This is a genomic window from Pseudomonas syringae pv. coryli str. NCPPB 4273, from assembly GCF_000972175.1.
Lineage (GTDB): Bacteria > Pseudomonadota > Gammaproteobacteria > Pseudomonadales > Pseudomonadaceae > Aquipseudomonas > Aquipseudomonas syringae.
Map to the genome: position 1 here is coordinate 1 of NZ_AWQP01000038.1, position 44889 is coordinate 44889.

Consider the following 44889-nt stretch of genomic DNA (forward strand, 5'->3'; position numbering starts at 1 on the left):
GCTGAGGCGAGCACCCGATTACCGTTGAACTGCGCATGCACCGAGCTCAGGTAAGGTAGCACATCGGTCCTGTGGGAGCGAGCTTGCTCGCGAAGAGGCCAGTGCAGACACAGAAAACAGGGCGTCTGGACAATCGCTTTCGCGAGCAAGCTCGCTCCCACAAAAACCTGTGTACAACGCCAAGCGCTTCAGCGTTGGGGCGCATGTCGTCATCAAATATGTCGGCGTGCCGCCCCCGGTAGCGCATCGGTCCTGTGGGAGCGAGCTTGCTCGCGAAGAGGCCAGTGCAGACACAGAAAACAGGGCATCTGGACAATCGCTTTCGCGAGCAAGCTCGCTCCCACAAAAACCTGTGTACAACGCCAAGCGCTTCCGCGTTGGGGCGCATGTCGTCATCAAATATGTCGGTGTGCCGCCCCCGCATGCCGTTGCGGTAAACGGTCGGTGCCTTGCGGAAACAGTTTTTTGCGCAAGGTGCCGTCTTCGTAAGCGGTTTTGTATGAGCCGCGGCTTTGCAGTTCCGGGATCACCAGGTCAATGAAGTCCTCGTAACTTTCCGGGGTGACGATGCGGGTCAGGTTGAAGCCGTCCAGGCCAGTTTCGTCGATCCAGGACTCCAGTTCGTCGGCGACCTGTTCGGGCGAGCCGATCAAGGTGATGTAACGGCCGCCCAAGGCGTGCTGGTCGAGCAGTTTCTGGCGCGTCCAGTCGTTGTTTTTCAGGTTCCTGGTCGCCGATTGAATGGCGTTGTTTTTCACGTACTGAATGGGCTCGTCCAGTTCGTACTGGGAAAAATCGATGCCTGTAGACGCTGCGAAGTGCGCCACGCCGGCTTCGGCGCTGGCATGGCGGCGGTATTCGGCGTGCTTCTCCCGAGCCAGTGCTTCGGTGGCCGCGACGATCACGTTCAGGCCCATGAACACCTTGATGTCCTCCGGATTGCGCCCAGCCTGCACGGCACTGGCGCGCACCTTGTCGACCTGCTCGCGGGTCGCTGCCTTGTTCTGCCCGCTGATGAACACGCATTCGGCGTTCTGTCCGGCAAACTGCAGGCCGCGCTCCGAACTGCCGGCCTGAAACAGCACCGGCGTGCGTTGCGGCGACGGTTCGCACAGGTGATAACCCTCGACCTGATAGAACTCGCCCTGGTGCCGAACCTTGTGCACCTTGCCCGGCTGGGCGTAGACGCGTTGCTCGCGGTCGTTGATCACGGCATCGTCTTCCCAGCTGCCTTCCCAGAGCTTGTACAGCACCTCCAGGTACTCGTCGGCCTGATCGTAACGGCGGTCATGCTCGTTCTGCTCGCTGAGGCCCATGGCCCGCGCCGCGCTGTCGAGGTAGCCGGTGACGATGTTCCAGCCCACCCGGCCACGGCTCAGGTGATCCAGCGTCGACATGCGCCTGGCGAACAGGTAGGGCGCGTCGTAGGTCAGGTTGGCGGTCAGGCCGAAGCCCAGATGTTGGGTGACCCCGGCCATGGCCGAGACCAGCAGCAGCGGATCGTTGACCGGCAACTGGATCGCCTCCTTGAGAGTGACGTCCACCGAGTTCTGATAGACGTCATACACGCCCACGATGTCGGCGATGAACAGGCCGTCGAACAGTCCGCGTTCCAGCAGTTTCGCCAGGTCAGTCCAGTATTCCAGGCTGTTGAATTGCGTCGAGGTGTCCCGTGGATGGGTCCACAGGCCATGGTTGATATGGCCGATGCAGTTCATGTTGAACGCGTTGAGGAGGATTTTCTTACGCGCCATCAGATCGTCCCTCGCAAGGGAGGATGAGTGTCGTTGAGGTAGTAATTGCCGATGGCGTGAAACTTCCAGCGTACCGGGTCGTGCAGCGTATGAACGCGCGCATTGCGCCAGTGGCGATCCAGACCGTGTTCAGCCAGCGTCGATTGGCTGCCCGCCAGTTCGAACAGTGTGCTGCCGGCTGCCAGGGAAATCTCCGTGCTGATGGCGCGTGCTTCGGCCACGGCGATCGACGCGGCGGCGACAGTCTCGGCATTGCTGTCGGCCTGAGCGACATCCAGAAATTCACCGGCGCGCTCGAGCAGTGCTTCGGCGGCATGCAGGCGAATACCCAACCTGCCGAAGCTGTGCAGCGTCAGCGGGTCGTCCACAGCCTTTTCGATGCCCGAATCGATCCATGGCCGGGTACGTGTCCGCACGAACGTCAGGGCGTCCTCGAAGGCAGCACGGGCAATGCCGGTGTCGATCGCGGCGTGGAGAATCTGCGCCAGCGGCCCGACCGTGGTGGGGCGCTGGAAGGCGCTCTGGAATGGCACGACATCGCGGGTGCTGACATACACATTGTCGAACACCACCGAGCCACTGCCGGTGGTGCGCTGCCCGAAACCGCTCCAGTCGTCGATGACGCTCAGCCCCTCGCTGTCATGCGCCACGAACACCAGTTGCTGCACACCCTCGTCGTCAACGACCGAGGTGGGAATACGTTGCGCGTACAGCGCGCCGGTGGCGTAGAACTTGCGGCCGTTGATGCGATAACCGTCCCCGTCCCCGTCGCGGCTCAGGCGAGTGGTGCGGTCATGTGCGGTTCTGGTGCCCAGTTCGGCCAGCGCATTGCCGAAGCGTACGCCCGCCAGTGCCTCGGCGTACAAGCGCGCCTGTTGTTGCGGACTGCCGTTCACACGCAGCACTTCCAGGGCGTAAAAATGGTTTTGTGGAATCTGGCCCAGCGAGCCATCGGCTTCGGAAATCAGCTGGATCACCTTGGCCAGCGTGACATTGGAAACACCTGCGCCGCCGAAGGCTTGCGGCACACTGATGCCCCACAGACCGGACTGGCTGAACAGGTCGAGTTCGGCATGCGGCAAACGGCGTTCGCGATCGCGTTGCGCGCTGTCGGTTTTCAATTGCAGGGCCAGTTCGCGGGCTGCGTGCAGGGCCTGAGCGTCACTGGTGATCAGCGCTGCGTTAACGCGCGCTTTCGGGTTGAAACTCATGAAGGGTGTTCTCCAGTGGTCTGGTTCAGATCCAGGAATGGCGAGCAGGCAGGGTGCCGTTCAAATGCCAGGTGCCGACCGCGTGGTATTTCCAGCGCACCGGGTCATGCAGGGTGTGGACGCGCGCGTTGCGCCAGTGGCGGTCGAGATTGAACTCGGCCAGGGTCGCGCGGCTGCCGGCCAGTTCGAACAGCTTCTCGCTGGCCAGTAACGAGATCTCGGTGGTCAGTACCTTGGCCCGCGCCACCGCGATGGAGGCGCGGGCTGCCGAGTGCTCATCGATAGGTGCAGCGCTGATCTCGTCGAGCTCCTGGCCCGCCTTGCGCAGCAGGGCTTCTGCCGCGTGCAGTTCGAGTTTCAGCTTGCCGATGTCGGCGATCACGTAGAGGTCATCGCTGGCGCGCTCGACGTTGGCGTCGATCCACGGACGGGATTTCTCGCGTACAAAGGCAATCGCGTCGTCGATGGCGCCGCGCGCGATACCCGCGTCGATCGCGGCCTGGATCAGCTGCGAAACCGCGCCCTGAATGTTCGGCGTCAGCGACAGGCGCCAGTTATCGACCACCAGCGCGGCGTCCACCGGCACGTTGTCGAGCAGCACCGTGCCGCTGGCGGTAGTGCGCTGACCAAAGCCCGACCAGTCATCAACGATGCGCAGGCCCGGTGTGCCACGCTGGACGAAGGCCATGATCTGCCGCCCCTGGTCATCCAGCGCCTTGACCGCAACCCAGTGCGCGAACAGCGCACCAGTGGAATAGAACTTCTGCCCGGTGATGCTCAGGCGGTCGCCATTGGCGGTGATCCGTGCCTTGAGTTCCAGGGTGTTTTTGGTGCCGCGCTCAGGGCCTGCGTTGCCGATGCGCCAGCCGTCCAGCACGCTCTGGAACAGCGTTTTCTTCTGCTGCTCGGTGGCGCTGCCCTGCAGCAGGTGCAGAATGCCGAACTGGTTTTGCGGAATCTGTCCCAGTGCCGGGTCGGCAGCAGAAATGATCCGGAAGACTTCGGCCACCGTGACGAACGACACTTGCGGGCCGCCGTACGCGCGCGGGATGGAAATACTGCCCAGTCCGCTACGGGTGAACTGCTCGATTTCAGCCCATGGCAAGGCGCGTTGTCTGTCGCGATTGGCGGCATTGACCTGCGCGGCCGCTGCCAGGTCGTGGGCTGCTGCAATGGCTTGCGCGTCGTTTTGCAACACGGTGGCCTTCAGCAGGCGGGGTGCAACGTCAGGCTCTTGTGGAGCCTCGACGCTGTGGGGCGTTACCGGCGCCGGATCAGACTCGCGTCGCTCACCGTCAATCGATACGACCCTGGGTTTATCCACAGGGGTAGTTGTGAAAGGGACCATCGGAACCTCGTAGCAGTAGGCCGCATCTGGTGCGGCTGGAAAACATCACGATGTCCGGTGGTCCGGTGTATATACCCTAAGCGTGTATAAAATTTTTTAAAACGTGCTTTTTGGAATAAGCATAGACAGTTATTGTCAATTGCCACTGCCCGTTCGTGTACTCACCTTGCGTCACGCAGGATGTTAGGCGCCCGCGCAGAACCAAGTACGGATGAAACACGACGAATGCCTGAGCGACGTTGAACTTTCTTACACGCCTGGCCAATGTTTAATACAGGTAATGAGCGTGAATGAATAACGCTTCGTTTTTAGAGTGATCCGTGCGGTGCTGTCTATCAAACAGTATCGTTAGCGAAGCGGTGTATTCGACTTGCCGTCCTCAGGCATTCAATGTCCCAGCGGTTGGATCCTTATTATACGGGGTGGTGCCCAGAGCGAGTTGTTGCCCACCCGGTCGATCACACAGTAACTCACTTCCAGCCGTTGCTCGTCTCCGCCTTCGCGTATCAACTCAGGCGGTACAACCAAATCGACCGGCTCACCGATATCGTCGGCGGTGAGCGGCAGCAGGTCCATGCGCAGATCGCCCCAACGTATGGTGATCTCGTCGTGAACAGCCATGTTCAGATAAGGCTCGATGGTCATCGGCAAGCCGCCTTCCAGGTGTCTGCGCGACAGGCCGTGGCGTATGACCGATGGCGCCACATAGAGTGGCGCCAGCCCCTGATTTTCTTCCGTATTGGCGCTGACCAGTTGCCCTCCCGGTGCGTTGAGCTTGACCCATAGCTTGCGGCAGGGCGAGGTGACGGGCACTCCGCCGATCTTCATGACCCGGTAGTAGGTTCTCGCCTTGCCATTCTGCAGAAAGCTTTCCGGCACACGTAGGACGACAGGCTTGCCGACGTCAGACGCCTTCAAAATTGTTGACGCGACGTAACAGCCGTCCCAAAACAGTTCGATCAGATCGCCTTCTTCCATGCTGCCGTAGGGGTCCACATGAACGACGAGTTGAGAGGCGTTCCTCACGCCTATGCCATGTCGGCTGGCCAGCGGAACAGCAGGGATCGGCAAGCTCATAGGGCTGGCTTTGCAAGTGTTTTGACTCATGTCGGGGGTGCTCCTGATAATCAATAGTTCAAGTAAAGATTCGTCATAAGTTGTCATGTTCAAGTAATAAAATGTGCGGTTCAGACAGGGGGATAAGTACCTTAAATATCCAAGTTATGGCAAACATTACAAACGGTATGAAATGCGTGCTTGAAACTTTGCGGTCTCACTGGAATGAGCGACGTCAGTGAGCTAATGGGCTTTGCGGGCACTTGTCAATGTGCGAAGTGCATTTGAGGATTGTTTACTTGAAAACCGGAGACTTCCTACGCTGTATGTTTGGAACCGTTGACTCCTCACTAAACAACCGTCCTACCACAAAGTATCAATGGCAGCAGGCCGTAACCGACAGGACAACGCACGGAAGGGAAAGTCTGGCAAGACGGGCACACAGCGGCGCAGCCGGCTACGAATCCAGGCGCAAAACGGACGGACGCTAATTTTATTATTTCGATGATTTTTCGGAAAATTACGCGGGAATTCAGCAAGGATATTGAACGATTAATCCTTCCGGAAATGTAAGAAAAAAGCAGCGCCACGGAATGCACGCTGCTTTTTTGCGCAGGCTGATCGTCCTGATCAGGAGCGGGTACGCTCGAGAAACTGCCTTGTGCGTTCTTCTTTCGGGTTGGCGAACAGCGCTTTGGCTTCGCCTTGCTCCACGATCACCCCCTTGTCGATGAAGATCACTCGGTTGGCGACGTCCCGGGCAAAGCTCATCTCGTGAGTGACGATGACCATGGTGCGGTTCTCTTCAGCCAGAGCCCGGATGGTGGTCAGCACCTCGCCGACCAGCTCCGGGTCCAGGGCCGAGGTCGGCTCGTCGAACAGGATCACTTGCGGCTCCATCGCCAGCGCCCGCGCAATCGCCACGCGCTGTTGCTGCCCGCCGGAGAGGCGTCGCGGGTAAGCGTCTTCCTTGCCGCTCAGGCCGACCTTGGCGAGCAGCTTTCTGCCCAGCGCCTCGGCGGCTTCGCGGGCAATCTTCTTGACCACCACCGGGCCTTCGATGACGTTTTCCAGTGCGGTGCGATGCGGAAACAGATTGAAGTTCTGAAACACGAACCCGACCTGCTGACGCAACTGGCGGATCAACCCCTGTTGCTGGTTCATGGAACGGGTGCCATCAATCTCGATGTCACCGACCTTGATCCTGCCACTGTCAGGTGTTTCCAGCAGATTCAGGCAGCGCAGCAGGGTGGTCTTGCCCGAGCCGCTGGGCCCGATGATGGCCACCACTTCCCCGGCTTCGATACGCAGATCGATGCCCTTGAGCACCTCATTGCCCTTGAATGCCTTGGTGAGTTTTTCAACCACTATCATGTGTCAGGTCTCCAGATCGTGCCGGTTGACCCTGGCTTCCAGCTTGTTTTGCAGGTGCGAAAGCGCCGTGGCAAGGATCCAGTAGATCAGTGCAGCGGCCAGGTACATGGTAAAAATTTCGAAGGTGCGTGCGGTGATCAACTGCGCCTGACGGAACAGCTCCGGCACCTGGATAGTGGCTGCCAGCGCCGTGTCTTTGACCAGCGAGATGAAGCTGTTGCCCAGTGGCGGCAATGCGGTGCGTGCGGCCTGCGGGAGGATTGCACGGCGCATGGTCTGCCAGCGGGTCATGCCGATACTGGCAGCGGCTTCCCACTGCCCACGCTCCACAGAGCCAATGGCTGCGCGCAGAATCTCGCAGGCATAGGCGGCCATGTTCAGGGAAAAACCGATCAGTGCGGCGCTCAGCGGCTCGAGCTGGATACCCAGCTCCGGCAGCCCGTAATAAATCACGAACAGCTGCACCAGCAAGGGCGTGCCGCGAAAGAACGACACGTAGATGCGTGCTATCCAGTTCACCAGCTTGAAGCGCGACAGGCGCATCAATGCCAGGCCAAAGCCCAGCAGCAAACCGAAAAACATCCCGCCAATACTGAGGAAGACGGTGTAGTACGCGCCCTTGAGCAGGAAGGGCGCGGAGTCCAGCGCGAGCTGAAGGCTCTCTTCAATCATTTGGTGACGTCAGCGTCGAAGTACTTTTCCGACAACTTCTTCAGCGTACCGTCGGCACGCATCTTGTCGATTGCCTTGTCGATGGCCGCCAGCAATTCAGGCTCGCCTTTACGCAGGGCAATTCCCGATTCCTGGCGGGAGAAAGCTTCGCCTGCCGGCGCAAGTTCTTTCCTGGTGCCTTTGGTCTTGGCAGCCATTTCCAGGGCGGCCAGACGGTCAACGAGGATCGCATCGATACGACCTACGCTCAGGTCCTGGATCTTGCTCGGGTCATCGTCATAGGTTTTGACGATTGCACCCGGAACGTTCGCCTTGAGCCATTCTTCGTAGTTGGTGCCCAAACCTACACCGACCTTTTTACCCGTCAGGTCTTTGGCGGACTTGATCGCGTCTTCGTTCTTCTTCAGAACCAGCGCCTGAATGCCGGACACGGTGTAGGGTTCGGAGAAGTCGTACTTCTTCTTGCGCTCGTCGGAGATGGTCACCTGGTTGATCACCACGTCCAGACGCTTGGAGTCCAGAGCTGCCAGGATGCCATCCCATTTCGACGGCTGGATCTTGGCCTTCACACCCAGTTCCTTGGCCAGCGCTTCGGAAAACTCGACTTCGAAGCCGGTGAGCTTGCCGCTCTCATCCACAAAGCTGAACGGTGGGTAAGTACCTTCCAGGCCGACATTGAGCGTACCGCTGTCCTTGATTTTCTGCAGTTGCTCGCCAGCCATGGCTTGCCCGGCGATACCGGCGCTGAGCATCAAGCCCATTGCCGAGAAAAGAAACGTACGACGAATAGCGGAAATGTTCATGCGAGCCCCTTGTTGGTATGGAAGTGTCTGGCCATTTTCTGACCCGACTCAAGCAACTTCGTGCTGATTATTCAGCTTTTTTTTCAGGCAGTTACGTCAGGTGTAAGGTTAAGCGTTGTGGTCTGCCGGGCGCGACTATATAGCCATCTGCTTATGAGGAAAAATAACAAAAAAAGTTATTTCCCCTCTGGAAAGGCATAACAGCCACGTGGGCCGGAACGTCACTGGTCGAACGCATCCGGATAGGCAAACAGCGCTGGCGCACCGCCGGTGTGCAGGAAGATCAGCGGGCCGTCGTTGAAACGTTGACGGCCGATGCCATCGAGCAGACCGGACATGGCCTTGCCGGTGTAGACCGGGTCGAGCAACAGCCCTTCGTGACTGGCCACCAGCTTGATAGCTGACAGCGTGCCGGCGTTCGGTTCGCCGTACCGTGGCGCGAAATACTCATCCCACAGTTCGACCTTGAAGTGCTCAGGCAGCGCAACGCCGAGCAACTCTGCGGTGCGCTCGGCCAGGCCCTGTACCTTGGGCAGTTGTGCTTCTTCACTGCGCGATACGGTCACGCCGATGACCGGCAATTGCCGCAGTTCGTGAGCCAGTGCCAACGCCAGACCACTGTGCGTGCCGGCACTGCCAGAGGCCAGAACCACGGCCGCAAACTCGATACCGGTCTGCTTGATCTGCTCGGCCAGTTCCAGCCCGGCGCGCACATAACCCAGCGCCCCCACCGGGCTTGAGCCACCGATGGGCACCAGATAAGGCTTTTTGCCGCTGGAACGCAGGCGTGCAGCCAGGGCTTGCAGTTGCTCGTCGGCGTTGTCGAGGTTTTCCACCAGCTCTACCTTGGCATCGAACAGCTCCAGCAGCAGGCGATTGCCGTTTTTCAGGTAACTGGGGTCTTCGGTGCCGATAGGGTTTTCCAGCAGCGCCACACAGCCAAGGCCCAGGCGCGCGGCCAGTGCAGCGGTCTGGCGGACATGGTTGGACTGGATGGCCCCGGCGGTGATCAGTGTGTCGGCACCCTGAGCCAACGCATCGGCGGCCAGGTACTCGAGTTTGCGCACCTTGTTGCCGCCCAGCGCCAGCGTGGTGGTGTCATCCCGCTTGATGTAGATATCACGGTCTGCCCAGATCGACAGGCGTTCGAGCTTTTCCAGAGCCGTTGGCGCGCTGATCAGGTCCAGGCGATTGAAGCGGGCAAGCTGATGTTTGATCATGGTGGTCGATAAGCCGTGTAAAGAGTCACCGGACTATAGGCAGACGTTTCTCGCACGGCAACTTATCTGTGCGCACGGCTCTCTTCGCGTATTCCGACAGAAATTGTTGTTCTTTTCGTCTGAATGTTTGCCGTAGAGTGGCAACAGCAGCGGCCCGAACTGTCGGTCGCCACCCTTCACATCAAGGAGAGTCAAGCGTGAGCGATATTCCAGAAGCATCCGCCGACGGCCGCTCCAGCCACTGGCAGTTGCAGCGCATCGTCAGCCAGTTGCGCGGCGCGCGTGAAGACTGGCGGGCTCGCAACAGGCGAGTGAGCGGTGAGCACGGTGGACGTGAGCTGCCTTCGCGTGCGGCCATGGGCGAGATTCTTGAAGCCTTGAGCGGCGCACTGTTCCCGATGCGCCTCGGCCCGGTGGACCTGCGCGAGGAAAGCGAGGACTTCTATGTCGGCCATACGCTGGATGTGGCGCTCAATGCGCTGCTGGCCCAGGCCCGGCTTGAATTGCGCTATGTGGCCCATCAGCAGGGTGGTGACCTGAAGAGCATCGACGCGCGGGCGCTCGAGCTGATTCAGGGGTTCGCCATGGCCCTGCCGGGTATTCGTCTGTTGCTGGACACCGACGTGCTGGCCGCCTATCACGGCGACCCTGCGGCGCGCAGTGTCGATGAAGTGCTGCTGTGCTATCCCGGCATTCTGGCGGTGATCCACCATCGTCTGGCGCATTATCTGTATCGCGCCGGTTTGCCGTTGCTGGCGCGCATCAGCTCGGAGATCGCCCATTCCGCGACCGGTATCGATATTCATCCGGGTGCGCAGATCGGCCCGAGCTTCTTTATCGATCACGGGACAGGCGTGGTGATTGGCGAAACTGCGATCATCGGCGAGCGGGTGCGGATCTATCAGGCCGTGACCCTGGGCGCCAAGCGCTTCCCGTCGGACGAGGATGGCCAGCTGCAGAAAGGCCATGCACGCCATCCGATCGTTGAAGACGACGTGGTGATCTACGCTGGCGCGACGATTCTGGGGCGTATCACCATCGGTAAAGGTTCTACCATCGGCGGCAATGTCTGGCTGACGCGCAGCGTACCGGCAGACTGCAACCTGACTCAGGCCAACTTGTTGCAGCAGGACGACTGCAGCCGCAAGTAGGCTGCCTTCGCGTCAGATCACTTTCACCGCCCGGCCGATGAACTGAATCGGCCCGGTGGGTTTGCCGATTGGCGAGCCGGTGGATTTCTCCAGCGTCAGCTCGAACAACTGATTGGGTTGCAGCGGCGGCAGTTTATCCAGCGGCACATGCAGGCTCTCTCCCGGCTTGACCAGCCCAAGCGAAACCGGGCCTTGCCAGTCGTCACCCTTGGTCCAGAACTCCAGCGCCTTGTCGGTCGGAACCTCGAACACGCCCAGCGGGATAAGCTGTATTTCCTGCGAGTTACTGGCCTGTACGACCCAGCCGGGAGCCTTGTCCTGCGGCCCGACCAGCACCACCAGGTAGGCAGGCTGCGCCGGTGCGCGGGTCAGCAGCGTCATGCCCAGTACCAGCGAAGCAGCCAGGCCTGCCCCGGCGAGGCCACGCCAGATCGACAGGTTGTCCCACCAGCGCACGCGCGGTCGTTGCGGCGTATTGGCAGGCGCGGTCATGTCCAGCAGGTTACGTTCGATGCGATCCCACAGGCCAGGCGAGGGCATCACCGGCTCGGCCAGTTCGGTCAGGGGCAGCAGACGCTGCTCCCAGGCATCGACGGCAGCCTGCAGGTCGCGCTCGCGCGACAGGCGACGCTGTACGTCGAGCCGCTTCTGCGCCGAGAGGGTGCCGAGTACATACTCGCCAGCCAGCTCGTGAATGTTGTCGTCTAAAGGCCGGGTCATCCCATGCACTCCCGCAAAGCCGTCAGGCTGCGCTTGATCCAGGCTTTGACCGTACCCAATGGCGCGCCAATTTTCTGCGCGATTTCCTGATGCGAATAACCGTCTACGTAAGCGTGAAAAATACAGTTTCGTCTTACTGGTTCCAGTTGCTCCATGCATGAAGTAATCCGTCCTGGATTGACCCGCCAGTCGAAGGCATCGCCGATTTCCTGCCAGCCTTCCAGTGTCGCCTGTTCCTGATGATCTTCACTGCCGTCGTCTTCGACATGCACCTCGCGAGCCGTGTTGCGCAACGTGTTGAGCGCCAGGTGGCGGGTCACGCTGAAGATCCAGCCACGTGCCGAACCACGCGAGGCATCGAAGCTGGCCGCGTGGGACCAGATTTTCAGGAACGCGTCATGCACGATGTCTTCGGCCAGCGCGCGGTCACGCACCAAGCGCTGAGCGACGCCGAGCAACCGGGCGCTTTCCTGTTGATAGAGACGCTGCAAGGCCTGCTTTTCACCGCGAGCGCAGGCCTGCAACGTGGCTTCGTAATCAAAGAGAGATTCGTGCGAAGACAAGATGATCCGCCATCGATGGAAGACTACTGCCTCGTTGACATCACGAGGCTCCCGCCCAGCAGCATAGCTTACTGTTGAGCGGTCACCCGGTAAGTGATGGCTATCAGCTTGCGGTCCAGAACAGGTAGTCGGCCTGATACTTGACCACTTCCTTCGCGCCCTTGTTGCTCTCTGCGCAGGCTTTGGCCGGGGCGACGCCGCCTTTCAGGGCTACACGCTGAATGTACGTGACGCCGGTCATTGCGCCCTTGCCTTCGGCCGGGTTGGCCTTGACCAGCTGGTACGGCAGGTTGCCAGCGCTCGAAGGGGCCACAGCGACTTGAGTCCCGGTTATTTTGGAACCGTCTTTGGCTTCCCAGGTAGCGGGCGGGCCGTAGTAGGTGCCGACCTGTTTGCCGCTCTTGTCGTTGAGCACTGCTTTGGGGCCGACGAACGCCCACTCCATTTCGTTGGGCATGTTGGCCTTGGCGCGGCACTCGTAGGTGATCTCGCCCACCCCGGTGGTTTGCATGCCGACCTTGTTGCCAGCCGGCACACGGACGCTTTCGGGGAGGTCGGTCTGAGCCATGGCAACAGACGACAGGCAAGTGAAGGCCAGAGTGGTACCAGCAAGGCAGAGCAAGCGTTTTGCGTTCATGCAGAAATCTCCAGAAGGTTTAACCGCGCTCAGCAACTCGAAGTGGCTGCTGAATGTACTACCCGCGAGAAACCCATCTGGATGCAGTGATTTGAAAATATTTTTTCAGGCTCGACTGAAACGGCTGCGCAGCAGCACAATTCCGGCAATTGCGGCCAGACCCGAGCCGATCAGTACGCCGACCTTCACCTCGTCGATCAGGTGTTGCGAGCCGGGGAACGCCAGGTTGCCGATGAACAGGCTCATGGTGAAACCGATGCCGCACAGAATAGCCACGCCGTACAGTTGCACCCAGTTGCTGCCCTCCGGCAATACCGCCAGCCCGGCGCGGATGGCCAGCACGGCGGCGAGAAACACGCCGATCTGCTTGCCCACGAACAGTCCCAGCGCAACGCCCAGCGGCACAGGATCGACCAGATTGCCCAGGGTGATGCCGGCCAGCGACACGCCCGCATTGGCAAAACCAAAGATCGGCACCACGGCGAAGGCCACCCAGTAGTGCATCTTTTCTTCGAGGAACAGCAGTGGCGAGCGGGCTTCTTCCTCGGGCTTGCCCATCGGGATGCACAGCGCCAGGGCGACACCGGCCAGCGTGGCATGCACACCCGATTGCAGGACGAAGAACCACAGCAGCGCACCGAGCAGCAGATAAGGCAGCAGACGGCGCACGTTCAAACGATTCATGACGATCAGCACCGCCAGCGTCACGAAGGCGGCGGCCAGCATCGGCAGGTTCAGACCGGAGCTGTAGAAGAAGGCGATGATCGTCACGGCGCCCAGATCGTCGAGGATCGCCAGCGCGGCCAGAAACACCTTCAGCGAGGTCGGCACCCGATTGCCCAGCAGCGACAGCACGCCGAGGGCAAAGGCGATGTCGGTGGCTGCCGGGATCGCCCAGCCGCTCAGGGTCTGCGGATTGCCCCAATTGATCGCGATGTAGATCAGCGCAGGCACCAGCATGCCGCCGGCCGCTGCAAAGCCGGGCAGGGCACGTTGCCCCCAGGTCGCCAGGCCTCCGGCGAGGACTTCACGTTTGATCTCTAGGCCGACCATCAGGAAGAAGATCGCCATCAGCCCGTCGTTGATCCACAGCTCGACCGACAGGCCCAGCCAGACGCTGTGCAGGATCGAGAAATAGCCGGCAGACAGAGGCGAGTTGGCAACGATCAATGCCGCCAGCGCAGCGGCCATCAACACGATGCCGCCGGCTGATTCGGAGGCGAGGAAGCTGGCGAGGATGGCAATGCCTCTGGGCGTTTCCCGGTTCGGAACTTGAGTCATGGTCGTCCTTGAACGAAAAGCAGGTTTTATAAAGTGTGCAGACAGGCGCTTACTGGCCTGTGGCGGTGAGCTCGATCAGACAGCAACGGCTGGCGCGGGGCGATTGCAGTTCGACTTCCAGCAGACCGCCAGCGTTGTCCACCTGAGCGCAATCGTGTTTGCCGAGGATTTCCCACGGCTGACTGTCGACGCTGATCGCCACTTGCTCGGCCATGCTGAACAGCACCAGGGTGCTGGCTGAACTGAACAGGCGTTGCGGGTGACGCACGTCTATCCAGTGCAGGCGTGCAGTGTAGCGGTGTGGGGCGTAGATCAGGTTGAAATCGCGAATCGGCCCGTCCAGCAAGGTGCAATCGACCTGGCTGTCACCGCTGAATGCAAACGGGTCCGATGGCAGCAGCGGACGACTGCTGAGGCCATCCACGTCCAGCGTCATGCCCGCGCCCTGCAGGACGGTGATGATGCGCTGATAACCGGCGAACACCGAAAAGCCGCCCGAGGTTTCGATGTCGGCAATCGACAGCCGCCAGCCGAAACCGTCCAGCTCCTGGCCGGCGTCGCGAGCGATTTCTTCCGTGCTGCCTCCGCCGTTCTTCCACGGCATGCGCGGATAGTCGGCGGCGCGCAAAATACGGGTCTGGCTCATTTGGTAAAGCGTCCTTCCAGGCGATGGCGGGAGCCGGGGTGGATCAGGCGCGCGGCGGTGACCGGCTGACGGCCTGACCAGGTACGGCGGCGAATCAGCAGGCAGGGTTCTCCGGCCTCAATCTGCAACAGCCTGCATTCATCGGCTTCGGCCAGAATCGCCTCGACCACATGCTCGCCTTCGGTGAGCGGCGCAACCTGCGAGAGGTAGGCGTAAGGCGTCTGCAGGGTAAAGTCCTGCCGGAGGTAGTCCGGAGCGACCTGGGCGTTCACGAAGCGGTCCTCGATCTGCACCGGGATGTCGTTCTCGTAATGCACGATCAACGAGTGGAAGACCCGCTGGCCTTCGCGCATGTCCAGCGCCAGGGCGCGCTCGGAGCCAGCGGCTTCCTCCTTGAGGACCATGACCTTGCAGGTATGGCGATGGCCACGCGCGGCGATCTCGTCGGCAATGTTGTGCACTTCGAACAGCGCCGACTGGCTCTTGGGCTCGGCGACAAAGGTGCCGACGCCCTGCATGCGCACCAGCAGGCCCTCGGCGGTCAGCTCGCGCAGTGCCCGGTTTATGGTCATGCGGCTGAAACCCAGTTGCGTCACCAGTTCGCTTTCCGACGGCACACGGTGGTGCGGCGGCCAGGTGCCATTCTGGATCTGCAGAGCGATCATCTGTTTCACGCGGGCGTACAAGGGTGCGGGACTTTCGCCCATCTGGGCTGCCAGGGAAGAAGCGGCGGGCGGAGTCGACACGTGGGAGTCCTTGTTGTTCGAGACGGTGTTTTCGAGCGCATTCAGACGCAGCAAAGCGCTCACGCTAACCATTAACCTGCTGCTCGGCAAGCTTGCAGGCGGTTTACCGGTCGCTCAAACGTCTGTATATGTATATACAAATTACAGTGATGAGGTGTGAAGTCAATGTCAGCCTTCTTTGCCGAGCGCGCGTTACTCCCCGACGGCTGGGCCAGCAATGTGCGTCTGGAGGTCGGTCAGGACGGTATTTTGACCCGCGTCGAGGCCAATGCCGATCAACAGGGCGCCGAGAAGGTTCACGGGCCTTTGCTGCCTGGCATGCCGAACCTGCACTCCCACGCGTTCCAGCGTGCAATGGCCGGGCTGGCGGAAGTGGCGGGCAACCCCAACGACAGTTTCTGGACCTGGCGCGACCTGATGTATCGCCTGGTGGGGCGCATCAGCCCGCAGCAACTGGGCGTTATCGCTCGTCAGCTGTACATCGAGATGCTCAAGGGCGGCTACACCTCGGTTGCCGAATTTCATTACGTGCATCAGGACAGCGATGGCAAGCCCTATGCCGACCCTGCCGAGCTCGCGCTGCAGATCAGCCAGGCGGCCGGTTCGGTCGGTATCGGCCTGACCTTGCTGCCAGTGCTGTACAGCCATTCCGGCTTTGGCGGGCAGGCTCCCAACGAGGGTCAGCGGCGTTTTATCCACAGCACCGACAGCTATCTGGATCTGCAGACTCGTCTGCGTCCGGTTCTGGCGGCTCAGTCTGCGCAGCAGCTGGGGCTGTGCTTCCACTCATTGCGCGCGGTGACGCCGCAGCAGATCAGTGAAGTGCTGGCGGCCAGCGACCGGCAGTGTCCGGTGCATATTCATATCGCGGAGCAACAGAAGGAAGTCGATGACTGCCTGAGCTGGAGTGGTCGACGCCCGCTGCAATGGCTGTACGAAAACGCGCCTGTGGATAACCGCTGGTGCCTGGTCCATGCGACCCATGCCGAGGCGGATGAAGTGGCCCTGATGGCACAAAGCGGCGCGGTGGCCGGGTTATGCCTGACCACTGAAGCCAACCTCGGCGACGGGATCTTTCCGGCGGTGGACTACATTGCTCAGGGCGGTCGCTGGGGGATCGGTTCGGACAGTCACGTCTCGCTCAGCGTGGTCGAAGAACTGCGCTGGCTGGAATACGGCCAGCGTCTGCGCGATCAGCGCCGCAACCGGCTGTATCGCAGCGATCAGCCCATGGTTGGCCGCACGCTATACGACGCTGCACTCGCTGGTGGCGCACAGGCATTGGGGCAGCAGATGGGTACGCTGCAAGTGGGTCAACGCGCTGACTGGCTGGTGCTGGATGGCAACGACCCGTACATCGCCACGGCCTCGGACGACGCCATCCTCAACCGCTGGCTGTTCGCCGGCAGCGATCGGCAGATCCGCGACGTAGCGGTCAACGGGCGATGGGTCATACGTGAAGGGCGACACGCCGCAGAAGAACAAAGCAACCGCGAGTTCGCGCAGGTGTTGAGGGAGTTGCTGGGCTGATGCAAGGGAGGACGCAGAGCACTCGGCGTTATCCACGAGTCCGCTTCTGCTTCTGGCCGAAGGCCGTGGGAGCGAACTTGTTCGCGAAGGCCATATTCCTGACGCAGAAAATACATCGACTGCAACACCCTCTTCGTGGACAAGTCCGCTCCTACAGGAAGCCGCGTATACCCGTAGGAGCGAACTTGTTCGCGAAGGGGCCGAAAAGCGTTCTGAAATTTATCGTTCGAACGACCGTCTTCGCGGACAAGTCCGCTCCTACAGGAAGCCGCGTATACCCGTAGGAGCGAACTTGTTCGCGAAGGGGCCGGAAAGCGTTCTGAAATTTATCGTTCGAACGACCGTCTTCGCGAACAAGTTCGCTCCTGCCGGGCTTAGCCAGAATCCCGATTCGGTTACTTCTCGCCCTTGCCGATCTTCGAGTCATCCTCGCGCCAGATCAGGCGTGAGGTGTCGTAGCCTTGCTGGCGGGCCTTGCTGAGCATGTCTTCCCTGACCGAGGCAGACACGGTCGGTGTCCGCGACAACAGCCACAGGTATTTGCGATCCGGGTTGCCGACCACCGCGGTGCGGTAGCCTTCGCTGACGTCCAGAATCCAGTAATCACCCTTGGCAACGCTCGGCAGCAGGCGCGAGAACCAGTTGTCGAACACGACCCACAGCTTGTCGGTCTTGCCCGGAACCTGCGGCGAGGCGGTCCCGGTGGCTTCTTCCCACTTGCCTTCAATCGTGCGGCAGCGGTTGGTCACCGCGATATTGCCGTCGTCCTTGAGCGTATAGCGTGCCTCGGACTGAGCGCACTTGCGCTGGAAGAACATCGGCAGGCGGGCGATCTCGTACCAGGTGCCCTGATACTGCTTGAGGTCGACGCTGTCGACAGTCTTTGGCTCGAGGTTGTCAGCCGAGTGGGCAAAACCGATGGCCAGGAAGCTGGCCATGACACAAATTCCAAAACGTACCAGTACCTTGATCATGTGTTATTTCAGACCCTGGCCCGAGAACAGCACAACCTTGTCCGCTGCGTACTGCACGCTGATAAAGGTGTTCTGGTCGCCCCAGGTGCAGCTCGACATGCCCAGCGCACCGGAACATTCCGTCGGGCTGCCCAACAAGGACTCGACTTGAGCCTTGGGCATACCAGCGGACAGTTTGGAATAGTTTTCCTGAGTGATCTTGCTGCAGGCAGCCAGCAGGACGCAGAACGAGATTAACGCGACAGAACGCAAGGACATGGATGTAGCTCCTGAACGGAAGGGGGTCGCGTCGCAGTGCAAGCCGGTGCAGTCTGGCGCTGGCGCAGTACCGCAAGCTTAGAAGAGAAAAAGGGAATCTGGTTCCCGGACGGCGCAAGGATTTATGCCGTGGATCAGACAGTTGGCCCGCAGAAGGGGCTGGGCGAAGGGCGGGCTGCCCGTTTTTCCGAGCATTGACTCACGCGCTGGTGATCGAGCATGGCCCGATCACCAGCGGTGCAGAAGACGTCTTACGCCTTGTGATACGCGGTGGCGCGCTCGACTTCTTCCTTGGAACCCAGGTACACCGCTACGCGCTGGTGCAGGCCTTCAGGCTGAATGTCGAGAATGCGCTGATGGCCGTCAGTGGACGCACCGCCAGCCTGTTCGACCAGGAAGGACATCGGGTTGGCTTCGTACATCAGGCGCAGTTTGCCCGGCTTGGAAGGCTCGCGGCTGTCGCGCGGGTACATGAACAGGCCGCCACGGGTCAGGATACGGTGCACGTCGGCCACCATCGCCGCGACCCAGCGCATGTTGTAGTTCTTTTTCAGCGGACCGTCTTCACCGGCCAGCAGCTCGCTCACGTAGCGCTGTACCGGGGCTTCCCAGTGGCGCTGGTTGGACATGTTGACCGCGAACTCCTGAGTGGACTCCGGGATGGTGATGTCTTCGTGAGTCAGCACGAAGCTGCCCATCTCGCGGTCCAGGGTGAAGCCTTTCACGCCATCGCCCAGGGTCAGGACCAGCATGGTTTGCGGGCCATAGATGGCGTAACCGGCGGCGACCTGTTCGGTGCCTGGCTGCAGGAAGGCCTTTTCATTCAGCGCTTCGTTCTGGCTCAGGTATTCGTTCGGGCAGCGCAGTACCGAGAAGATGGTGCCGACCGGTGCGTTGATGTCGATGTTCGACGAGCCGTCCAGCGGGTCGAAAACCAGCAGGTAGGCACCCTTCGGGTATTTGCCCGGGATCTGGTAGGCATTGTCCATTTCTTCGGACGCCATGCCGGCCAGGTGACCGCCCCACTCGTTGGCTTCGAGCAGAATCTCGTTGGAGATTACATCGAGTTTTTTCTGCACTTCGCCCTGAACGTTTTCGGTGCCCATGCTGCCCAGTACGCCGCCCAGCGCGCCTTTGGAGACGGCGTGACTGATTTCCTTACATGCGCGCGCCACAACTTCGATCAGGAAGCGCAGATCGGCAGGGGTGTTGTTGCTGCGAGTCTGCTCAATCAAGTAACGACTTAGTGTGACGCGGGACATGGATAGCTCCGAAAATAGGGGTATGAAAACCCGCGCAGTTTAACGCGAGTGGCGACGTAATACTGCTATGAGACTGGCTTAAGACTGTTTCAGTTCAGATGTCAGGCGAACCGCGCCTGACAGGCCGCCTGTTTCAGCGTTTTGCAGCGCGCAGCGTGCTGAACGCCATCCAGCCCAGAAACACCACGCCAAGCAGCAGCACGGCCCAAAGCCCCAGGCGTTTGAAGTCAGTACTTTGTGGCACGGCGATCGGCGCAGCGGACATGTTGGCCACAGCCGCTGTGGCTGGGCTCGCTGTGCCGAGAGTCGCGAGCTTTTCCGCACTCAGGTCAGGAATCAGCGTGGCCAGCGACAGGTTGGCAGCCTTGACGCTCGGGTTGCCGATTGCCAGGGTGAATGGCCCGTTACCGCGCGCCAGGAACACCACCTCCGTGGCAGGCACGGCGACACTCAACTGCGGCGCTTCACTGCCCAGTCCGCCGCCACGATCATCCACCACCAGCTTGAGCTGCTGAACGATGCGTCCGGACAGTTGCAGCTGGTCCTGCAAAACGTCGCTGTTGTTCTGCGACAAGCGATACAGCAGGCCGCTGCTGATCGGCTGCCAGGGCTTCCCGGCATCGAGCCGGCCGTAGAGCGTCGCCGGTGCCAGGCTGTTGGGCTGGGTGATGTCGATCCTGACGCGGCCTATCGGCAAGCCGGTGGGCAGTTGCCAGACATACTCGTTGGGGCTTTCGACGCTGCCCTTGACCGGTGGCGACCAGGTCAGCGGCGTGGCCGGAGTGTCGCTGCTGGCACTCAGCAGGTGCGCAGAGATCAGCAGCGGCGCACTGTGCGGGGAGCGCCACAGCAGGCGCAGATAGCGCGCGCTCTGGCCGGGCAGGCCGACTTCGCGCTGTTCGACCACTTCGTCGGCAAACGACAGCCGTGCAACCTGCCCCTCGCCCCAGTTGCGCCAGTGCTGCAGGTCGTCACTGGCTTCGATGCTGAAGTTCTGGAAGCCCTCCCGCTCGGTGCTCCAGTCGATGACCAGTTGTTCCAGCGGTGCCTTGATTGCGCTGGTGTCCAGCAACCAGCCGCGCAGCACTTCTTCGCCTGCTTCGATATCGCTTTGTGGCTGGACCTCGATCACGCTGCCGTTGCTGGAGCGCTCGATACGGATGACCGGTGCGGTGTCGCCTGCCTCCTGTGTGCTGTACAGGGCAAACCAGTTGACCTCGATCGGCGTCGGCTCTTGTTCGGGCGCGGGCTGGCGCGGCGTGATCGAGTAAGCCTGCGGCTGGCCCTCGGCATTGAACACGCGTACATCGCTCAGATCGGTCTGCCGGGCATTCAACTGGACGGCAAGCGGCAACTCGATGCGATACCACGGTCCTTTGCCGCTCAGGCTCAGCGGCGTCTGGCTGGCGAAGTCCGCCGGTTTGTCCTGGGCGAGGGCGGTTATCGCCGTGCACAAGGCTAGGCCAAGCACGGCGATCTTCATGGCAGGATGACTCAAGAACGGTTTCCTCATAGCGTGTCCGGCGCGGCAGTCGAGCCTGGGCCGGGTTCTTCGCCGACCTCTGTGACAGAGTGTTTCGGCGGTAAAGGTGCGAAATATCCCACCACTAATAGCAAAATGCCAACACCGATGAACGAGACGATGCGCTCCATGCCGCCGCGGTTGCTCAGCTCGACGAAGAACAGCTTGACCACCACGACCCCGATCAACGCTGCGCCGCCCAGCCACAGCTGGCGGTTGGAGCGCATGTGACCGCCGATCATCAAGGCCAGTGCCATCAGCGTCCAGACTATCGACAACCCGGCCTGGACGCGCATCGAGTCGAGCAGCGCCCCGGTGTTCCATGGCACATCAGCCCAATGATGCGCCGTGCGCATGACCATTGCCGTAACCAGCGCGAAGAGTGACGCGCCAGCCACCAGCAAGGCAGCGTCACCAAGGCGCATGACGTGTTTGCGCAGCCACAGGCAGACCCCGGCCAGTGACAACAGCAAACCGATTTCCAGCGGGTTGAGCAGCGGAATATACGGCAGTGGATCCGCCGCGCCGTCGCTGAAGGTATTCGCCAGCCAGAACCACGCCAGCATCAACATCGCCAGCGGCGCAGCGGCCCCGAGGTGATAGGCCTCGGGGCAGGCTTTTACCGGCCACGGCCGTTGGTGCGTCGAGCTCATCGCCAGGAGGAACAGGCTCGGCACAATCGCCCAGCCCAGCCAGCGCCAGGCGTTGTAATGTTCGGACAGTTGCAGCAGGCCGAAGCGCAGTTCCAGTGCCAGCACGGCGATGATCAGCAGGCAGCCCACGGTGTGAGCGACGCGTCGGGCGAGGATGGATTGCATGCCGGTCAAATGGCGCAGGGTCAGCAGATGCACGGCGAACACCGCCATCCAGGCCAGCCAGCCCAGGTCGCCTGCCGGATTGTTTCGCAGGTCCATCGAGATCATCAGCAAGGCGGCGCTGATCGGCGTCAGTGCGCTGCACAGCGCGGCGAGATCCGACCAGCGCAAACGGATGGCGATTGCCGCCCAGAGCGCCACGCTGAGCGCAAGGGCTAGCAAAAACGCTGCAGCCAGATAGGCCTCTGGCGCGTGCAGCATCACAGCGCTGGTCAGCGAGACCAGCCACCAGAACGCGCCCCAGATGATCAGCAGTGTTCGAGCGGTGCGCTGATCGATGAGGGTCAGCGAATTGAGGCGGAACACGCACCAGGCACTGACCATGGCTGCGATGGCCAGGATCATCGGCGTCCAGTAATCATTGGCAAAGGCCTGCGGCGAGCTGTCGGTGCCGCCGCTGATCAGAATCGCGCTGGCGCCCAGTTGCAGCAGCAGGCCGAAAGCCTGTGCCAGCCTGCGCTGTTGGCGCAAGCCCAGCCAGAAAATCGCCGCGCCTTCCACGGCCCACGCGCTGGTTGTCCACTGCGAACCCAGGCCCAGCGGGATCGCCAGCGTGGCAAACACCACGCCCAGCGCCAGGCAGGTTTCCATCAGCAAAGCGGTTTGGCCTGGCGCACGTGCTGCCAGCCAGCGTGCCAGCGCCATGTAGATCAAGCCCAACGCAAGCGCGCTGAACGCAGCGCCGAATTCCAGATGCTCGACCAGCGCATATTGCAGGCCGAACCCGACTATCGGCGTGCCCAGCAACAACGTGCCGTCGACGTAATCGCCCTGGCGTGCAGCCCAGCGCAGCATGGCGTCGCGAGTGTGGTCGGATGGCGCGCTGTCCAGCTCCAGCAGTTTGCGGCGGGCAAACAGCAGGCCGATGGCCAGATACATCAGGAAGAACACCATCAGAAAGGGCTCGGTGCTCCAGAACAATGCCGGTGTGTAAGCCTGCAGGCCCCAGGCGAAGCCGATGCCGAAGGTGCCGAAGAAGCCGATCAGGTTGAGAATGCGCCAGGCCTTGAACCAGGCGATGGCGATGATGCCTGCATTGAGCAGGGCAAAATAACTGAACAGCGAGATATGGCTGCCTTGCCCGGTCGAGGCCAGCAACGGTGCCGCGAAGCCGCCCAGCGCTCCGGCGCAGGCGAGGGCCAGTGAATTCTGCGTCAGCGCCAGAATGGCCGAGAAACTGGTGATCGCCACCAGCAGCGTGAAGCCCAGCGTCGGGTCCAGCAGGGTGTGCAGTTTCATCGCGGCGAAGACAGTCAGGTACAACACCCCCACGCCTGCGCCTTGCAGCATCAGGGCGTAAGGACCGTTGCGCATCCGCAGCCACCAGCCCAGACCGAGCAAAGCCATGGCGCTCGCGGCCACTGCGGCGTAGCGCGCTTCAATCGGTACGACCATGCCTTCGGTGGCATAGCGCAGCAGAAACGCCAGGCCGAGGAACAGCACCACGACACCCACGCGCAGCACAGTATTACCGCCCAGCAGCCAGTCTTTTGCGGCGTTGATCGCGCTGTCCAGCGGATTGGCTTTTGCTGCTCTGGTTGGCTGCAGGTTCTGCGGGGCGGGCTCGACAGGCGCTGCTGCCTGTGGCGCTTCGTCCGGCAGATCCCAGATCAGTTCGGGGCCGTCGGTGGGTGCGTCGACAATGATCGCGTCGAGTGGAAGCGGCGCAGGGGCCTGCGCAGGCGGCACGCCGGGCGCGGACTGACGTTCGAGTGCGCTCAGGCGCTGCTGAAGGGCATCGAGGGATTCGCGGGTTGCGAGCAGTTGCTGCAGCTGATCAGCGGATTGCCTGCCAAGCAGACGCACGCGAATGCCGGCCCAGAAAACCCAGCCAATGACTGCACCCATCAGCGTACCGGCCCACTCGTCATAACTGAGCGAGTAGCCCAATAGCGCACCGCCCACCACCAGACAAATCCAAAGCACGCGACGACATCCTTTTCGATGTGTGAAGGTTCATCAGGCGCAGTATATAGGGGCGGGCGGACATCGCTTGTAATGTTTTGAGCCGGGGGCACCAGAGTCTCTGCAGGACTGAGACAGATCCTTGTGGCGCTTGTGGGAGTGAGCTTGCTCACGAAGGCGTCGTTTCGAGCGCCTTCTTTGCGGAGGCATTACTGGCCTCTTCGCGAGCAAGCTCGCTCCCACTGGGGTTGTGAGTCTTTTCAGGCTATGACGTCACTCCAGCGCCTTCCAGATGTCTCCGGCGTACTCGCGGATGGTCCGGTCCGAGGAGAACCAGCCCATGCGTGCGGTGTTGAGGACCGCCGAGCGCCACCATTCCTTGGAGTCGTGCCAGCGCTCTTCGACCTTGGCCTGGGCTGCCCAGTACGAGTCGAAGTCAGCGCAGACCAGGAACCGGTCATACGCCAGCAGCTGATCGATCAGACCCACATAACGGTTCGGATCATCCGGCGAGAACACACCGCCACGGATCGCCTGCAGCACATCGTTCAAGCGTCCGGAAGCGGCCACGTCGTCATGCGCGCTGAATTCACCTGCCTGCTTGCGGGCTTCGACCTGTTGCGAAGACATGCCGAAGATGAACATGTGCTCCAGCCCGACCTGCTCGCTCATTTCTACGTTGGCACCGTCCAGCGTACCGATGGTCAGTGCGCCGTTGAGGCCGAACTTCATGTTGCTGGTCCCGGATGCTTCCAGGCCTGCGGTGGAAATCTGCTCGGACAGGTCGGCCGCCGGAATGATGCTCTCCGCCAGGCTGACGTTGTAGTTGGGCATGAACACCACTTTCAGCAGACCGCGTACGGTCGGATCGTTGTTCACGGTCCGCGCGATGTCGTTGGTCAGCTTGATGATCAGTTTGGCCGAGTGATAGCTGGCCGCCGCCTTGCCGGCGAAGATCTTCACCCGTGGCACCCAATCGGTCCCCGGCTCGGCCCGAATGGCCTGATACAGGGCGACGGTGTGGAACAAGTTCAGCAGCTGGCGCTTGTACTCGTGGATCCGCTTGACCTGAACGTCGAACATCGCGGCAGGATTGACGGCGATGCCCAGGCGTTCATGAATGATTGCCGCCAGCGCACGCTTGCTGTGCAGGCGTTGATCGGCCATCTGCTTGCGGAACGACGATTTCTCGGCGAACGGCTCGAGCTCCTTGAGGCGCGTCTCGGCGTTGTCCAGAACATCCTCGCCGAGCGACTCGACAAGCATCTCGGTCAGTTTCGGGTTGGCCTGGAACAGCCAGCGGCGGAAGGTGATGCCGTTGGTCTTGTTGTTGATCCGCTCCGGATAGATCTTGTGCAGCTCGGCGAACACGGTCTTGCGCATCAGTTGCGTGTGCAGCGCCGAAACGCCGTTGACGCTGTGCGAGCCGAGGAATGCCAGGTTGCCCATGCGTACCCGACGACCGTTGTCTTCTTCGATCAGCGACACGGCACGCAGCACGTTGACGTCGTCGACGCCCTTGGCGCGCAGTGTGTCGATGTGCTGCGCGTTGATCAGGTAGATGATCTGCATGTGACGCGGCAGCATCCGCTCCATCAGGCCGACCGACCAGGTTTCCAGTGCTTCAGGCAGCAGAGTGTGGTTGGTGTAGCCGAGGGTGCCGACGGTGATTTTCCAGGCGGTGTCCCATGGGATGTTGTGGTTGTCGATCAACTGACGCATCAGCTCGGCCACGGCGATCGAGGGGTGCGTGTCGTTCATCTGAATCGCCGCGTGCTCGGACAGATCCGTCAGTGTGGCGTGCTGGTTCAGATGGCGGCGCAGCAAGTCCTGCAGCGATGCGGAAACGAAAAAGTATTCCTGGCGCAGACGCAGTTCCTGACCGGCTTCGGTCGCATCGTTCGGGTAAAGCACGCGGGAAATGCTTTCGGCGCGCACCACTTCGGCCACCGCGCCAAAGTGATCGCCGGCGTTGAAGCGTTCCAGGTGCAGGTCTTCTACTGCACGGGCGCGCCACAAACGCAGGGTGTTGACGCTCTTGCCGCGCCAGCCCACCACCGGGGTGTCGTAGGCAATGGCCCGAACGGTCTCGCCCGGACGCCATACCTGACGCGAATCGCCCGCTTCGGTCGGAACGGTGTCGACACTGCCGCCGAAGCCGATGGAGTACACCACCTCAGGGCGTTCGAATTCCCATGGGTTACCGAAGTCCAGCCAGTTCTCGGTCTGCTCCTGCTGCCAGCCATCGACGATGCCCTGACGAAACAGGCCGTGCTCGTAACGAATGCCGTAACCATGACCCGCGATGCCCAGGGTCGACATGCTTTCCATGAAGCACGCCGCCAGACGACCGAGGCCGCCGTTACCCAGCGCCGCATCCGGTTCAAGCAGGCGGATACGCTCGATGTCCACACCCAGCTCGGTCAGCGCCTCGCGAGCGACTTCGAGCAGGCCCAGGTTACTCAGGCTGTCGTACAGCAGCCTGCCTATCAGGAATTCGAGAGACAGGTAGTAAACGCGTTTCTGAACCTTGCGATAGATCTGCCGCGTATGGTCCATCCAGTGTTCGACCATATGGTCGCGGGCGGCAAGGGCGACAGCTTCAAACCAGTCATGCTCAAACGCATGGTCGGGGTCCTTGCCCACCGAGTAGGTGAGTTTGGCGAGCACAGCGGCGCGAAAAGCGGCCACATCAGCGTCACGAACAAGTGGTTCCTGAGACATCGGTAAAACCTCAAGTAGTCTGACGAATGGAAAGCGGGATTCTTAGACTGTAGGCGTGTCGTCAATTATTTCCTGAAAAAAAGCGAAATAATTCATGGCATAGCTCTCGCTTCGACCCAGCGCGACGGCTCTGGTTCGCGCACCGGTGAAATTGGCAAAACGCTTGCATCGTTCGTTCCATCCTGATCAATGACGTGCAGCATGCTGATTCTTCGTTTCGGGTTTATGATGCCCCACGGCAGAATAATAGAAGCCTCTGAACTGGACTTATGGAGCACTTATGCAGACTTTGTACCCGCAGATCAAACCCTACGCCCGGCACGATCTGGCCGTGGAACAACCGCATGTGCTTTACGTCGATGAAAGTGGCTCGCCAGAAGGGTTGCCAGTGGTATTCATCCATGGCGGCCCGGGTTCGGGATGCGATGCGCACAGCCGCTGCTATTTCGATCCCAACCTGTACCGCATCGTCACCTTCGACCAGCGCGGCTGCGGTCGTTCCACACCGCATGCGAGCCTTGAAAACAACACCACCTGGAAACTCGTAGAAGACCTTGAAGCGATTCGCGAGCACCTCGGCATCGACAAATGGGTATTGTTCGGCGGCTCGTGGGGTTCGACCCTCGCTCTGGCCTATGCACAGACCCATCCAGACCGCGTGCACGCGATGATCCTGCGGGGCGTATTCCTTGCCCGTCAGCAGGAAATCGACTGGTTCTATCAGGCGGGCGCCAGTCGTCTGTTCCCCGACTATTGGCAGGATTATGTCGCGCCGATCCCGCTGGACGAGCGTGACAATATTCTGGCCGCTTTCCACAAGCGACTCACCGGTCCGGATCAGATCGCCCAGATGCACGCCGCCAAGGCCTGGTCGACCTGGGAGGGGCGTTGCGCCACCTTGCGCCCCAATCCGCAAGTGGTCGATCGCTTCGCCGAGCCGCACCGTGCACTGTCTATCGCGCGCATCGAATGCCACTACTTCATGAACAACGCCTTCCTCGAAGACAACCAGTTGATTCGCGACATGCCGAAGATCGCCCATCTGCCGGCAATCATTGTCCACGGTCGTTACGATGTCATCTGTCCGCTGGATAATGCATGGGAGCTGTACCAGAACTGGCCTGGCAGTGAGCTGCAGGTGATTCGCGAGGCCGGGCATTCGGCAGCCGAACCGGGTATCGCCGATGCTCTGGTGCGGGCCGCAGCAGAAGTTGCACGCAACCTGCTCGACCTGCCGCCCGAAGAAGCGTGACAGCCATCCGGTATTGGTTTTGAGTCTGGAAAGGCATCTATGAAAGGTTTGTTGCAGCGCGTGCGAAGTGCGCGCGTCGAGGTCGGTACCGAGGTCGTGGGTGCCATTGAACAGGGCATATTGGTGTTGGTGGGAATAGAGCCTCAAGACACCCGCGCCAGTGCCGATAAGTTGCTGCACAAGTTGCTCAATTATCGAGTGTTCAGCGATGCCGAGGGCAAGATGAATCTGTCTTTGCGCGAGGTGGGTGGCGGCTTGTTGCTGGTTTCCCAGTTCACGCTGGCTGCGGACACCAAAAGCGGGTTGCGTGCGGGCTTCTCGAAAGCCGCTCCTCCGGCGCTGGGTGCCGAGTTGTTCGACTATCTGTTGAGCCAGGCCAGAATCGCGCATCCCACGGTAGCTGCGGGCCAGTTTGGTGCAGACATGCAGGTGCATCTGATAAATGATGGCCCCGTGACATTTTTGTTTGATACATAAGCTACGATTTCACTTTATCCCCCTGAATTCATCTGTCTTGCGGGAATAAATTTCTTTGTCATACCTGATGCGTTGTGGCGCGCGCTACTGGATAATCGCGCGCTACGGGGATCGACACAGTTGGTCCATTTGGTATGACAAAAGCGGTTCTGACACCTGGTTGGGGAATCATTAAGCCCATTCGGAGTCGGAACAATGCTCGCCAACCCGGCATTGATAGCTGGCCGTTGGTTTTTTCATCTGTTTTTCGGCGAGGGTTGCTCGTGATTGTTAGTCCCTGTGATGCTCCAAAGACACCTGTCAAGCGGTTGCGTAGTGCACTTCTGGCAAGCTCGGCCCTTGTATGCCTGTTCAGTGCAGGTCAACTGTGGGCGTTCAACCTTGATGATGTAGCGGCTAAGGCCAAAGAAATGGCCGGGCAGAAGTTCGAGGCTCCGAGGAGCAATCTGCCGAACGAGCTGCGCGACATGAAGTTCGCCGATTATCAGAAGATCCGCTTCCGTGATGACAAGGCCGAATGGGCGGGTGAAAAGACTCCGTTCAAAGTGTCTTTCTACCACCAGGGCATGCACTTCGATACGCCGGTCAAGATCAACGAAGTGACCGCGACCAGCGTCGACGAGATCAAATACGACCCGAATCGTTTTGACTTCGGCGATCTGAAGATCGACCCAAAGTCCACCGAGAAACTGGGTTATGCCGGTTTCCGTGTCCTGTATCCGATCAACAAGGATGACAAGCAGGACGAAATCATGACCATGCTGGGCGCGAGCTACTTCCGCGTCATCGGCAAGGGTCAGGTTTATGGCCTTTCCGCGCGCGGCATGGCGATCGACACTGCCTCGCCGTCCGGTGAAGAATTTCCGCGCTTCAAGGAATTCTGGATCGAGAAGCCAGGCCCGGATGACAACCATCTGGTGATCTTCGCACTGCTCGACTCGCCGCGTGCCACCGGTGCCTATCAGCTGACCCTGCGTCCGGGTACCAACACCTTGGTTGACGTGAAGTCGCGCATGTTCCTGCGTGACAAGGTCAACAAGCTGGGCGTTGCTCCTCTGACCAGCATGTTCCTGTTCGGCGCCAACCAGCCGTCGCGTGTGCCTAACTACCGTCGTGAACTGCACGACTCCAGCGGTCTGTCGATTCAGGCGGCCAACGGTGAATGGCTGTGGCGTCCGCTGAACAACCCTAAACATCTGTCCATCAGCAGCTTCTCGGTCGAGAACCCACGTGGTTTCGGTCTGCTGCAACGTGGCCGCGACTTCAGCCAGTACGAAGACCTGGATGACCGTTACGACAAGCGTCCAAGTGCCTGGATCGAGCCGAAGGGCGATTGGGGCAAAGGGACTGTCGAGCTGGTCGAAATTCCGACTGCCGACGAGACCAACGACAACATCGTGGCCTACTGGAAGCCTGAAACGCTGGCAGAGCCTGGCCAGGAAATGGCGTTCGATTACCGTCTGCACTGGACCATGCAGGAAAACTCGATTCACTCGCCGGATCTGGGCTGGGTCAAGCAGACTCAACGCTCCATCGGTGACGTGCGTCAGTCCAACCTGATTCGTCAGCCGGACGGCAGCCTTGCCTTCCTGGTCGACTTCGTGGGCCCGGTGCTGGCCGCACTGCCGGAAGACAAGACCATTCGCAGCCAGGTGACCACTGACGACAACGTCGAGTTGGTGGAAAACAACCTGCGCTACAACCCGGTCACTAAAGGCTACCGCCTGACCCTGCGGGTGAAGGTCAAGGACTCCAGCAAGCCGACCGAAATGCGCGCTTACCTGTTGCGTGAAATCCCTGCCGAACCGGGCAAGGAACCTGCGCTGCTCGTGGCTGACAAAGCCGAAGAGAAGAAGGCCGCCGCCAAGGAAGCTGCCAAGCCGGCAGTCGCCAAGGAGTCCGCCAACGACCAGGTAGAAATCGCCAAGGCCGACGCGCCGAAGCCTGAAGCTGCCAAGCCTGAGACTGCCAAGTCTGAAGCTGGCAAGGCTGACGCAGCAAAAGCTGACGCAGCCAAAGGCAAAGGCGAAGTCGCCAAGGCCGATGCAGGCAAAGCCGACGCATCCAAGGCTGACGTAGCCAAGGACAAGGACGGTAAGGAAATTCAGCAGCCTGAAACCGAGGCAGCACCCACCCATCCGGAACCGGCCAAGACGTTGCAAGTCATGACCGAGACCTGGAGCTATCAGTTGCCGAGCGATGAGTAATTCTCTACCGGTGCCAATGTCTCTGAACGAGTACCTGGCGCATTTACCGATGAGCGACGAGCAGCGGGCAGAACTTGCCGGCTGCACGACCTTCGCCGAATTGCATGAGCGACTGTCCGCGCAGCCGGTCAATGACCCTGCCGAGGCCGCTCAGGCTTCGGTGGGTCGCCGTCTGACGCTGACCACCGCAGATCAGCTGGAGGACGCCGAGATGCTCGGCGTCGACGCCAGTGGTCGCCTGTGCCTGAAGGCTACACCGCCGATTCGCCGGACCAAGGTCGTGCCAGAGCCATGGCGCACCAACATTCTGGTGCGCGGCTGGCGTCGTCTGACCGGCAAGGGCAATCCGCCCAAGCCCGAGCATGATGATCTGCCGCGGGATCTGCCGAAGGCGCGCTGGCGTACCGTCGGTTCGATCCGTCGCTACATCCTGCTGATCCTCATGCTGGGTCAGACGATCGTGGCTGGCTGGTACATGAAAGGCATCCTGCCGTATCAGGGCTGGTCGCTGGTTTCGCTCGACGAAATCACCCGTCAGACCTTCGTGCAGACTGCCATGCAGGTCATGCCTTACGCCTTGCAGACCAGTATTCTGTTGCTGTTCGGGATTCTGTTCTGTTGGGTGTCGGCCGGTTTCTGGACCGCGCTGATGGGCTTCCTGGAGCTGCTCACCGGTCGCGACAAATACCGCATCTCGGGTGCCAGTGCTGGCAACGAGCCGATCGAAAAGGGCGCACGTACTGCGCTGGTCATGCCGATCTGCAACGAAGACGTGCCCCGGGTTTTCGCCGGTCTGCGCGCTACGTTCGAATCGGTAGCTGCCACGGGTGACCTGGATCGTTTCGATTTCTTCGTGCTCAGTGACACCAACGAAACCGACATCGCCGTTGCCGAGCAACAGGCGTGGCTGGACGTGTGCCGCGAAACCAAAGGCTTCGGCAAGATCTTCTATCGTCGCCGCCGCCGTCGCGTAAAACGCAAAAGCGGCAACCTCGACGACTTCTGCCGTCGCTGGGGCGGTGACTACCGCTACATGGTCGTGCTGGACGCCGACAGCGTCATGAGCGGTGAGTGTCTGACCAGTCTGGTTCGCCTGATGGAAGCCACGCCGGACGCCGGTATCATCCAGACCGCGCCCCGTGCGTCGGGCATGGACACGCTGTATGCACGCATGCAGCAGTTCGCTACCCGGGTCTATGGTCCGCTGTTCACCGCCGGTCTGCACTTCTGGCAGCTGGGTGAATCCCACTATTGGGGTCACAACGCGATCATCCGCATGAAGCCCTTCATCGAGCACTGCGCCCTGGCGCCGTTGCCCGGCAAAGGTGCGTTCGCCGGTGCGATTCTCTCCCACGACTTCGTCGAAGCTGCGCTGATGCGCCGTGCCGGCTGGGGCGTGTGGATTGCCTACGACCTGCCAGGCAGTTACGAAGAGTTGCCGCCCAACCTGCTGGACGAACTCAAGCGTGACCGTCGCTGGTGCCACGGCAACCTGATGAACTTCAGGCTGTTCCTGGTCAAGGGCATGCACCCGGTTCACCGTGCGGTGTTCCTGACCGGTGTGATGTCATACCTTTCGGCGCCGTTGTGGTTCTTCTTCCTCGTGCTGTCCACGGCCTTGCTGGCAGTGAACACGCTGATGGAGCCGACCTACTTCCTTGAACCGCGTCAGCTGTATCCGCTGTGGCCACAATGGCACCCGGAAAAAGCCGTCGCGTTGTTCTCGACCACCATCGTCCTGCTGTTCCTGCCTAAACTGCTCAGCGTCATTCTGATCTGGGCCAAGGGCGCGAAAGGTTTCGGTGGCAAGTTCAAGGTCACCGTTTCGATGCTGCTGGAAATGCTCTTCTCGGTGCTGCTGGCTCCGGTGCGCATGCTGTTCCACACCCGCTTCGTACTGGCCGCTTTCCTGGGCTGGGCCGCGACCTGGAACTCGCCGCAACGCGACGATGACTCCACGCCGTGGATCGAGGCTGTGAAGCGCCACGGTCCGCAAACCCTGTTGGGCGCGTGCTGGGCCTTGCTGGTGTTCTGGTTGAACCCGAGCTTCCTGTGGTGGCTTGCACCGATTGTGGTGTCTTTGATGCTGTCGATTCCGGTGTCGGTGATTTCCAGCCGTACCAATCTGGGCGTCAAGGCGCGTGACGAGAAGTTCTTCCTGATTCCTGAAGAGTTCGAGCCGCCGCAAGAGCTGATCTCGACGGATCAGTACACCTACGAGAACCGCTGGCATGCGCTGAAACAGGGCTTCATCCGCGCAGTAGTCGACCCGCGACAGAACGCCCTGGCCTGCGCCCTGGCAACGTCGCGTCACCGTCAGGCTCAACCGATTGAAGTGGTGCGTATGGAGCGTGTCGATCAGGCACTCAAGGTTGGTCCGGCAAAACTCGGCAATCAGGAACGCCTGATGCTGCTGAGCGACCCGGTCGCCCTTGGCCGCTTGCACGAGCGTGTCTGGAGCGAAGGTCACGAAGAGTGGCTGGCCGCGTGGAGAGCTTCCATCGAAGCCGATCCGCATGCGCCTTTGCTGCCTTTGCAACCTGCAGGTAAAGCATCGGAGCCGGTCCCGGTCTAAAACCGCCCGGCTACGAAAAGAGCCCCCGACGCTTAGCGCGTCGGGGGCTTTTTTATTGCGTCTAGTGGTAAAGACCCGCGCAAGCGAGGGGTAGGAGCGAACTTGTTCGCGAAGACGGTCGTTCAGGCGATGCATGTTCGGAAGGCTTGGCGACCCCTTCGCGGACAAGTCCGCTCCTACGCCCGTTGGGCAGAATCAAAAACGGCCTTCTGCCCGAGGGGTAGGAGCGAACTTGTTCGCGAAGACGCTCGCTCAGGCGATGCATGTTCGGAAAGCTTGGCGACCCCTTCGCGGACAAGTCCGCTCCTACGCCCGTTGGGCAGAATCAAAAGCAGGCTGGTGTATAACGCCAAGCGTTCCAGCGTCGGAATCCTTGCGTCGCAGATCTATCAACCCACCCTGAATTTCCCCACCAGTGTCTGCAGGTGCGTTCCCAGTCTGGCGAGTTCGACGCTGGAGGCGGCGGTTTGTTCGCTGGCTGCGGCGGTCTGTTCGGAGATGTCGCGTACGCTGATGACGTTACGGTTGATCTGTTCGGCGACCACACTCTGCTCCTCGCTGGCGGTGGCGATCTGTTCGTTCATGTGCTGGATCGTCGCCACGGTGCGGGTGATCTGCTCCAGTGCGCCTCCCGCACGACGGCTCAGTTCAACCGTGTTATCAGTCAGTGTGCGGCTGTTATCCAGCGTGGTTGCGACCTGTTGGGTGCCGGTTTGCAAGGCGGCGATCAGCTCTTCGATTTCCTCGGTGGACTTTTGCGTGCGTTGCGCCAGCCCCCGAACTTCATCGGCAACCACCGCGAAGCCGCGCCCGGCCTCTCCCGCGCGGGCGGCTTCAATGGCCGCATTGAGGGCCAGCAGGTTGGTCTGCTGTGAAACAGACTTGATCACATCGAGAACGCCGACGATCTTGTTGCTTTCCTGCTTGAGCGCGCTCATCGACTGCGTGGAGTTCAACACCTCGCGAGCCAGTTGCTCGATCTGAATGATCGCCTGCCCGACCACTTCATCGCCACTGCGTGCCTGTTGATCCGCCTGAGCGGCCGCCTGCGACGCTTCCTGCGCATTGCGCGCGACCTCCTGCACGGTTGCGGCCATTTCATTCATGGCCGTCGCTACCTGATCGGTTTCGTCTTTCTGACTGGTGACTCCGATGCAGGTCTGTTTGGTCACCGCGGACAACTGCTCGGCCGCGCTGGCGATCTGCGATACGCCCTCGCTGATGCCGCCAACCAGTTCGCGCAGGCTGACGGTCATGGTCTGCATGCTGCCTTGCAACTGACCCATTTCGTCACGGCGCGTGACCGATATATCCCGGCTCAGATCGCCCTGAGCGATGCGTGCTGCGGCCCCCAGAGTCTGTTGCAACGGTACGGTGATCTGCCGGGTCATGATCCAGGCAGCAAGCAATCCGATCAGCAGTGCCAGGCCTGCAACACTGCTCAGCATGGCGCTGGCGTTGGCCGCCTCGCTGTCGCGCTGGGCGGTTTGCAGACGGTTCAGCGCCGCGACGGAGTCCAGCAGCGTTTCGCCAAGACCCGCCATGATTTCCTGATCCGCTTCAGCCTTGGTCTGTATCTGCTTGAACTCGCCTAGCCGTTCCCGATAACTCTGCAGGGCGGCAGTCGCCGGCGTCAGTCCCTGAAGACTTTCGTTGCCCTGATCCTGCGCGATCTGCCCGATTTCCTTGAGCGCTTCGTCGATGGCCGCAATGGCTGCGCTTTCATCCGCGTCGCGCGTGGTGAAGGTATACGTCTGCACCTGATAACGAGCGGTCTGGACCTGCTGCCTCAGTTGGGAAATGTTGGTGAATTCCTCCATCCGCTCGCTGCTGTCCTGTTCCTGGCTGACGCTTTTGAGTACCTCTACCTCAACCTGCGCGATGGCCTGCAAGGCCTGTTCGGAGGTCTGCTCCAGGCGCGCGCGTATCTGGTTGCGGGTTTGTCGGTTGACGCGAACGTCCGCAAAGGTCTTTTCCAGCCTGTTCAGCATCTCGAACTGGCCGTTGAGCAGCTTGATGGTTGCCTGCTCCTCACTCTGTTTGTGCAGCAGGGTGAGCTGGGCTTTCATTTCATTGAGCTTTTCTGTAACCAGCGCCGTGCTCTCCGGCGTTTTCTGGACGCGGTCGGTGATTCGCTCGGCGCGCAGGTCTTTGGTCAGACCGTTGAGCTGGGCGATGTCCGAGAGCGACTCCGAGCGGTCGATCATGGTGTACAGGCCATGCCAGCCCGTCAGTGTGATGATCAGCGTCAATAGCAGCACCAGGCCGAAACCCAGGGACAGCTTGAATCTGACGTTCATGTTGCCGAGCGCTTGATTGATCAGTCGGAACATTTGAATCTCCTGCAATGAGCGAACAAAAGCACGTTCCGAACCCGTCGGGACGTGCGTTGTGAGCGCATCGGCGTGGCGATTCATTGCGTGACCTGAGAAGGCCGTAGGAGATTTCCGAGCACGAAGGAGGGGTGAAAGGTGTCACATTTTGTCGAAAAAAATGGCCCGCGCCGTTTGCTGGCGCGGGCTGTGCGCTGACAGATCAGACGGTGAAGCGGCTCACCAGGACCTGAAGGTGGTTGCCCAGTCTGGCCAGTTCCACGCTGGACGCCGCGGTTTCTTCACTGGCCGCAGAGGTCTGTTCGGACACGTCACGGACATTGATGATGCTGCGGTTGATCTCTTCGGCGGTCGCGCTCTGTTCTTCGGCGGCAGCGGCAATCTGCTGGTTCATCGCCTGGATTGCCGAGACGGTTTTGGTGATGCTCTCCAGCGATCCACCGGCCCTGCGGGTCAGCTCCACGCTGCTGGTGCTCAGTTCGCGGCTGCTGTCCATGACGGTTGTGGCCTGCTGTGTACCGCTTTGCAGACGGGCGATCAGCGCTTCGATCTCTTCGGTGGATTTTTGCGTACGCTGCGCCAGGCTGCGCACTTCATCGGCAACCACCGCAAAGCCGCGACCGGCCTCACCGGCGCGCGCTGCCTCGATAGCGGCGTTCAACGCCAGCAGGTTGGTCTGCTCGGCGACCGATTTGATGACGTCCAGCACGCTGCCAATCTTGTCGCTTTCCTGTTTCAGCGCGCCCATCGCTTCGCTGGAGTTGCCCACCGCAGAGGCGAGGCGCTCGATTTGTGCGATGGCCTCGTTGACCACCCGTTCCCCGTCACGGGCCTGGCGGTCTGCCGTCACCGCTGCTTCCGAAGCTTCCTCGGCGTTGCGTGCGACCTCCTGAACGGTTGCCGTCATTTCATGCATGGCAGTGGCGACCTGATCGGTCTCGACCTTCTGGCTGTTGACCCCGGCGCTGGTCTGCTCGGTAACCGCCGACAGCTCTTCGGCTGCACTGGCGATCTGGGTGACACCATCGCGAATCCCGCCCACCAGTTCGCGCAGGCTCACCGTCATACGCTGAATCGTGGCCTGCAGCTTGCCCAGCTCGTCCTTGCGATCAACCTTGAGGTTGCGGCTCAGGTCGCCCGAGGCCACCCGCTCTACGACCTCAAGGGTCTCCTGCAGCGGGGTGGTGATCTGGCGAGTGATGACCCACGCCGCGAGAATGCTCAGCACCAGCGCCAACGCAGTCGCTGCGGCGATCATCGTCACCGACTTGGCGCTGTCTGCATCGCGGCTCTTGTTCTGTCGGGTAATCAGGTCGTTACTAGTGGCGAGCATGCTGACGCCCAGCGTGGTCATTTTATCCAGTGCGGCCTTGGAGGCGGCCTGGGCATCGCGGTATTTGCCCACAGCCGCGCGGTAGCCATTCAGTCCGGCGATGGCCTGCTGCAGCATGGGCGAATAAGTGGAAGAAATGTCGCCAGCCAGCGTGTTGATCCCGGTCACCGCGTCATCGATGGCCTTATTGGCGTCTTTTTCGAAATCGGGACGGCCGCTGTAGGTGTAACCACGTACCTGAAAACGCGCCTGCTGAATCAGCTTGCTGACGCCGACGATGCCATTGAAGGCCAGGATGTTATCTTCCTTGAGCAGTTCGGCTTCGATCCTGTCGGCCTGATCCACCGCTTTGTCGGCGTTTTCGCCCATCTGGCTGCGGCTCGCTTCGCGGGTTTCGATCGCCTTGCTCATGTCCTCGAACGACTGGCGGTAGTCGCGGGTCGCCTGAATCTGAACATCCAGCAATTGCAGGTTCTCAGGGGATCGCAGCAGGTTTCTGGCGGTTTGCAGTGCAGCGTCGAGCTCATCGAGTGTACTTCTGACCTGCGCGGCGGTCTCTGCGTTGTACAGCGCCTCGTAGCTCATACGGTTGATGCGCAACTGAAGGGTCAGCTCATTGACCTCTGCAATCGCAGTGACACGGTCCCCACGATCGATCAGGGCCTGATTGCTGAACCAGCCGGTGGCCGAAATCATCAGCGTCATCAACAGCACCAGGCCAAAGCCTATCGCCAGTTTCAGGCTGACACTCGCATTGGCGAGGCTTTTGGATAACCCACTAGACATGATCACTCCTTGACGTCTTTTGTCCTAAGTATCCGACTGCATCGGCCAGTTATCGGTTAACTGAAGCGATTGAGTCGACACTGACAGCTTAGAACAAGCGAGCGAGAAGGGCCGTTACAGCGGTTTCGACGCGCAGGATGCGTTCGCCCAGTTGCACGGGTTGCAAACCCGACTGGCGCAACAGATCGATTTCGTAGGGTATCCAGCCACCTTCAGGGCCGATGGCCAGTGTGACTTGCTCTGTGACCGCGCGCGGGCAGGCCGGGAAATCACCGGGATGGCCAACCAGGCCCAGTGTATCGAGCGCGATCTGCGGCAAGCGATCTTCAACGAAAGGCTTGAAGCGTTTTTCGATCACGATTTCAGGCAGCACCGAATCGCGTGCCTGCTCGAGGCCCAGAATCAGTTGCTCGCGGATGGCCTCGGGCTCGAGAAACGGCGTCTGCCAGAAGCTTTTTTCCACCCTGTAACTGTTCAGCAGGATGACTTTCGGCACGCCCATGGTCGCAATGGTCTGAAACACCCGGCGTAACATCTTCGGGCGTGGCAACGCCAGCAACAGGGTAAGCGGCAGTTTGGCCGGCGGCGCACTCTGCAGCTCGACATGCAGCTCTGCTTCATGGGGTTCAAGGCGCAGCAGTTCGGCATTGCCCAGCAGGCCATTGACCCGGCCCACACGCAAACTGTCGCCAACCTCTGCGCGATGCACCTCCTGCATGTGCTTCAGGCGGCGGTCACGCAGGACCACCCGGTCAGCCGCAATGAAATCGGCTTCCTCAAGCAGCAGCAAGTTCACGGTGTGGTCGCGGGCGGCTGGTCCTGCTTGTCAGCGTCCTCGGTCTCATCGTCCGGATGTTCGCCACGCTTCTTGATCATCGTGCTGCACAGTACGCCCAGCTCGAAGAGCAGCCACATCGGCACCGCCAGCAGCGTCTGCGAGAAGATGTCCGGCGGGGTGAGGATCATGCCGACCACGAAGCAGCCGATGACCACGTAAGGGCGGATCTTCTTCAGGTACTTGACGTCGACGATGCCGATCCACACCAGCAACACCACGGCCACCGGGATTTCGAAGGCCACGCCAAAGGCGAAGAACAACGTCATCACGAAGTCCAGGTAGCTGGCGATGTCGGTCATCATCGACACGCCTTCCGGCGTCACGCTGGCGAAGAAGTGGAAAATCAGCGGGAAGACCAGGAAGTAGGCAAACGCCATGCCTGCGTAGAACAGGATGATGCTCGACACCAGCAGTGGCACCGCGACGCGCTTCTCGTGCTTGTACAGGCCTGGCGCGATGAAGCCCCAGATCTGATGCAGGATCACCGGCATGGACAGAAACAGCGCGACCATCATGGTCAGCTTGAAAGGCGTGATGAACGGCGAAGCCACGTCGGTGGCGATCATCGTTGCGCCTTCAGGCAGATAGACTCGCAGCGGCGCCGAGACCAGTGTGTAGATCTTCTGCGTGAAGTAGAACAGGCCGGCGAAAATCAGGAAGACTGCCGCAACGCAGCGCAACAGACGTGTACGCAACTCGGTGAGGTGCGAGATCAGCGGCATTTGCTGATCGTTTTCCGGGGTATCAGCGCTCATGGTGCTCGCGGTGGCAATGACGAATCGTGGGCGGGAGGCGTCGGGACCGGCGTGCCGGCGTCAGCCGGTTTCGCGGTTTTCTCCAGCGACAGCTCGGTCTTCGGTGCCGCAGGTTGGGCAGGGCCTATTTCGTGGTGCGCGGCTTGGTTGTGCACGGGGCTTGCAGCTTGGTCCGCTGCCGGTGCTGGCGACGGATTCACCGGCTCGGAGCTGTTCTCGGACGGTTGATTGGGCGCGAACATTTTGCGCGCTTCGTCTTCCATCGAAAGAATGTGCTCGTTGTGCAGCTGCCGACGAATCTCGTCAGCCCCGATTTCACGTTCAACTTCCTGTTTGATCGCATTGAAGCTGCGCTTCAACCGGCCGATCCATAAGCCTGCGGTGCGTGCAGCACCCGGCAGGCGCTCGGGACCCAGTACCAGCAAGGCAACCAGGCCAACGAGCAGCAGTTCAGAGAAGCTGATACCGAACATGGGCTTAAACCTGGTCTTTGCGGATCGGCTCGTCGACTTTGTGCGCCTGAGCGTCGATGGTGTGTGGCTGGTTCAGCGGCGAGCCCTGTGGGGCTGGCTGGGCCTGCTGGGGTTGAGGTGCAGGCTGTTCGGCTGGCTTGTCGTCGTCGTTCATTGCCTTGCGAAAGCCTTTGATCGATTCGCCGACGTCGCTGCCCAGGCCCTTGAGTTTCTTGGTCCCGAAAACCAGTACAACGACGATCAGGATGACGATCCAGTGTTTCCAGTCAAAAATACCCATGAAACAGTCCTCGTAAAAGATTTCAAGCTTGAAAGGGGAGAGCGTTACTCTGCCGTGCGAGCGGCTTTTTCCGCGTGGCCGGACAAGCCGAATCGGCGGTCCAGTTCATCGAGCACGGCCTGCGGGTGCTGACCCAGCGCGGCGAGCATCACCATGCTGTGAAACCACAGGTCAGCGGTTTCATAAATCACGTCACTGCAATCACCGCTGACCGCAGCGTCCTTGGCAGCGATGATGGTCTCGATCGACTCTTCGCCGAGCTTTTCCAGAATCTTGTTCAGGCCCTTGTGATACAGGCTTGCGACATAGGAGCTGTCGGCAGCGGCGTCCTTGCGGGATTCCAGCACTTCGGCCAGACGGGACAACGTATCAGTCATGTTCAATGGCCTGCCTGGTAAATAGCATCAGGATCTTTCAGAACCGGGTCTACGGTCTTCCAGCCTGAATTTTCATACAGTCGGTAGAAGCAACTTTCGCGGCCGGTATGGCAAGCGATGCCACCGATCTGCTCGACCATCAGGATAATGACGTCGGCGTCACAGTCCAGGCGCAGTTCATGCAGCTTTTGCACATGACCCGATTCTTCACCTTTGCGCCAGAGTTTGCCACGCGAACGCGACCAATAGATGGCACGGTTCTCGGACGCCGTCAGGCTCAGGGCCTCGCGGTTCATCCAGGCCATCATCAACACCCGGCCGGTCTTGTGATCCTGAGCGATTGCAGGCACCAGACCGTCGCTGTTCCAGTGAATCTCGTCCAGCCAGTCTTTCATATCTACTCCGGCAGCCGGCTTTCATGCCCGGCGGATTGAACAGTGTGCCAGCGCCATCCGCTGCTGGCTATCGGCGAACGATCAGATACAGCCCGGCGATGAGCATGATCGCCGCCGGCCACGCGGTGAGCGTCAGCAACTGGGTAGCAGCCTCGCTCATCACCCAGCCCTGTATCGCGCCGCCGACCAGCAATGCCGCACCGATCAGCCGCAGGACCGGCTCGTCCTTGCGATCGTGCCATGGGCGCGGCGGATCAGAGGCGTGCGGGCGGGACATGCGCTCCAGCAGATCACGGGTCATGCCTGCGATGTGCGGCAGTTGCTCGACCTGTGATTGCAGATTGCCCAGCAGGGTTTTCGGGCTGACCCGTTCACGCATCCAGCGCTCCAGATAAGGCTGCGCGGTGCTCCACAGGTCCAGTTCAGGGTACAGCTGACGACCCAGCCCCTCGATGTTGAGCAGGGTCTTTTGCAGCAGAACCAGTTGCGGCTGGACTTCCATATTGAAGCGGCGTGCGGTCTGGAACAGGCGCATCAGCACCTGACCAAAAGAAATATCCTTGAGCGGCTTCTCGAAAATCGGCTCGCAGACCGTACGGATGGCCGCTTCGAATTCATTGAGCTTGGTCTCTGCCGGCACCCAGCCCGAATCGATGTGCAGTTGCGCAACGCGACGATAATCACGTTTGAAAAAGGCAAACAGGTTACGCGCCAGATAATCCTGATCTTCCGGGGTCAGGCTGCCGACGATGCCGCAGTCGATGGCAATGTACTTCGGCGCCCACGGGTTGACCGTGCTGACGAAAATGTTGCCGGGGTGCATGTCGGCATGGAAGAAGCTGTCGCGAAAAATCTGCGTGAAGAAGATTTCCACGCCGCGCTCGGCGAGCAGTTTCATGTCGGTGCGCTGATCCGCCAGCCCGGCCATGTCAGTGACCTGCAGGCCGTAGATACGCTCCATGACCAGCACTTTCGGGCGGCACCAGTCCCAGTAGACTTGTGGCACGTAAAGCAGGTCCGAGCCTTCGAAGTTGCGTCGCAACTGGCTGGCGTTGGCCGCTTCACGCAGCAGGTCGAGTTCGTCGTAGATGGTCTTTTCATAATCCATCACCACCTGCACCGGGTGCAGCAGGCGGGCATCGGCAGACACGCGCTCGGCGGTGCGGGCCAGAATGAACAGCCACGCCAGGTCCTGACCGATGATCGGCTTGAGGCCGGGGCGTACCACTTTGACCACGACTTCTTCGCCGGTCTTCAGGCAGGCGGCATGCACCTGAGCGACCGAAGCGGACGCCAGCGGCTTCTCGTCGAAGCGGCTGAACACGTCGCAGATGCGAGCGCCGAGCTGTTCTTCGATCAGCTTGATCGCCAGTTGCTGATCGAACGGCGGCACGCGGTCCTGCAGCAGCATCAGTTCGTCGGCGATGTCCTCGGGCAGCAGATCGCGCCGTGTAGACAGCAATTGCCCGAACTTGATGAAAATCGGCCCCAGGTCCTGGAGCGCCAGACGAAAGCGTACGCCCCGGCTCAGCTCGGATTTGCGCCGTGGCAGCCAGCGCCAGGGCAGCACGAAACGCAGCGCGAGCATCCACCACGGCAGGGGCAGGGCGAACAACAGGTCATCAAGGCGATAGCGGATAACGACACGTTGAATGCGAAACAGACGGCGGACGGCAAGCAGCTTCATGCGTTATCGCTGGTATTGAGGGAGTGGGCAAGGCGGGCAAAGCGCGCCTCGAGGCGTTCCAGATCGAGCTTGATCTGATCGAGTTCGGCAAATCGTGCTTCGGCTTCGTGCTTGCCTACAAGGGTGCGCGACTCTTCGCTGAGGTAGTCGGCAACGTTCTGGCTGAGGCTGTTGAAGCTTTCCCGGGTCCAGCGCCCACTGTTGCGCAGGTGGCTGCTGAACAACTGGCTGGCCACCGGGCCGATCCAGTTGGACAGTTCGTGCTCCCAGTCCAGCTCCAGGTCCTGAAGAATGCCGACCAGTTCCAGCAGCGCGCCGCTGTCACCGTCGAGTTCGACGTCCGGGCCGTGCAGCACAGCGGTCTTGTCCTTGCTCAGGGCCAGGCGCACCAGGCTGGAAGCCGGCGCGCGCAGGGTGCAGTCAGCTTCGGCAGCCCAGTCAGCGGCGAGCAGCAAGCCTTCGTCGCTGGGCAGGATGAACAGCTTCAGGGACGGATCGCGACAGTCCACCGCAATGACACGCCCGGACAGACGCGCCATGCGTGGCAGCGCGGTGCTGTCCAGGCGCAGCACCCGATTGATGCCGTGCTCGATACTGGCGAGCAGCCCCCGGAGCAACATCAGGGTTTGATACCACGATGCAGGGCCACGACGCCGGCAGTCATGTTGTGATAGGTCACGCGGTCAAAACCGGCTTCTACCATCATCGACTTGAGGGTTTCCTGGTTGGGGTGCATGCGGATCGATTCGGCCAGATAACGGTAGCTTTCCGAGTCATTGGTGACCAGCTTGCCCATCAACGGCATGAACGCGAACGAGTAGGCGTCGTAGGCCTTGGACATCAGCTTGTTGGTCGGCTTGGAGAACTCCAGCACCAGCAGACGACCACCCGGCTTGAGCACGCGCAGCATGGAACGCAGGGCGTCTTCCTTGTGGGTCACGTTGCGCAGGCCGAACGCGATGGTCACGCAGTCGAAATGATTGTCCGGGAATGGCAGTTTTTCGGCGTCTGCCTGGACGAACTCGACGTTGCCCGCCACACCCAGGTCCAGCAGGCGATCACGGCCGACCTTGAGCATGGAGGCGTTGATGTCGGCCAGTACCACCTGGCCGGTCGGGCCGACCAGGTTGGAGAATTTGCGGGTCAGGTCGCCCGTGCCGCCAGCAATGTCCAGCACGCGGTTACCGGTGCGGACGCCGGACAGCTCGATCGCAAAACGCTTCCACAGGCGATGCATGCCGCCGGACAGCAGGTCGTTCATCAGGTCGTACTTGGCCGCCACCGAATGGAAAACCTCAGCGACTTTTTCTGCCTTCTGGCTTTCCGGTACATTTTTGTAACCGAAGTGAGTCGTAGGTTCGGCATCGCTGCCTTTGCGCTGATCGTTCATATCGCTTCACCGGAATAGAGTGCGGGTCATTCTAATCGCCAAGGCCGGCTTTGTCTTGACAAGGCTCACCTGCAACGCTTTCTTGGATGCGGGCGGGTGTATATAGTTGCGCCGCATTTCATATGACGATCAAGGAAGCCTCCGATGGCCAAGATAACCGTTGAACGCCCGCACGCCCTGGGCCTCGAGAAGGCTCGCGAAAAGGCCGAGCAACTGGTCGAGAAGCTCTCCACCCGATACGGACTGGCTCACGAATGGGCTGGCGATACCGTAAAACTGGAGGGCAAGGGCGCCAAGGGTGAGGTCGAGGTCGAAGAGGCTTTGATCCGCGTCAACATCGAGCTGAACTTCATCCTGTCGGCCATGAGCGGTTCGATCAAGACAGAAGTCGAGCGCGTTCTGGACAAGGCGCTCGCTGCCTGAACGCCGTATGCAGACCTGCTGATTTTTCTTCGCCGCCGTGTGCCCATGCGCTCTTTTATGCGCGCAAATCGACAGAATCGAGCGTGCTTTCGACCTTCGAGTCGCAAAGGCCTTGAACCGGGTCGGTATCCCGTCTAAACATGATGTAGACACGCTCTTTGCCAGGCTCGATGAGCTGACGGCGTTGCTTGAGCGTGTCGGGCCGATAAAAGCTCGAACGCTGCGTGCCGAAACGACTCGGGCGTTCCAAGTCTGGACGATAAGGAGAACGGGATGGCTGGCAAGAAAAAAACCGACAAAGATGGCAGCTCCTGGATGGGCGAGGTTGAGAAGTACTCTCGTCAGATCTGGCTGGCGGGTTTGGGCGCGTATTCCAAGGTCAGCAATGACGGCAGCAAGCTTTTCGAGAGCCTGGTGAAGGACGGCGAGAAGGCCGAGAAGCTGACCAAGGTCGAAGCGCAGAAGCAGCTCGATGACGTCAAGAACACCAGCAAGTCGGCCAAGTCCCGCGTAGACGACGTGAAAGACCTCGCGGTTGGCAAGTGGAACGAGCTGGAAGAGGCTTTCGACAAGCGTCTGAATGGCGCCATTGCGCGTCTGGGTGTACCGAGCCGCAGTGAAGTACAGGCGCTGCACAGCAAGGTCGACCAGCTGACCCGGCAGATCGAGCTGTTGGTGGGCGCGAAAACCAAACCGGCTGCTTCTCGCACTGTGGCGGCCAAACCTGCAGCGCCGAAAAGCGCGGCGAAACCGTTGGTCAAGGCGGCGGCCAAGCCCGTCGAGGCTGCCAAAAAGCCTGCCGCTGCGAAAAAACCAGCGGCAAGAAAGCCGGCCGCCAAACCTGCTCCCAAGCCTTCTACGCCGGCCGCATCGGAAAAACCCGCGATTCAGTCCTGATACCCGGCTGCAACAAAGAAGACCGGACGCAGAGCGTTCAGAACGGCATACCCACGCGGAGCATGGGCACGATGGTGATCTTGCGGGCGACTATCGTTCCTCACGCTCCAGCGTGGGAATGCAGTGGGTGACGCTCTGCGTCACAGATCTACGCCGCGCCACCAGCTCAAGGGAGGACG

39 protein-coding genes and 3 pseudogenes are annotated in these 44889 nt (G+C 60.6%); 9 read left to right on the plus strand and 33 right to left on the minus strand.

Annotated elements, in window-relative coordinates; all coding sequences use genetic code 11:
* Positions 1-395: 395 nt before the first annotated feature.
* The 8 genes from P406_RS16730 to P406_RS16765 form a co-directional block, all read right to left on the minus strand.
* Positions 396-1754: an LLM class flavin-dependent oxidoreductase gene (locus tag P406_RS16730; protein WP_046236778.1), complete on the minus strand. Its 1359-nt coding sequence runs from the start codon at positions 1752-1754 to the stop codon at positions 396-398.
* A complete protein-coding gene (locus tag P406_RS16735; protein WP_046236779.1) occupies positions 1754-2965 on the minus strand; it encodes an SfnB family sulfur acquisition oxidoreductase in 1212 nt (403 codons plus the stop codon). The genes P406_RS16730 and P406_RS16735 overlap by 1 nt, the downstream gene beginning before the upstream one ends.
* Positions 2966-2990: 25 nt before the next feature.
* Entirely contained in the window at positions 2991-4163 is a 1173-nt protein-coding gene (locus P406_RS16740) for an SfnB family sulfur acquisition oxidoreductase (RefSeq protein ID WP_235810399.1), read from the minus strand.
* Positions 4164-4700: 537 nt separating this feature from the next.
* Positions 4701-5420, minus strand: a complete 720-nt coding sequence (locus tag P406_RS16745; RefSeq protein ID WP_046236780.1) for a hypothetical protein — start codon at positions 5418-5420, stop codon at positions 4701-4703.
* A 579-nt stretch (positions 5421-5999) separates the two neighbouring features.
* Complete coding sequence (gene tcyN, locus P406_RS16750) at positions 6000-6743, minus strand: L-cystine ABC transporter ATP-binding protein TcyN (RefSeq protein ID WP_046236781.1); 744 nt, start codon at positions 6741-6743, stop codon at positions 6000-6002.
* 3 nt (positions 6744-6746) lie between these two features.
* Complete coding sequence (gene tcyL / locus P406_RS16755; protein WP_080343999.1) at positions 6747-7415, minus strand: cystine ABC transporter permease; 669 nt, start codon at positions 7413-7415, stop codon at positions 6747-6749.
* The gene (gene tcyJ, locus P406_RS16760; protein WP_046236782.1) at positions 7412-8218 is read right to left on the minus strand and encodes a cystine ABC transporter substrate-binding protein; all 807 of its coding nucleotides are present in this window, start codon (positions 8216-8218) and stop codon (positions 7412-7414) included. The genes tcyL and tcyJ overlap by 4 nt, the downstream gene beginning before the upstream one ends.
* A gap of 221 nt (positions 8219-8439) precedes the next feature.
* A complete protein-coding gene (locus P406_RS16765; RefSeq protein WP_046236783.1) occupies positions 8440-9438 on the minus strand; it encodes a D-cysteine desulfhydrase in 999 nt (332 codons plus the stop codon).
* Between the two features lie 197 nt (positions 9439-9635).
* Between P406_RS16765 and epsC the strand changes: the two genes are divergently transcribed.
* On the plus strand, positions 9636-10589 hold the full coding sequence (gene epsC, locus P406_RS16770) for a serine O-acetyltransferase EpsC (RefSeq protein ID WP_003414200.1): 954 nt from the start codon (positions 9636-9638) through the stop codon (positions 10587-10589).
* A gap of 12 nt (positions 10590-10601) precedes the next feature.
* On the opposite strand, the gene P406_RS16775 is transcribed toward epsC, so the two are convergent.
* From P406_RS16775 to hutC, 6 genes are all read right to left on the minus strand, one after another.
* Positions 10602-11309, minus strand: coding sequence for an anti-sigma factor (locus P406_RS16775; protein ID WP_046236784.1), 708 nt, complete (start codon positions 11307-11309; stop codon positions 10602-10604).
* Positions 11306-11872: a sigma-70 family RNA polymerase sigma factor gene (locus tag P406_RS16780; protein ID WP_003341462.1), complete on the minus strand. Its 567-nt coding sequence runs from the start codon at positions 11870-11872 to the stop codon at positions 11306-11308. The genes P406_RS16775 and P406_RS16780 overlap by 4 nt, the downstream gene beginning before the upstream one ends.
* Positions 11873-11975: 103 nt before the next feature.
* Positions 11976-12509, minus strand: coding sequence for a DUF3455 domain-containing protein (locus P406_RS16785; protein WP_003365928.1), 534 nt, complete (start codon positions 12507-12509; stop codon positions 11976-11978).
* A gap of 105 nt (positions 12510-12614) precedes the next feature.
* Positions 12615-13790: a Na+/H+ antiporter NhaA gene (gene nhaA / locus P406_RS16790; protein ID WP_046236785.1), complete on the minus strand. Its 1176-nt coding sequence runs from the start codon at positions 13788-13790 to the stop codon at positions 12615-12617.
* A 49-nt stretch (positions 13791-13839) separates the two neighbouring features.
* Positions 13840-14436: a HutD/Ves family protein gene (locus P406_RS16795; RefSeq protein WP_046236786.1), complete on the minus strand. Its 597-nt coding sequence runs from the start codon at positions 14434-14436 to the stop codon at positions 13840-13842.
* The gene (gene hutC / locus P406_RS16800) at positions 14433-15143 is read right to left on the minus strand and encodes a histidine utilization transcriptional repressor HutC (RefSeq protein ID WP_161420743.1); all 711 of its coding nucleotides are present in this window, start codon (positions 15141-15143) and stop codon (positions 14433-14435) included. Before hutC ends, P406_RS16795 begins: the two co-directional genes overlap by 4 nt.
* 204 nt (positions 15144-15347) lie before the next feature.
* On the opposite strand from hutC, the gene P406_RS16805 reads away from it, so the two are divergent.
* Entirely contained in the window at positions 15348-16712 is a 1365-nt protein-coding gene (locus P406_RS16805; protein WP_046236787.1) for a formimidoylglutamate deiminase, read from the plus strand.
* 395 nt (positions 16713-17107) lie between these two features.
* On the opposite strand, the gene P406_RS16810 is transcribed toward P406_RS16805, so the two are convergent.
* The 6 genes from P406_RS16810 to P406_RS16835 all read right to left on the minus strand — a co-directional run bounded on the left by P406_RS16810 (position 17108) and on the right by P406_RS16835 (position 26232).
* Positions 17108-17686, minus strand: a complete 579-nt coding sequence (locus P406_RS16810) for a lipocalin family protein (protein WP_003304589.1) — start codon at positions 17684-17686, stop codon at positions 17108-17110.
* Positions 17687-17689: 3 nt separating this feature from the next.
* Positions 17690-17944: an outer membrane protein assembly factor BamE domain-containing protein gene (bamE, locus tag P406_RS16815; RefSeq protein WP_003304592.1), complete on the minus strand. Its 255-nt coding sequence runs from the start codon at positions 17942-17944 to the stop codon at positions 17690-17692.
* A 251-nt stretch (positions 17945-18195) separates the two neighbouring features.
* Positions 18196-19206, minus strand: coding sequence for a class 1 fructose-bisphosphatase (locus P406_RS16820; RefSeq protein ID WP_003341445.1), 1011 nt, complete (start codon positions 19204-19206; stop codon positions 18196-18198).
* Positions 19207-19339: 133 nt separating this feature from the next.
* Positions 19340-20689, minus strand: a complete 1350-nt coding sequence (locus P406_RS16825; protein WP_046236788.1) for a DUF3999 domain-containing protein — start codon at positions 20687-20689, stop codon at positions 19340-19342.
* Positions 20690-20715: 26 nt separating this feature from the next.
* Positions 20716-23529 (minus strand): DUF2339 domain-containing protein, encoded by a 2814-nt coding sequence (locus P406_RS16830; protein ID WP_046236789.1) that lies wholly within the window; start codon positions 23527-23529, stop codon positions 20716-20718.
* A gap of 252 nt (positions 23530-23781) precedes the next feature.
* Positions 23782-26232 (minus strand): glycogen/starch/alpha-glucan phosphorylase, encoded by a 2451-nt coding sequence (locus P406_RS16835; protein ID WP_003403097.1) that lies wholly within the window; start codon positions 26230-26232, stop codon positions 23782-23784.
* A 280-nt stretch (positions 26233-26512) separates the two neighbouring features.
* Between P406_RS16835 and pip the strand changes: the two genes are divergently transcribed.
* From pip to mdoH, 4 genes are all read left to right on the plus strand, one after another.
* The gene (pip, locus tag P406_RS16840; protein ID WP_046236790.1) at positions 26513-27484 is read left to right on the plus strand and encodes a prolyl aminopeptidase; all 972 of its coding nucleotides are present in this window, start codon (positions 26513-26515) and stop codon (positions 27482-27484) included.
* A gap of 39 nt (positions 27485-27523) precedes the next feature.
* Positions 27524-27961 carry a D-aminoacyl-tRNA deacylase gene (dtd, locus tag P406_RS16845; RefSeq protein ID WP_003317268.1) on the plus strand — a complete coding sequence of 146 codons (438 nt, stop codon included), beginning with the start codon at positions 27524-27526 and terminating at the stop codon, positions 27959-27961.
* A gap of 263 nt (positions 27962-28224) precedes the next feature.
* Entirely contained in the window at positions 28225-30168 is a 1944-nt protein-coding gene (locus P406_RS16850; protein ID WP_024649753.1) for a glucan biosynthesis protein G, read from the plus strand.
* The gene (mdoH, locus tag P406_RS16855) at positions 30161-32743 is read left to right on the plus strand and encodes a glucans biosynthesis glucosyltransferase MdoH (RefSeq protein WP_046236791.1); all 2583 of its coding nucleotides are present in this window, start codon (positions 30161-30163) and stop codon (positions 32741-32743) included. The genes P406_RS16850 and mdoH overlap by 8 nt, the downstream gene beginning before the upstream one ends.
* A 389-nt stretch (positions 32744-33132) precedes the next feature.
* Here the strand turns inward: mdoH and P406_RS30315 are convergent, their stop codons facing one another.
* The 13 genes and pseudogenes from P406_RS30315 to ubiE form a co-directional block, all read right to left on the minus strand.
* A complete protein-coding gene (locus tag P406_RS30315) occupies positions 33133-34008 on the minus strand; it encodes a methyl-accepting chemotaxis protein (protein WP_370737607.1) in 876 nt (291 codons plus the stop codon).
* Positions 33991-35160, minus strand: a pseudogene (locus P406_RS30320) (methyl-accepting chemotaxis protein); the annotation flags it as partial. The pseudogene P406_RS30320 and the gene P406_RS30315, both read right to left, overlap by 18 nt.
* A gap of 118 nt (positions 35161-35278) precedes the next feature.
* Positions 35279-36142 (minus strand): methyl-accepting chemotaxis protein, encoded by an 864-nt coding sequence (locus tag P406_RS30590; protein ID WP_445081738.1) that lies wholly within the window; start codon positions 36140-36142, stop codon positions 35279-35281.
* Positions 36134-37195, minus strand: a pseudogene (locus tag P406_RS30595) (methyl-accepting chemotaxis protein); the annotation flags it as partial. The gene P406_RS30590 and the pseudogene P406_RS30595, both read right to left, overlap by 9 nt.
* 88 nt (positions 37196-37283) lie before the next feature.
* On the minus strand, positions 37284-37991 hold the full coding sequence (locus P406_RS16870) for a 16S rRNA (uracil(1498)-N(3))-methyltransferase (protein ID WP_046236794.1): 708 nt from the start codon (positions 37989-37991) through the stop codon (positions 37284-37286).
* The gene (gene tatC / locus P406_RS16875; protein WP_003414220.1) at positions 37988-38788 is read right to left on the minus strand and encodes a twin-arginine translocase subunit TatC; all 801 of its coding nucleotides are present in this window, start codon (positions 38786-38788) and stop codon (positions 37988-37990) included. The genes P406_RS16870 and tatC overlap by 4 nt, the downstream gene beginning before the upstream one ends.
* Positions 38785-39261, minus strand: a complete 477-nt coding sequence (tatB, locus tag P406_RS16880) for a Sec-independent protein translocase protein TatB (RefSeq protein ID WP_046236795.1) — start codon at positions 39259-39261, stop codon at positions 38785-38787. The genes tatC and tatB overlap by 4 nt, the downstream gene beginning before the upstream one ends.
* Before the next feature lie 4 nt (positions 39262-39265).
* A complete protein-coding gene (locus tag P406_RS16885) occupies positions 39266-39541 on the minus strand; it encodes a twin-arginine translocase TatA/TatE family subunit (RefSeq protein ID WP_003316632.1) in 276 nt (91 codons plus the stop codon).
* Positions 39542-39585: 44 nt separating this feature from the next.
* Positions 39586-39918 (minus strand): phosphoribosyl-ATP diphosphatase, encoded by a 333-nt coding sequence (locus tag P406_RS16890; RefSeq protein WP_002551631.1) that lies wholly within the window; start codon positions 39916-39918, stop codon positions 39586-39588.
* A gap of 2 nt (positions 39919-39920) precedes the next feature.
* Positions 39921-40313 carry a phosphoribosyl-AMP cyclohydrolase gene (gene hisI, locus P406_RS16895; protein ID WP_046236796.1) on the minus strand — a complete coding sequence of 131 codons (393 nt, stop codon included), beginning with the start codon at positions 40311-40313 and terminating at the stop codon, positions 39921-39923.
* A gap of 67 nt (positions 40314-40380) precedes the next feature.
* Positions 40381-42000, minus strand: coding sequence for a ubiquinone biosynthesis regulatory protein kinase UbiB (ubiB, locus tag P406_RS16900; protein ID WP_003316635.1), 1620 nt, complete (start codon positions 41998-42000; stop codon positions 40381-40383).
* Positions 41997-42620 (minus strand): ubiquinone biosynthesis accessory factor UbiJ, encoded by a 624-nt coding sequence (locus P406_RS16905; protein WP_003316636.1) that lies wholly within the window; start codon positions 42618-42620, stop codon positions 41997-41999. The genes ubiB and P406_RS16905 overlap by 4 nt, the downstream gene beginning before the upstream one ends.
* On the minus strand, positions 42620-43390 hold the full coding sequence (gene ubiE / locus P406_RS16910; protein ID WP_003341410.1) for a bifunctional demethylmenaquinone methyltransferase/2-methoxy-6-polyprenyl-1,4-benzoquinol methylase UbiE: 771 nt from the start codon (positions 43388-43390) through the stop codon (positions 42620-42622). Before ubiE ends, P406_RS16905 begins: the two co-directional genes overlap by 1 nt.
* 144 nt (positions 43391-43534) lie before the next feature.
* Between ubiE and P406_RS16915 the strand changes: the two genes are divergently transcribed.
* The 3 genes and pseudogenes from P406_RS16915 to P406_RS16920 all read left to right on the plus strand — a co-directional run bounded on the left by P406_RS16915 (position 43535) and on the right by P406_RS16920 (position 44710).
* The gene (locus tag P406_RS16915) at positions 43535-43813 is read left to right on the plus strand and encodes a polyhydroxyalkanoic acid system family protein (protein WP_003316638.1); all 279 of its coding nucleotides are present in this window, start codon (positions 43535-43537) and stop codon (positions 43811-43813) included.
* 64 nt (positions 43814-43877) lie between these two features.
* Positions 43878-44076, plus strand: a pseudogene (locus P406_RS26825) (phasin family protein); the annotation flags it as partial.
* A 10-nt stretch (positions 44077-44086) separates the two neighbouring features.
* A complete protein-coding gene (locus tag P406_RS16920; RefSeq protein ID WP_046236797.1) occupies positions 44087-44710 on the plus strand; it encodes a phasin family protein in 624 nt (207 codons plus the stop codon).
* Positions 44711-44889 lie beyond the last annotated feature (179 nt).

Bases quoted from the DNA above. Each gene is read 5' to 3' on its own strand.
- P406_RS16735 (WP_046236779.1), bottom strand. From the start codon at position 2,965: ATGAGTTTCAACCCGAAAGCGCGCGTTAACGCAGCGCTGATCACCAGT.
- tatC (WP_003414220.1), bottom strand. From the start codon at position 38,788: ATGAGCGCTGATACCCCGGAAAACGATCAGCAAATGCCGCTGATCTCG.
- P406_RS16915 (WP_003316638.1), top strand. From the start codon at position 43,535: ATGGCCAAGATAACCGTTGAACGCCCGCACGCCCTGGGCCTCGAGAAG.
- P406_RS16785 (WP_003365928.1), bottom strand. From the start codon at position 12,509: ATGAACGCAAAACGCTTGCTCTGCCTTGCTGGTACCACTCTGGCCTTC.
- P406_RS16730 (WP_046236778.1), bottom strand. From the start codon at position 1,754: ATGGCGCGTAAGAAAATCCTCCTCAACGCGTTCAACATGAACTGCATC.
- ubiE (WP_003341410.1), bottom strand. From the start codon at position 43,390: ATGAACGATCAGCGCAAAGGCAGCGATGCCGAACCTACGACTCACTTC.
- P406_RS16825 (WP_046236788.1), bottom strand. From the start codon at position 20,689: ATGAAGATCGCCGTGCTTGGCCTAGCCTTGTGCACGGCGATAACCGCC.
- P406_RS16810 (WP_003304589.1), bottom strand. From the start codon at position 17,686: ATGATCAAGGTACTGGTACGTTTTGGAATTTGTGTCATGGCCAGCTTC.
- nhaA (WP_046236785.1), bottom strand. From the start codon at position 13,790: ATGACTCAAGTTCCGAACCGGGAAACGCCCAGAGGCATTGCCATCCTC.
- tcyJ (WP_046236782.1), bottom strand. From the start codon at position 8,218: ATGAACATTTCCGCTATTCGTCGTACGTTTCTTTTCTCGGCAATGGGC.
- ubiB (WP_003316635.1), bottom strand. From the start codon at position 42,000: ATGAAGCTGCTTGCCGTCCGCCGTCTGTTTCGCATTCAACGTGTCGTT.
- P406_RS16885 (WP_003316632.1), bottom strand. From the start codon at position 39,541: ATGGGTATTTTTGACTGGAAACACTGGATCGTCATCCTGATCGTCGTT.
- P406_RS30315 (WP_370737607.1), bottom strand. From the start codon at position 34,008: ATGCAGACCATGACCGTCAGCCTGCGCGAACTGGTTGGCGGCATCAGC.
- hutC (WP_161420743.1), bottom strand. From the start codon at position 15,143: ATGGGCGAAAGTCCCGCACCCTTGTACGCCCGCGTGAAACAGATGATC.
- pip (WP_046236790.1), top strand. From the start codon at position 26,513: ATGCAGACTTTGTACCCGCAGATCAAACCCTACGCCCGGCACGATCTG.
- hisI (WP_046236796.1), bottom strand. From the start codon at position 40,313: ATGAAAGACTGGCTGGACGAGATTCACTGGAACAGCGACGGTCTGGTG.
- bamE (WP_003304592.1), bottom strand. From the start codon at position 17,944: ATGTCCTTGCGTTCTGTCGCGTTAATCTCGTTCTGCGTCCTGCTGGCT.
- dtd (WP_003317268.1), top strand. From the start codon at position 27,524: ATGAAAGGTTTGTTGCAGCGCGTGCGAAGTGCGCGCGTCGAGGTCGGT.
- P406_RS16745 (WP_046236780.1), bottom strand. From the start codon at position 5,420: ATGAGTCAAAACACTTGCAAAGCCAGCCCTATGAGCTTGCCGATCCCT.
- P406_RS16890 (WP_002551631.1), bottom strand. From the start codon at position 39,918: ATGACTGATACGTTGTCCCGTCTGGCCGAAGTGCTGGAATCCCGCAAG.
- P406_RS16835 (WP_003403097.1), bottom strand. From the start codon at position 26,232: ATGTCTCAGGAACCACTTGTTCGTGACGCTGATGTGGCCGCTTTTCGC.
- P406_RS30590 (WP_445081738.1), bottom strand. From the start codon at position 36,142: ATGACGGTGAGCCTGCGCGAACTGGTGGGCGGGATTCGCGATGGTGTC.
- tcyN (WP_046236781.1), bottom strand. From the start codon at position 6,743: ATGATAGTGGTTGAAAAACTCACCAAGGCATTCAAGGGCAATGAGGTG.
- mdoH (WP_046236791.1), top strand. From the start codon at position 30,161: ATGAGTAATTCTCTACCGGTGCCAATGTCTCTGAACGAGTACCTGGCG.
- P406_RS16795 (WP_046236786.1), bottom strand. From the start codon at position 14,436: ATGAGCCAGACCCGTATTTTGCGCGCCGCCGACTATCCGCGCATGCCG.
- P406_RS16775 (WP_046236784.1), bottom strand. From the start codon at position 11,309: ATGACCCGGCCTTTAGACGACAACATTCACGAGCTGGCTGGCGAGTAT.
- P406_RS16920 (WP_046236797.1), top strand. From the start codon at position 44,087: ATGGCTGGCAAGAAAAAAACCGACAAAGATGGCAGCTCCTGGATGGGC.
- P406_RS16905 (WP_003316636.1), bottom strand. From the start codon at position 42,620: ATGTTGCTCCGGGGGCTGCTCGCCAGTATCGAGCACGGCATCAATCGG.
- P406_RS16820 (WP_003341445.1), bottom strand. From the start codon at position 19,206: ATGTCCCGCGTCACACTAAGTCGTTACTTGATTGAGCAGACTCGCAGC.
- P406_RS16805 (WP_046236787.1), top strand. From the start codon at position 15,348: ATGTCAGCCTTCTTTGCCGAGCGCGCGTTACTCCCCGACGGCTGGGCC.
- tcyL (WP_080343999.1), bottom strand. From the start codon at position 7,415: ATGATTGAAGAGAGCCTTCAGCTCGCGCTGGACTCCGCGCCCTTCCTG.
- tatB (WP_046236795.1), bottom strand. From the start codon at position 39,261: ATGTTCGGTATCAGCTTCTCTGAACTGCTGCTCGTTGGCCTGGTTGCC.
- P406_RS16765 (WP_046236783.1), bottom strand. From the start codon at position 9,438: ATGATCAAACATCAGCTTGCCCGCTTCAATCGCCTGGACCTGATCAGC.